Origin of the sequence: Candidatus Phytoplasma tritici, from assembly GCF_000495255.1 — a bacterium.
GTDB classification, from domain to species: Bacteria; Bacillota_I; Bacilli_A; order Acholeplasmatales; family Acholeplasmataceae; genus Phytoplasma; species Phytoplasma tritici.
Genome location: NZ_AVAO01000003.1, coordinates 230687 through 288357 on the forward strand (window position 1 = coordinate 230687; position 57671 = coordinate 288357).

Sequence of the window (57671 nt, forward strand, 5' to 3'; positions counted from 1 at the left end):
TTAGATTTATGGGGTTTTAAAAAGCGATAAAAAAGGAAAAAGAGTAAAAAGTGGGGGCAAAATACACAAAAAAAGATAAAAAAGAGATAAAAACCCACATAATGTGTGGGTTTTTTATTTATTAATAAGGTTTAGTATAGTGATTTTAGTTAAGAAGTTTAGAAACTGATCCTGCACCAACTGTTTTTCCACCTTCACGAATAGAAAATTTAGTTCCTTCTTCAATGGCAATTGGGTTGTTTAGGGTAACTACTAATTCAGCGTTGTCACCTGGCATTACCATTTTTACATCACCTTGTAATTCAACCACTCCTGTAATATCTGTAGTACGGAAATAGAATTGAGGACGGTATTGAGAGAAAAATGCAGTGTGACGTCCTCCTTCTTCTTTAGTTAAAACATAAACTTGAGCAAAAAATTTAGAATGAGGTTTAACAGAACCTGGTTTAGCTAAAACTTGTCCACGTTGTACGTCTTCACGGTTAATTCCGCGTAATAAAGCTCCAATGTTGTCACCTGCTTGAGCAAAATCTAGATCCTTTTTAAACATTTCTACTGCAGTTACAATAGTTTTTCTAGTTTCTTTAAGTCCTACAATTTCTACTTCATCACCAGCTTTTACTTGGCCTCTTTCTACTCTACCAGTAACAACAGTTCCTCTACCAGTAATGGTGAAAACATCTTCTACAGGCATTAAGAAAGGTTTATCAACTTCACGCATTGGGTCTTCAATGTAGGTGTCTAGAGTTTCGATTAATTCATTTACTTGAGCAACGTAATGAGCGTCACCTTCTAAAGCTTTTAATGCAGATCCTCTAATAACAGGAATTTCATCTCCTGGGAAATCGTATTGAGATAATAATTCACGAACTTCCATTTCTACTAATTCTAAAATTTGTTCGTCTGGGGAAAGATCACATTTATTTAAGAAAACAACAATTTTTGGAACACCAACTTGTCGTGCTAATAAAATGTGTTCTCTAGTTTGAGGCATAACACTATCTGCACCAGAAACAACTAAAATAGCAGCATCCATTTGAGCAGCACCAGTAATCATGTTTTTAACATAATCAGCGTGTCCAGGACAGTCAACGTGAGCATAGTGACGTTTTTCTGTTTCATATTCTACATGTGAAGTTTTAATAGTAATTCCACGTTCTCTTTCTTCAGGAGCATTATCAATTTGATCATAAGCTCTACTTTTAGCCAAGCCACGAGTAGACAAAACTTGGGTAATAGCTGCTGTAAGAGTAGTTTTACCGTGGTCTACGTGTCCAATAGTACCTACATTTAAATGCGGTTTATTTCGTATAAATTTTTCATTAGCCATTTTTTTCAAAGGCCTCCTTTTATTATGTTTTAAGGTTTATTTTAATAAATAATATTTACCATTTAAATTTTAACTTATTTTTTGGATTTTCACAACTATTTTGGGAATAAAAATGTTTTTTTGGTGTAAGGTTGTCTAAGAGCGTTTTTTAATAATTTCTTCAGTAATACTTTTAGGAGCTTTTTCATATTTAGCAAATTGCATAATAAAAGTAGCTCTTCCTTGGGTATTGGAGCGCAAAACAGTAGCATATCCAAACATTTCAGAAAGGGGTACAAACGCTCTAATAGCAACAGCGTTGGTGCGTGATTCTTGATTTTCTAATCTACCTCTTCTAGAAGTTAGATCGCCAATAACATTTCCTACATAATCATTGGGAGTAACTACTTCCACGTCCATAATGGGTTCTAAAATAACTGGGTTACCTTTAGTTTTGGTTTCTTTTAATGCCATGGAAGCAGCAATTTTAAAAGCCATTTCGGAAGAATCGACATCATGGTAAGAACCATCAAATAAAGTTGCTTTAACATCGATAATTTGATATCCAGCTAAAATACCACCAGCAAGAGCTTCTTGAATTCCTTTTTGAACTGCAGGAACGTATTCACGAGGAACAACACCACCTACAATTTTATTAACGAATTCAAAACCTTTTCCGGGATTTGGTTCAAAACGCATCCACACGTGTCCGTATTGTCCACGACCACCTGATTGACGAATGAATTTTCCTTCTGTCTCAGTTTCTTTGGTGATTGTTTCGCGGTATGCTACTTGAGGTTCTGTAACATTTGCTTGTACTTTGAATTCTCTTTTAAGACGTTCAATAATGATATCTAAATGAAGTTCACCCATTCCAGCAATAATAGTTTGCCCGGTTTCATGATTGGAAAAAACCTTAAATGTAGGGTCTTCTTCAGCTAATTTTGCAAGGGCTATTCCCATTTTATCTTGGTCAGCTTTAGTTTTTGGTTCTACTGCAATTTCAATTACTGGTTCTGGGAAATTCATTGATTCTAAGACGATAGTTTGTCCTTCTGATGCTAAAGTGTCTCCTGTAGTAGTTGCTTTTAATCCTACAACTGCTAAAATATCGCCTGTGTAGGCTTCTTTTACTTCTTCACGAGAATTAGCATGCATTTGTAATAAACGTCCAAAACGTTCTTTTATTCCTTTAGTAGTATTAGTTACGTAAGATCCAGCTTTAACTGAACCTGAATATATACGGAAAAAGGTTAATTTTCCTACATAAGGATCGGTCATCACTTTAAAAGCTAAAGCTGTGAAAGGTTCTTCATCTAATCCGGTGCGCACAATTTCTTGATTATCAGAATCAAAACCAACAATAGCTTCAACATCACAAGGAGCAGGAAGGTAGTCAACAACAGCGTCTAACATTTTAACAACACCCTTATTTTTGAAAGAAGAACCACAAAGAACTGGAAAAAAGGAAGCTTGTAAGGTTGCTTTTCTAATGGAATTTTTCAACATTTCAGAAGAAATTGGTTTTTCTTCTAAATAATACATCATTAATTCTTCGTCTAGGGTAGATAAAGTTTCTATTAATTCATTTCTTTTAGTTTGGGTAATTGATTCTAAATCTCTAGGAATAGAAACAACTTTTCCTGTTTCTTGGGAAGTGTTATCATATTCAAAAGCATTCATTTCTACTAAATCAATGATGCCATTAAAGTCATTTTCTGAGCCAATTGGCCATTGAATAGCACTTGCATGAACTCCTAAGCGTTGTTTAAGAGTTTCAATTGCATAAGCAAAATCAGCGCCTACTTTATCCATTTTATTAACAAAAATAACTCTTGGAACTTTATATTCACTAGCTTGACGCCAAACAGTTTCAGTTTGCGGTTCTACTCCTGCTTGAGCATCAATAACTGTTACTGCACCATCCAAAACTCTAAGAGAGCGCGAAACTTCAACCGTAAAATCAACGTGTCCGGGAGTGTCAATAATATTGATACGGTGGTCTTTCCAAAAAGCAGTAGTAGCAGCAGAGGTAATAGTGATTCCTCTTTCTTGTTCTTGTTCCATCCAATCCATCTGAGAGGCGCCATCATGAGTTTCTCCGATTTTATGAATTTTTCCAGTGTGGAACAAAATTCTTTCTGTAGTGGTGGTTTTTCCTGCATCAATATGAGCAATAATGCCAATATTGCGAGTTTTTTCTAATGAAAACTGACGACGTGCCATCTTTTTATTCTCCTATAAGTTACAATCACCAACGATAATGAGCAAAGGCTTTATTAGCTTCTGCCATGCGATGCGTTTCTTCTCTTTTTTTAACTGATACTCCGTTACCTAAAGAAGCATCTACTATTTCTTTGGCAAGTCTTTCTTCCATTGTTTTTTCGTTGCGTTCTTTAGTGTATTTAACAAGCCATCTTAATCCTAAAGACTGGCGTCTTTCGGGACGAACTTCGGAAGGCACTTGGTAATTTTGACCACCAACACGACGCGTTCGTACTTCTAGCACAGGCATAATGTTATTTAGGGCTTCATGAAAAACTTCAATAGGCTCGCGGTTAGTAATGGTTTTGACTTGTTTTAAAGCTTGATAAAAAATAGTTTGAGCTTTACCTTTTTTGCCGTCTTCCATAATGGTATTAATGGTTTTAGTAACTAATTTAGAATTGTAAACAGGATCTGGCTGTACATCTCTTTTTTTAATATGACCTTTACGGGACACAAAAATTCACCTACTTTCTTTATTTTATTTATTTTTTTGGGGATTTGTGATTTATTATTTTTTATTCATTGTAATTATAATTATTTTTTTTCTTTAGGTAATTTAGAGCCGTACTTAGAGCGCCCTTGTTTGCGGTTAGCAACACCAGTAGCATCTAGAGCACCACGAACAATATGATAACGCACACCAGGAAGGTCTTTTACACGTCCACCACGAACTAAAACACAGCTATGTTCTTGCAAGGAGTGTCCCACGCCTGGAATGTAGGCAGTTACTTCAGAACCATTACTTAGACGTACTCTTGCAAATTTACGTAAAGCTGAGTTAGGTTTTTTTGGGGTCATAGTAGTTACACGGAGACAAACTCCCATTTTTTGAGGAGAATTGTAATATTTAGCTTTTTTTTGCAAAACATTAAAACCGTAACTTAATGCGGGTGCTTTAGTTTTGGAAGTTTTACTGATACGACGTTTTTTGATTAATTGAGAAACAGTAGACATTTTTTATTTCCTTTCTTTTTTTAATTTTGGTTGATTTTTTCAGCAAGTTCAGAAGTGGTTGCGGGTTCTTTTGGATATTTAAATAAAGTAGTTTCTAAAATACCTGTTCCTGCAGGAATTAAGCCACCAATAATAACATTTTCTTTAAGTCCGTAAAGATGGTCAGTTTTTCCTTTGATGGCAGCATCAATTAAAATTTTAGTAGTTTCTTGGAAAGATGCAGCTGACAGTAAAGAATCACTTCTTAAAGAAGAACGCGTAATTCCTAAAATAATAGGGCGTCCCACTGCTAAACGTTTGTTTTCTTCTAACATTTTTAAATTAGCTTTTTTAAAGTTATTAATAGTAATTTCTGTGCCAGGTAAAAGTTGAGTATCACCTTCATCAATAATTAAAATTTGTTTAAACATTTGGTGAATAATAATTTCGATATGTTTGTCGCTGATATAAACATTTTGGGCACGATAAACTTTTTGTATTTCTTCTAAGATATATTTTTGAGCCTCTGTTGTTCCTGCCACTCTTAAAAGTTCTTTTAGATCAACCGAACCAGAAGTTAGTTTTTGACCGGGATAAACACTGTTGTTTTTGCTTACTAAAATATCAACATTAGGTTCTAAAATGTAACGGTGTTCTGTGTAAGGGTCATTTTCTTGTGTAATTACAATTTCTGGATTTTGAGAACGGATTTTATCTATTTTTTTAATTTTTCCTTTTAATTCGCTGATTAGCGCTTTTCCTTTGGGTTTGCGTACTTCAAATAATTCTTCGATTCTTGGAAGACCTTGAGTAATATCTGAGGCAGAAGCAACCCCTCCAGTATGGAAAGTTCTCATAGTTAATTGAGTTCCTGGTTCACCAATGGATTGAGCAGCAATAACACCAACAGCTTCGCCAATTTCTACTAATTTGTTAGTAGCTAGATTGACGCCATAGTCTTTGGCACAAATACCATATTCACAATTACAAGTTAAAATACTTCTAATAGGAACTTTTTTAATTTTGGCAATAATAATTTCTTGGGCTTTAGACTCGGTAATTAATTCATTACGCGCTAAAATAAGGGTATTGGTTTTGGGGTAACAAATGTCGCAACTAGCAAAGCGTCCCATAATGCGTTGTTTGAGGGAAACAATTTCTTTGCCATCACTCATCATAGCTTCTACAACAAAACCGCGGTCACTATTGCAGTCTTCTTTGATAACGACAATATCTTGAGTTACGTCAACTAAACGACGCGTTAGATAGCCTGACTCAGCTGTTTTGAGGGCAGTATCAGTTGAACCTTTACGGGCTCCGTGAGTAGAGATGAAAAACTCAGAAACTTTCAGACCTTCTCGGAAAGAAGCTTTAACAGGGACTTCAATAATTTCACCTTTAGGGTTATTCATTAATCCCCTCATCCCTGCTAATTGAGTAAAGTTAGAAACACTACCACGTGCTCCACTTTCGCTCATCATAAAAATGTGGTTGTCTTGTTTGAATTCTTTCATCAAACCTTCTTGAATTTCGTCACGAATAGTTTTCCATTCGTTAATTATTAAACGACGACGTTCGGCATCTGTTAAAAAACCATCGTTGTACCAAGTCTCAATTTGAATATTGCGGGCTTCTACTTCTTGTAATAACTTTTGTTTATTGGAATAAGTATTAATGTCTGCAAATGAAACTGTAATTCCTGCGATGGTGGAATACTTGAAACCTAAGTTTTTGATGTGATCTAGCATTTTAGAAGTTTCTGTAATTTTCATTTGTTTGAAAAAACATGCAATAATCATAGATAGAAATTTTTTGTTGAAAGGTTTGGGGGTTGGAAGTTTTTTTAGGAATTGTTTGGGGTTGGTTCCTGGAGCTAAAAAATAAGCATCAGGAGTTTGAACATCCAAATTAAACTGGGTTGGTTCATTAATGTAGGGGAAACTTGGAGGCAAAATGTCATTAAAAATTAATTTTCCTAAAGTAGTCATTAAATATTTTTGACGTTGTTCTTCGGTAAATGATAAATTAATTGCTTGTGGTTTGATAAAAATTCTTGTGTGAAGATGGATTTCTTTATTTTGATAAGCAGTTTTGGCTTCGTTGATGTCAGCAAAAAAGGCTCCTTCATTGCGATGTTTGTATTGGTGTTCTGCAGTTCTTTGGGAAGCATCATAACTGTTTATAGTGCGATCTTTTTTTTCTTCAATGGTTAAATAGTAGTTTCCTAAAACCATATCTTGCGAAGGAGTTACTACTGGATTACCATTTTTAGGGTCTAAAATGTTGTTCGAAACAAGCATCAATAAGCGTGCTTCAGCCTGCGCTTCTAAAGAAAGAGGAACATAAATTGCCATCTGGTCGCCATCGAAATCGGCATTAAAGGCAGGTGTAACTAAAGGATGTAGGCGAATGGCTTTACCATCAATTAATTTAGGATCAAAAGCTTGAATTCCTAAACGATGTAGTGTTGGGGCGCGGTTTAAAAGGACTGGGTGTTCTTTGACTACTTCTTCTAAGGCGTTCCAAACCTCTTCATTCATTTTTTCATAAATAGTGTTGGCGTTTTTTTTGTCGATACCTTTGGTTGCTTGTAATTTTTTCAAAATGAAAGGTTTAAACAAAATAATTGCCATTTCACGAGGCACGCCGCATTGGTGCATTTCTAAATCAGGACCTACAATAATTACGGATCGTCCCGAATAATCAACTCTTTTACCTAAAAGATTTTGACGGAAACGACCTTGTTTCCCGCGTAGCATTTCGGATAAAGATTTAAGTGGACGGTTTTTTTCGACATTGTTAACGTTTTTTTTGCTAGTTTTGGCATTATCAAATAAAGCATCAACTGCTTCTTGTAGCATTCTTTTTTCGTTTTTAATAATTAAACGAGGAGCTTTTTGGAGCATTTGTTTTTTTAAACGATTGTTGCGATTAAGGATACGGCGGTAAAGATCGTTGACTTCAGTAGTAGCAAAACGACCACCATCTAAAGGAACCATCGGTCTTAATCCCGGAGGCAATACAGGAATAACATCCATTACCATCCATTCAGGTTTGTTGTCTGATTGATGAAAAGATTCGATGATTTCTAGTCTTTTAATGATGCTTTCTCTTTTTTGTTTGGAATTTTCCGATAAAGATTTGCGAAGGACTTTGATAGTTTTTTCTAAATTGAGATTTTCTAGTAATTTTTTAACCGCTTCGGCACCTGTTAAAGCTAAAAAAGTATTTCCAAATTCATAAAGAGCTTCGCTGTATTGGGTTTCTGTAATAATTTCTTTAGATTTGAATTCAGTTTTTCCAGGATCAATTACAACGTAAGAAACATAATAAACTATTTCTTCTAATTGTTTAGTTTTGATATTTAAAAGAATAGCTAAACGGCTGGGAGAAGAATTAAGGTACCAAGTATGGACGATTGGAGTTTGTAATTCGATGTGCCCCATTCTTTCGCGACGCACTTTGGTTTCGGTAAATTCAACTCCGCATTTGTTACAAAATTGACTTTTGATGCTGACTTGTTTTTTAGAACAAGCACATTGGAAATCAACTACTGGACCAAAAATCTTTTGACAAAATAATCCTGATATCTCTGGTTTATAGGTCCGATAGTTAATTGTTTCATAGCTGGTAACCTCACCATAAGACCACTGTCTGATTTCTTCGGGAGCAGCTAGACGAATTTTAAAATAATCATAATCTCTACTGCCATATTCTTTATCAGATGAAATAGAAGGAAAATGATTATATAACTTAAATAGGTCGTTTAGTTTTTTAAAAGCAAGGGGATTGGTTTCAAATGCTTTTGTAAGAACAGCCATTTTAGTTTGTAAAAGATCTTGAAAATCTTCCATTCCTAGTTCAGTAAGAATGTTAATAACGGCCTCACTCAAATCTAGATTTTGTAAATTACGAGGTATGGCAAAATTTTTGAGAATAGGTAAAACCTCTAAAAAAGTTTCTTGCAGTAAAAGCCTTAATTCTTCTAAAGTAAAAGTGTTAAAATCTTCCAAAATATTGATTCCAGAAAGTTTTAATTTTTCTAAAACTGGAGATGAAAAATTTAAAGTTTCTACTGAAGTAAATAATCTGTTATCACTCATCTTTAATTATAACCTTCCTTTTTGTAATCAATTAAGGATTTATTAACTTCATTTTCTTTAGTATCAGTTTTGATTAGTTCTACGTACAATCCTAAAGATTGCAATTCTTTAATAAAAACTCGGAAACTTTCAGGAATGCTTGGTTTAGGCAGCGGAGTTCCTTGAACGATGGCGCTATAAGTTTTATTTCTACCTACAATATCATCACTTTTGACTGTTAAAATTTCTTGTAAGGTGTGAGCAGCTCCATAAGCATAAAGTGCCCATACTTCCATTTCACCGAAGCGTTGTCCACCGTTTTGGACTTTTCCTCCCATAGGTTGTTGGGTAACTAAAGTGTATGGTCCTACATTTCTGGCGTGGAGTTTGTCATCTACCATGTGAGATAATTTAACCATATACATAACTCCTACAGAAATACGACTGTCATAAGGTTCACCGGTGCGTCCGTCATATAAAACCATTTTGCCATCAGGATCTAAATTGGCTTCTTTCATGATTTCTTTAAGGTCGTAGTCATTGACACCATCAAAAACAGGAGTTGCCACTTTGATGCCTAATTTTTTGGCAGCCATTCCTAAATGGATTTCTAAAATTTGTCCAATGTTCATCCTACTAGGAACCCCTAAAGGATTTAACATGATGTCAATTGGAGTTCCGTCTGCCATATAAGGAAGATCTTCTTTAGGTAAAATACGAGAAATTACACCTTTGTTCCCGTGTCGTCCTGCCATTTTATCACCTTCGTTGATTTTACGTTTTTTAGCGATGAAAACACGGATGTTTTCATTAACACCAGCAGGAAGAACATCACCGTTTTTTCTGGAGAAATAATGAACACTTTGGACGATGCCTCCTTCACCAAAAGGAACTCTTAAAGAAGAGTCTTTATATTCTCGGGCTTTTTCACCGATTACGATTTGAATTAATTTTTCAGAAGGAGAAGGTTCGATGTTTCCTTGAGGAGTGATTTTACCTACTAAAATATCTCCTTCTTTAACTTCGGAACCAGGAATAATAATTCCTCTTTCGTCAAGGTTTTTAATAGCATCAGCGCCCACGTTGGGAACTTCTCTAGTGATTTCTTCTTGACCGCTACCTTTCTTTAATTCTCTAGTTTGGACTTCGTATTTATCAATGTGGATGGAAGTGTAGACATCGTGTTTGACTAATTCTTCTGACATAATGATGGCATCTTCATAGTTATAACCTTCCCAAGTCATAAAAGCCACTGTAACATTTCTACCAAGTGCTAATTCACCTTGAGATGTAGAAGGTCCACTTACTAAAATATCACCTTCATTGATTTGTTCTCCCAAAACTACAATCGGTTTTTGCAACACTAAAGTATCTTGATTGGATTTGGCAAAGTTGATTAGGGTGTATTCAGCTTGGTGTTCTTTGTAGTTGTTTTCATATAAATCCTTGGCTTGGGTATAGGTAAATTCTTGGGTGGTATCGTAAAGGGTTTTACCATTTAATGAAACAGTTTGGTTGGGTTTTTTGGTGATAATTATTTTTTGAGCATCAACATAAGTAACAAACCCTGATTCACAGGCAATAATTAAACAACCTGAGTCTTTGGCAGCGCGATATTCAACACCTGTTCCTACAATAGGGGATTCAGGAATTAATAAAGGGACTGCTTGACGTTGCATATTGGCTCCCATTAAAGCTCTGGAAGCATCATTGTGTTCTAAAAAGGGGATCGAAGAAGTTGCAACAGAGACAATTTGTTTAGGAGAAACGTCAGCATATGTTATTTGGCTTCTTTCAAAAATGCCTGTTTCACCGTTGCTACGAGCAATTATTTTTTTATCTTGAAAAGCATTATTGGCATCCAAAACAAACCCAGCTGAGGCAATAATTTCTTCTTTTTCTTGGTCAGCTGTTAAATAGTCTATGTGGCGCGAAAGAGTAGTTTTTCCGTCTTGGTGCAAAACCTTAAAGAAAGGAGTTTGGATAAAACCACACTTATTGACTTTGGCATAAGTGGAAAGGGATGTGATAAGCCCAATTGAAGGTCCTTCAGGAGTTTCGATGGGGCATAATCTGCCGTAATGGGAATTGTGCACGTCGCGCACTTCAATGCCTGCACGGTCACGATTAATTCCTCCTATACCTAGAGCTGATACCCTTCTTTTTTGCGTCAATTCTGCTAAAGGATTGATTTGATCCATGAATTGTGATAAGCGTGAGCTTGTGAAAAAAGTTTTGATTACACTCATTAAAAAAGTAAAATTAACTAGGTCACCTGGACCGTTAACTTCAATGAATTTGCTAGTAGAAATCATATCTTTGATATTTTTTTCAGCTCTGGTAAGACCAATTCGAAATTGGTTTTTTAACAATTCTCCAATTAATCTTAAACGACGATTACCTAAATGATCGATATCATCAACAGTGCCTACGTTTTCATAAAGATTCAAATAATAATTAATGCTTGCAATAACATCTGATAAAGTAATGTGTTTTTTGGTTTCTCTTTGGTCGTTTCCGATAAGTTTGACTTTGTGATATAACTTGCCTGATTCGTCTTTTGAAGTATAAACTTCTAAAATTTCGTTAAAAACTCCTTGACGTTCTGCTTCTTTTTGATAAATATCTTTAGTTCCTAGGAAAAATTTAGATACTTTTTCGTCAAGGGTGTGAATATTGTGTCTTAAATGATTGATAATATCGTCGTTAACTAAAGTATCTTTAGCTACTAAAACTTCACCAGTGCGAGAGTTGATGATGTTAGTTTTGGTGAATAATTCGTTTTTTTGAGGATATTTTTTATATGCTAAAATCTCTTCATCAGTTTCATTTTCTAAATTGTGTTTAGCATCAAAGATTTCTTGAAGCAAAAAATGACGATTTTGTTTCAGGATTGCAATTTTTTCTTTGGTTAAGAGTTCGCCTTGTGCAATTATTATTTCTTGGTTTTCAGGATTGACAAAATCACAAACTAAATAAGTGTTTTCAGCTCGGGTAAGAACGTCTAGTTTTTTATTAAATTTGTATCTTCCCACTTTAGCCAGGTCGTATTTTTTTTGATCAAAAAGTCTTGTTCTAATAAAATCTCTGGCAGTATCGACAGGAACTTTTTCGCCTTGACGTATTTTAGAATACAGCTCTACCAAGGCGTTATCTGAGTCCATATCAGTTTCTTTATCAAAAACAGAATCAAGGATAGCACTTTTGCCAAAAACATTTTCGATTGCCTCTTTGCTGTCAAATCCTAGAGCATAAATAAAATTGGACAAGGGAATTTTTTTGGAACGATCTAATTTGGCATACAAAATTTCTTTAGAACCTTCTTCATATTCAATCCAAGCACCACGTGAAGGAATTACTTGTCCAGAATAAGTGGTTCTGTTGAGTTTGCTGTCAAAATTGCCTGCAAAATAAACACTAGCGGAACGTACAATTTGAGAAACAACTACTCTTTCAGTGCCATTGATGACAAAAGTACCAGTGGAAGTAATTAGAGGCAATTCAGTAAGTAAAATATTGCTTTGTTTAGTTTCGCCAGTTAAAACATTTTCTAAAGTAGTTTTGACAAATAATTGGGCAACATAACTTATATCTTTAATTTTAGTTTCTTCAATGCTATATTTTGGTGGTGTTAAAAAATAATCATTAAAGTGAATTTTTAAATCCCCATTATAACTTTCAATAGGACAAAAATCCTGCAACAATTCTTTAATACCGTGTTTTAAAAACCAATCAAAAGATTGGTTTTGAATTTCAATTAAATTGGGCAAATCAACATCATAAATTATTTTAGAATAATTACGACGTTGTGCTTTTTTGCCATATTTTACATTATGATAACCCATCTTATGCTCCTATAAATTATTAATTGGTAGTTTGTTTTGCCAAAATCTTTATTTTTAATTGTGTCTTTGCGATTTTTGGGTTTTGTTGTGGGGGTGGGGTATAAAAATAAAAACAATGAAAGACTAAAAAACCTGAGAAAACTCAGGTTTTTATATTACTTACAAGATAATAATTTATTGAAGTTCAACAACAGCTCCAACTTGTTCTAACTTGTTTTTAATATCTTCTGCTAAAGCTTTAGAGACATTTTCTTTTACTTTGGAGTCAGGAACTTTAATAAAATTAGCAGCTTCTATCAAACCTAATCCTGTTACTTCGCGCACTTTTTTAATAACAGCAAGTTTCTTTTTTTCATCAAAACTTTTCATAACTACTGTGAATTCGGTTTTTTCTTCTACTTCAGCTGCATTATTTGCTCCAGGAGCTGCAACTGCTAAAGCAGTTGGGTCAATTCCAAACTCTTCTTTTAAACCATCTAATAATTCTTTAATCTCTAATAAAGACATTTCTTTTAAAGCCGATAAAAAAACTTCTTTTGTTAACTTAGCCATGTCAATCTCCTTTGTTATAATCTTTTCATTCATAAATTAATTTTTATTGTTGGGGGTTTTCTTGTTGTTTGGTTTTTGCTAAAATATTTAGACCAATTGCTAAATGTTGCAAAGGTAAAAACATTGAAGCAGCTAAAAGCGCTAACATTTTTTCTTTTGAAGGTAAAGTAGCTAATATGTTTATTTCTTGCAAGGAGACAATTTTTTGTTCCACAATGCCAGAAACTATTTTAACTGCTTTATTTTTTTTAGCAAAATTATAAATCGTTTTGATTGGTTCTAATAATTCTTGGGGACTAATAATTAAAGCTTTTGCTCCTTTTAAAAAGGTAACTAAATCAGCTTGTTTGGCGTTAGCAACAGCTCTTTGCATGATGTTTTTGGGATATACTTTTGCTTCGCAACTAGTTTTTTTTAACTCACGACGCAGTTGCATAAAAGAACTTACCGGTAAACTCGTATATTCAAAAACAATAACTGTTTTAGCAGTGCTAATTTTTTCTTGCAAAACAGCAACTGAATCTATTTTTTTGGCTAACTGAGGTTTTATCATGATTATGCCCTTTTCCTTCCTTCAAAATTTTTATCTTGATTATTGTGAAATTGTAACAGGGTCAATTTTAATACCTGGTGCCATCGTAGTTGAAATAGTAACACTTTTAATGTAAGTGCCTTTCACTGTACGAGGTTTAACAGCCATTAATTGAAGATATAAAGTTTTTAAGTTTTCTAGTAATTTTATCTCATCAAAAGAAACCTTACCTAATATGGCATGAATATTTCCTCTTTTGTCTAGGCGATATTCAATTTTACCATTTTTAATTTCTTTGACTGCTTGTAAAACATCATTTGTTACAGTGCCTGTTTTAGGGTTAGGCATTAGCCCTTTGGGTCCTAAAAGACGCCCTAATTTACTTAATTGTGGCATCATTTCAGGAGTAGCAACTAAGACATCAAAATCAACCCAGTTTTTGGCAATTTTATCAATTAAATCTTGATCGCCTACGTAATCGGCTTGAGCTTCTTGTGCTTGTTTTGCTTGTTCTCCTTTAGCAAGAACTGCTACTTTTAAAACTTTGCCAGTGCCATGTGGTAAAACCAATGATCCTCTTAAATTTTGATCAATTTTTTTGGGATCTAAATTTAGATTAAAAGCACATTCTACCGCAGCATCAAATTTAGCAACTTGAGTTTGTTTAGCTAAACTAATAGCTTCTTGAAGTGGGTATTTTTTTTTAACATCAAACATTTGTAATGATGCTAAATATTTTTTGCCTCGTTTCATCACAGTAATTCCTTTCTCAAAACAACTTGATATTTTTTAGAAATTTTTTTTAATTCGAAATTTGAATAATTGGGGTAAAAACTATTTTAATCTTTTACTAAAATTCCCATATTGCGAGCTGTGCCTTCAATGATTTTGCAAGCTTTTTCAACACAATAAGCATTTAGGTCTGGAAGCTTTAAATTAGCAATTTCTTCTATTTGTTTGTGTGTGATAGTAGCTACTTTAGTTTGGCTTGCATTAGCAGAACCAGATTCAATTTTAGCAGCTTTTTTTAAAAGATCGCTTGCTGGAGGAGTTTTAGTTACAAAAGTAAATGTTCTGTCCTCATAAACAGAAATGATAACAGGGATAACGAAACCCATTTGATCTTTAGTTGTTTCGTTAAATTGGGAACAAAAAGCAGGAATATTAACTTGGGCTTGTCCTAAAGCAGGTCCTACTGGAGGAGCTGGATTAGCCTTTCCTGCAGAAATTTGTAATTTTACCGTTTTAACAACTTTTTTAGCCATAAAAAACCTTTCTTTGGAACGAGGACTTTAAATAAAAAACTTGATAATTTGAGTTGTTTATTCTTTGTTTGCGTTTAATTAAATTTGGAATATTTTTGATATTGTCACATAAAAAAATATGATAAAATTTTTTAGACAACTTATTTTAACATAAATTTTAAATATTTGATAAAAAAATATTAGAAATTGTGAAAAAAGTTAAGATATTTCTTTGAAGTCGTTGAAAGAAATTTCTACTGGAGTTGCTCTACCAAACAAATCTATTTCCAATGTCATTTTTTCACGGTCGTCATCAATACTTGATACTTGTCCTATTTGACCCGCAAAAGAACCAGAAATGATTTCTACTTTTTTGCCGATTAAATTTTTATAATCAGGTTTGTTGATGATACCCATTTTTAATAAAACGGGATTGATTTCGTTTTCAGATAAAGGAACTGGTTTAGAACCCATCCCGCTTGAACCTAAAAAACCAGTAATTCTCGGAGTATTTCTGACAACAAACCAAGATCGGTCAGTAATCATCATTTGAATAAAAACGTATCCAGGATACATTTTACGCTCTTTTTTAACCTTTTTTCCATCCAAACGAGTTTCATAATATTCTTCTTTAGGAGACAAAACATTAGATACTAAATCACCTATGCCAATGCTTTCGACTCTTCTTAACAAATCGTCTTTTACAACGTTTTCATAACCTGAATAAGTTTGGGCAATATACCATTTAAGGTGGCGTGTGTTTTGGAAGGTTTTTTCTTGCGCTTCTGTCCTTTTTATTTGTTTTTCTGTTTTATTCATTTTATTTGCTCAACAAATTTTTGATTTTGACACAAAATTGAGTTAATTTGCCAATAAAATAAGAATCTATGGTATGAACAAAAAGTATTAAAAACAATGTGAAAAAAATAACTTGTAATGCGTTAAACAAAATTTGTTTTAAGGAAGGCCAGATAATGTTACAAATTTGCAAAAATGCATCTTTGAAAAAAGCAAATGAACCTATCGCGAAAATAAAAACACTCAAAAGAACTAAAGCACAAGGCAATGCCCAATGCATAGTTTCAAAATGTTTTGTTTGCCATAATTGCCCACAAAGAGCAAGAGACAAAATAGAAGTGATAATTAGTAAAATATTGAGCAAACTATATTCTCTTTTGATTACTTCTAATAACTGATTTGGTTTGGTTTCTCTTACTATTTTAATTCCCATAAAGTTAAAAACTCCTTTACTTAGTTTCTTGATGCAAAGTGTGTTTGTTGCAATAAGAGCAATATTTTTTTAAAATTAAACGTTTTGAGTTTTGATTGGCTCGTGGTTTGGTGTTGTAATTGCGGTTTAAACACAAAACACAAACTAAAATATTTTTTTTCAAAAAAATAGCTCCTTTTATGTTACAAAGTTTAAAAAACATTAATTTAATTTTCAAAACATCTTTTTTTATTATATCATAAATCAGTGTTTTTGTGTAAAAAATAAATTACAAAAATTGCTTTGTGCAAAAAATTATCCCAGAAAGAAAATATTTGGAATATTGGATGAAAGATGGTAAGAAAACTAAAATAAACCCAAATTAGATTAATGATTAACTGCTTAAAAAAATAAGTTAGTTATTGGTTTTCTTTTTGGAATGGGATAAGGTTTAATTATCACCAAAAATAAAAGTGGAGTAGATCATTAGTGCAGCAGCAACACTTACATTTAAAGAATTTATTTTTCCATACATAGGGATTTTAACCAACAAATCACATTGCTTTTTTAATAAATGTCTAATGCCCGTTCCTTCGTTGCCAACAATAATAGCCAAAGAACTATTTTTAGGGATTTGATGAAAAGATTGGTAAGAATTGCTATCGGTTCCAACGATTAAAACTTGATTTTTTTTCAGTTTTAAAATGGTTTGATGCAAATTGGTAACTAAAAAAACTTTAGTGTATTCCAAAGCACCACAAGAAATTTTGGCAACTGTAGAATTGAGTGGAACTTGATGTTTTTTACTCATAATAACACCATCTAAAGCGCAAGCTTCAACAGTTCTTAAAATGGCTCCTAAGTTATGGGGGTCATTAATAGCGTCTAAAATTAAGAATTTTTGGAATTTAGTAGAATCTAAATAAGTGTCTAGATCATAAAAAGTGTAGTCACAAACATTAGCAGCGACTCCTTGATGGTTTTTTTGTTTAGTTAGATCATATAAAAAAAATTTGTTAACTAATTGATAAACAATATTGTGCTTTTGCAAAAACATTATAAAAAGATGGTCTTTAATTTTTTCATCTAAATATAGTTGATAAATTTTTCTCTGCGCTTTAATTGCTTCTTTTATGGGGTTTTTTCCGTAAATAATCATATTAATTATTTGTTTTCTTTCTTCAATTTTGTAGTTTTTGTTGGACGGGGTTTTTGGGAAATTTGGGTTATGAAAAAGGATAAAATGATGCTTAAAACTAATAAAACTTTTTCAAGATTACCAAATTGAGACATTTCTTCAAAAACATCCAAAATAAATGAAGCTGTCATAAAACCTGTTAACATTGCTACAAATAAAAGTAATTTAGCTAGATTAAAAGGTTTAGAAATTCTAAATAAAACAGCAAATAAAATGAAAGTGGAGAATAAAATTACAAAATTAGAAACTATTTCTAATTGTTTGAAATCGGGAGTTTGGGTTGATATAAAACCAATTTGCAAACCAAAAGTTAAGACATAACTAATAAAAACTAGACTTGCATAAGGCAAGGCTTTTTTGAGATTGTTAAGTAAAAAGTTTTCACTGATAATTTCGTTGTTTTTTTCAAAAGATAAAAAAAGCGAAGGAATACCAATTGACCAATAGTCCATGACAAATTGCAATTTCAAAGGTGATAAAGGATAGTAGCAAGGACGCCTTAAAAAATTAAAGAAAATAACAGCAATTGCAAGCATAAAAGCAATAATAGTTTTGGTGAAAAACAAAATAGAGATTTTATCTAAATTGTTAATAATTCTTCTACCTTCAAAAACTACTTTAGGCATGGAAGAAAAATTAGAATCCATCAAAACTAAATTAGCAATATTACAAGTAGCTTGGCTACCTGATGCCATCGCAATGGAAAGATCGGCTTCTTTTAGGGCTAAAATATCGTTTACACCATCTCCTGTCATGGCAACTTTTTGTCCTGTTTGTTTAAAAGTTTGAATTAAGATTTTTTTTTGTTGGGGCGAAGTTCTTCCAAAAACATTGTATTTAGTAGCTATTTGGATAACTTCTTGATCAGAAAGCCCTTCTAAACTGATGTTTTTATAAGCATCGATAATACCTACTCTTTGAGCTATTCGAGAAACTGCAATATGATTATCACCAGAAATTACTTTAACACAAACGCCATTTTTCTGGAAAAAATCAATGGTAGTGACTGCGTCTTTTTTAATGGTATCTTCAATGATAATTAAAGCTAAAGGGATGCATGGTATGTCATGTAATTTTTGGTTTTTACAAGTTATTTGAGAAATACAAGACTCAGGGCTTTTAGCTAATAAAAGTACTCGATAACCTAATTGGGTATGAGTTTCAAAATCTTTTTTAATAAGATGAAAATTTTTTTTTAAAATGAATTCAGGAGCACCCAAAAAAATGGTTCCTAAATTTTTAAATTCAACTGCACTATATTTTCTTTCGCTGGAAAAAGGAAGTTTTTGGGAGACTTGATAAAGAGTTGAAACAGGAAAAGTGTTGGGGCTAAATTTGTTTATTAAAGCATTATAAGTGCTATTAGAAGTGGAACAAGCAGATAAAAAAGAATTCATTAATTTAGCAAAATCAAGTTCTTTAGGGTGATAAGTAATAACTTTTTTAACTTGCATAGTACCATCAGTAATAGTTCCTGTTTTGTCGAGGCATAAAGTGTTTATTTGAGCTAACATTTCGATTCCAAATAGATTTTGTGCATAAGTTTTTTGTTTTGCTAAACGTACAAAACCTACTGCCAAAGAAATGTTGGTCAGCAAAAAAAGCCCCAAAGGAAGCATTGCTATCATCATGCCACACAAACCTAGTAAGGAATTTTGCTTGAAATCTGATATTTTATTATTTTCTTTATTAAAAGCAAAAAAAGCTAAAATAATAGCAAAAAGTGTGACAAAAATAATGATTGTTTTGATTAACGAAGATAAACTTTGCATCAAAGGAGTGGTCGGTTTTTTGTATTTTTTAGCTTCTTGGGAAACTTTTTCAATATACATATCACTTCCCACAGCTACAATTTCGGCATAACTTTGACCTGATACCACGTAGCTACCAGAATATAAAAAATCGTTTTCTTTTTTAACAACTAATTTAGATTCACCAGTTAGAAGTGATTCGTTAACTTCTAAAACACCCGATTTTACCTTAGCATCAGCTACAATTTGTTCGCCTGCTTCCAAAAATAAAAGATCTTCCAAAACTAAATCAGAAGAAAAAACCTTTTCTTTTTGACTATTTCTTATTACTTGGGAATGGCTTTTCATCAACAAAGATACTTTGTCAAGAGTTATTTTAGCTTTAATTTCTTGAATCACGCTAATAAAAAAATTGGTTAAAGAAACTACTAAAAAAAATAAATGTTCATATTGTTTTACGAAAATAATAATTAATGCTACAATTAAAATCAACAAATTAAGATAATTGAATAAATTACTAAATAAGATATCTTTAATACTTTTAGAATTTTTATAGTTAGAAGTATCAACTTGACCCGCAATTTTTTTTTGTTCTACTTGCTTGTTAGTTAGTCCTGTAAGATTTTGTTTTGTTTCGATATTGGGATTATTTAAAGATTCATTCATGAACAAACCACCACACTTTTCTTAAATGATATCGGTATTTTTTTATAAATTAATGGGTATTGGTAATAATTTTTGAAAGGCAAAAACTAAAAGTTTTTTTCTTGTGTGTTTTTGGGCAAAAGCAAAAAATCAATTCTTCCGCGATCGTTGATTTTGGTGCATTTAACCGAAACTGTTTCACCTATTTTTAAAACATCGGTGATTTTTTGAAATTTCATTTTATTAACGTGAATAAGTCCTTCAATTCCTGGACAAACTTGTGCCACAGCTCCAATCATTTTTCCTTGTTTGTCACTTAAAAAACGCAAAATAGAGGCTTGATAGCAAGCGCCTACTTGAATTTCTTGGATTAAACTTTCAATAAAAGCGACTGTTTTTTTGACTGTTTCTAAATTATAATGCATTACAAAAACGCGTCCGTCTTGTTCAATATCAATTTTTACACCATCATGAGATTCAATAATTTGATTGATGATTTTGCCACCACTTCCGATAATATCACGAATTTTTTCTGGTTTGATTTGCATCATACAAACTTTAGGAGCGTACTGTGAAACTTCTAAACGAGGTTGAGAAATTGTTTGGTTCATGTGTTCTAAAATATGAAGGCGTCCTTTTTTGGCTTGAAAAAAAGCTTCTTGCAAAATTTTAAAAGGGATTCCTTGGATTTTAAGATCCATTTGTAAAGCAGTAATTCCTTTATTGGTGCCTGCGATTTTTAAATCCATGTCTCCAACGTGATCTTCTAAACCTTGGATATCACTTAAAATAACGTATTTATTGGTTGCTTGGTCAAAAACTAATCCTACTGACATTCCTGCAACGGCTTTTTTTAAAGGAACCCCTGATGCCATTAATGCCAAAGAAGAAGCACAAACAGTGGCTTGAGAAGAAGAACCGTTAGATTCTAGAATTTCAGAAACTACTCTAATAGTGTAAGGAAAATCTTTTTCTTCGGGCAAAACTTGAGATATAGCTTTTTCGGCAAGAGTACCGTGTCCGATTTCTCGTCTGCTAGGGGCAGTATAACGACCAACTGCACCAACTGAAAAAGGAGGAAAGTTATAATGAAGCATAAAACGTTTATTTTGTTCGTCGCTTAGGCCGTCAATAATTTTGCTTTCTGATAAACAACCTAAGGTCACTGCAGCAAGGCTTTGAGTTTGTCCTCTGGTAAACAAAGCAGAACCATGAGCGCGGGGCAACAAATCAATTTGGGATTCGAGGGTTCTTATTTCTTCTAATTCTCTTTTGTCTGGTCTTATTTTTTCTTGCAAAATTAAAGAACGCGTTTCTTGTTTGGATAATTTTTGAAATAAGATTTCTGTTATTTGTAAATGTTTTTTGTGGGCTTCGCAATCAAAAAAAGTGGTAGTGTTAATAGTTTTGAAAAAAGGAGTTTGTTTGGCTTGGTCTAAGATTTGTTCTTTTAATTTTTGTAAATCATTTTTGCTGTTACAACTTAAAATAGCTTGTTTAACTTGGGATTGGTGTTTGACAAAAAAGACTTGTTGTTGGGTTTGTTCGGTTTTATGCAAGATGTTTGTAATTTTGACAGGTGCAAATTGTTGCTTGATATTTTCTTGAAATAAACACAGTTTTTTAATGTATTGGTGTGCAAAATTAATGGCTTCTAAAAAATCTTGTTCGCTAACTTCATTGGCGTGTGCTTCTATCATAGTAACGTTGTTTTTGGTGCCTGCAACCATCAAATGTAGAGTAGAATTGGCAAGTTGTTTCAAAGTGGGATTTATGATAAGTTCGTCGTTTATTTTTCCTACATAAACTCCGGAAATAGCTTCAAAAAAGGGTATTTCAGAAATTAATAAAGAAAGAGAACTTCCAAGCATAGAGGCAAGTTCGCTTTTAAAATCAGAATCTAGGCTTAAAACTGTATTAATTACTTGCACTTCTTGTTGAAAATAATCAGGGAATAAGGGGCGTAAGGAACGGTCAATGAGGCGTGAAGTGAGGATTTCGTGGTCGTTGGAACGCCCTTCGCGGCGTAAAAAACTGCCAGGAATTTTTCCAGCAGCATATAATTTTTCTTGATAAATAACAGTAAGAGGTAAAAAATCAAGATTATTGGGTTTACGACTAAAAACAGTAGTTGTAAGAACCACTGTATCTTGGTAACGTACTAAAATGGAAGCATCAACGTTTCTGGCGTAAGTTCCTATTTCGACTTGAAAAGAATCTTTTAAATTAGTAGTTTCAAAAACTTTTTTTAACACTTGAGATATACTCCTTTAAGTAACTTTGTTGGGGTGGTGGCAATTTTGGATGTGATAAAAAAATATATAAAAATAAAAAGCTAGAGTTTGAATTGATTTCAACAAACTAGCTTAATAATTAGATAATTATTTTAATTTTAAGTGATATTTATAAAAAAAATCAATTTAAAATTATTTTCTTAAAAAAAACATAATTTTGTTAAAAAAATAAGCCAATCATTGATTGCAAAATTGACTTAATAAATTAGAAAATACTAATTTAAAAATGGGTTTCAAGGATAAAAGAAAAAACATAACAAAGATGGCGCCCACGCTAGGACTCGAACCTAGGACCCTCTGATTAACAGTCAGATGCTCTAACCAACTGAGCTACGTAGGCAATTTTTGGTAGAGGATGAGGGACTTGAACCCCCGACATTCTGCTTGTAAGGCAGACGCTCTCCCAACTGAGCTAATCCTCTTTTTTATTCTTTTTTATAAAGCAAACCTTGGCACTCCATATCTTCGCTCAATAAAGAACTATTGTCAGTACTAAGGACTTAACTGCTGTGTTCGGGATGGGAACAGGTGTTGCCCCTTAGTTTTATGCACCAAGGATCTTTCAAAACTAGATAAACGTTGGTATTTAAAAAAACAAAGTCAATGGGTCTATTAGTACTAGTCAGCTGAAAAGATCACTCTTCTTACACCTCTAGCCTATCCACCTGATAGTCTTTCAGGGACCTCATAGGGAAATCTCATCTTAAGGGAGGCTTCACACTTAGATGCTTTCAGTGTTTATCCCTTCTATACATAGCTACTCAGCTATGGCTCTGGCGAACCAACTGAAACACCAGCGGTATATCCATCCCGGTCTTCTCATACTAGGGACAGTTCCTTTCAAATTTCCAACGCCCACGACGGATAGAGACCGAACTGTCTCACGACGTTCTGAACCCAGCTCGCGTTCCGCTTTAATGGGCGAACAGCCCAACCCTTGGAACCTTCTCCAGCTCCAGGATGCGATGAGCCGACATCGAGGTGCCAAACCGCTTCGTCGCTGTGAACGCTTGGAAGCGATAAGCCTGTTATCCCCAGGGTAGCTTTTATCCGTTGAGTCACGGCCCTTCCATTCGGTACCGTAAGATCACTAAGTCCGACTTTCGTCCCTGCTCGACTTGTAAGTCTTGCAGTCAAGCTCCCTTGTGCCTTTATGCTCTACAAATGATTTCCAACCATTTTGAGGGAACCTTCGAACGCCTCCGTTACTCTTTAGGAGGCGACCGCCCCAGTCAAACTGCCCACCAAACAATGTCCCTCACATTACACATGTGCAGGTTAGAAACTAAAAATAACAAGGGTGGTATCCCAAGGACAACTCCAGAAAAACTAGCGTTTTTCTCTCACAGTTTCCCACCTATCCTGTACATCTTATTTCCAATTTCAATATTAAGTTGCAGTAAAGCTCCATGGGGTCTTTTCGTCCTGTCGCGGGTAACCGGCATTTTCACCGGTAATTTGATTTCACCGAGGCTCTTGTTGAGACAGCGCCCAAATCGTTATGCCTTTCGTGCGGGTCGGAACTTACCCGACAAGGAATTTCGCTACCTTAGGACCGTTATAGTTACGGCCGCCGTTTACTGGGACTTCAATTCAATGCTTCGTTGCCTGACATCTCCTTTTAATCTTCCAGCACCGGGCAGGCATCAGCCCCTATACATCACCTTACGGTTTAGCAGAGACCTATGTTTTTGATAAACAGTCGCTTGGGCCTATTATCTGCGGCTTTTGGTTTTAATAAAAGCTCTCCTTATCCCTAAGTTACGGAGTAATTTTGCCGAGTTCCTTAACAAGAGTTTGCTCGCGCGTCTTAGTATACTCTACCTACCCACCTGTGTCGGTTTGCGGTACGGGTAGTTAATCAATTAGCCCTAGAAGTTTTTCTTGAAAGTATGACATCAATCACTTTACTTTCAAACCTTGTCTTTAAATGAGAAAACGGATTTGCCTGTCTTCTCAGACTTAGTTTTTCTACCCCAATCCAATAAGGGGCGTGTTTAGCCTGCTTTGTCCCTCCGTCAGTTGATTAACTAGTGCAGGAATCTCAGCCTGCTTGCCATCGATTACGGATTTCTCCCTCACCTTAGGACCCGACTAACCCAGGGAGGACGAACCTGGCCCTGGAAACCTTGGGTTTTTGACGGATAGGATTCTCACCTATCTTTTCGTTACTTACACCGGCATTCTCACTTCTGACCTCTCCACCACTGCTTCCGCTATGGCTTCACCGATGTCAGAACGCTTCCCCTACCATTCAAATAACTAAGAAGCTATTTGAATCCGTAGCTTCGGTATGATGTTTTAGCCCCGGTACATTTTCGGCGCAGAGTCATTCGACTAGTGAGCTATTACGCACTCTTTAAAGGATGGCTGCTTCTAAGCCAACCTCCTAGTTGTTTAAACGTCTTCACTTCCTTTGCCACTTAACATCAATTTTGGGACCTTAGCTGACGGTCTGGGCTCTTTCCCTTTTGACCATGGACCTTATCACCCACAGTCTGACTGCTGATTTTATTTGGTAACATTCGGAGTTTGATTGAGTTCGGTACCCCGAGGTGGAGCCCTTACTCATTCAGTGCTCTACCTTCACCAAATTACTAAATCAACGCTAGCCCTAAAGCTATTTCGGGGAGAACCAGCTATCTCTGAGTTCGATTGGAATTTCACCCCTAGCCACAAGTCATCCAAACACTTTTCAACGTGTCCTGGTTCGGTCCTCCATTTAGTTTTACCTAAACTTCAACCTGCTCATGGCTAGCTCACTTCAGTTTCGGGTCTATGACATGCAACTAAACGCCCTATTAAGACTCGCTTTCGCTACGGCTCCGTTCCTTAAAACTTAACCTTGCTCCACATCATAACTCGCCGGTTCATTCTGCAAAAGGCAAGCCATTACACATTAACGTGCTTTGACTAATTGTAGGCACACAGTTTCAGGATCTATTTCACTCCCCTTTCGGGGTTCTTTTCACCTTTCCCTCACGGTACTAGTTCACTATCGGTCACTAAGAAGTATTTAGCCTTAGGAGATGGTCCTCCCATCTTCCGACAAGATTTCTCGTGTCTCGCCGTACTTATTAATACCCTAGATTTTAACTTACGTTTACGGGACTGTCACCTTCTTTGGTGCTTCTTTCCAAAAGCTTCTACTTTGTTAAAATTTTGTAACTAGAAATGGTATTAGGCTGTTCCGGGTTCGCTCGTCACTACTACCAGAATCGTTATTACTTTCTTTTCCTGCGGTTACTTAGATATTTCAGTTCGCCGCGTTTCCCTTCTTCTAAAAAGATAAATCGTATTAGAAGAATATTACATCTTCAATGTAATGGGTTTTCCCATTCGGAGATCCACGGATCTTCACTTATTTACAGCTTCCCGTGGCGTTTCGCCGTTAATTGCGTCCTTCATCGGCTCTTAGTGCCAAGGCATCCACTGTGCGCCCTTAGTTCCTTTGATTTTTTAACCTTCGTTTATCTACTTTTCAAAGAGCTTTTTTTAATATTTTGCCTATTTGTGGTTATGGTGGGCCTAAATGTGTAACTTGAACCACCGACCTCACAATTATTAGGTGTGTACTCTATAACCAACTGATCTATAGTCCCTTAATATTAAAAAGATTAAAATATTGTAAATACAATTTGCAAGTAAGTTAGTTATAATGAAAAACTTTCTTAAGTCTCTCAAAACTGAAGATGATAATTGTTTCCTTAGAAAGGAGGTGATCCATCCCCACCTTCCGGTAGGGATACCTTGTTACGACTTAACCCCAATCATCGACCCTACCTTAGACGGTTCCCTCTTCTTGCGAAGTTAGGCCACCGGCTTTGGGTATTGCCAACTTTCGTGGTTTGACGGGCGGTGTGTACAAACCCCGAGAACGTATTCACCGCGACATGCTGATTCGCGATTACTAGCGATTCCAACTTCATGAAGTCGAGTTGCAGACTTCAATCCGAACTGAGACTGTTTTTTTGAGATTCGCCAAAAACTTACGTTTCAGCTACCCTTTGTAACAGCCATTGTATCACGTTTGTAGCCCAGGTCATAAGGGGCATGATGATTTGACGTCGTCCCCACCTTCCTCCAATTTATCACTGGCAGTCTTGCTAAAGTCCCCACCATTACGTGCTGGCAACTAACAATAAGGGTTGCGCTCGTTGCGGGACTTAACCCAACATCTCACGACACGAGCTGACGACAACCATGCACCACCTGTGCAACTGATAACCTCCACTGTGTTTCTACAGCTTTGCAGAAGCATGTCAAGACCTGGTGAGGTTTTTCGGGTACCTTCGAATTAAACAACATGATCCACCGCTTGTGCGGAGTCCCGTCAATTCCTTTAAGTTTCATACTTGCGTACGTACTACTCAGGCGGAGTACTTAATGTGTTAACTTCAACACTGGTTTTACCCAACATTTAGTACTCATCGTTTACGGCGTGGACTACCAGGGTATCTAATCCTGTTTGCTCCCCACGCTTTCGTGCCTCAGCGTCAGTAAAGACCCAGCAAGCCGCCTTCGCTACTGGTGTTCCTCCATATATTTACGCATTTTACCACTACACATGGAATTCCACTTGCCTCTATCTTACTCTAGTTAAACAGTTTTTATAGCATCACAATGTTAAGCATTGCACTTAGACCATAAACTTATTTAACCGCCTACGCACCCTTTACGCCCAATAATTCCGGATAACGCTTGCCCCCTATGTATTACCGCGGCTGCTGGCACATAGTTAGCCGGGGCTTATTCATTAGGTACCGTCAGAATGATTTTTCCATCATTTATTCTTCCCTAATAAAAGAACTTTACGTACCGAAATACTTCATCGTTCACGCGGCGTTGCTCGGTCAGAGTTTCCTCCATTGCCGAAAATTCCCTACTGCTGCCTCCCGTAGGAGTTTGGGCCGTGTCTCAGTCCCAATGTGGCCGTTCAACCTCTCAGCCCGGCTACACATCATAGTCTTGGTAGGCCTTTACCCCACCAACTAACTAATGTGACGCAAGCTCCTCCCTAAGCATACCTATTGCTAGGTCTTTTAAAAACAAAAAGATGCCTTCTTGTCTCCTATCCAGTCTTAGCAGTCGTTTCCAACTGTTATCCTCGTCTTAGGGGCAGATTGCTTACGCGTTACTCACCCGTTCGCCACTAAAGTTTAATTGCTTAAACTTCCGTTCGACTTGCATGTATTAGGCACGCCGCCAGCGTTAATCCTGAGCCAGGATCAAACTCTTCGTATGTTACAAAAAAATGATGCATCAAAAATTGCTTTTTTAGTATCAATTTTAAGGTGTTAAAAAATAATTAAAAATATTTATTAATTATCATCTTCAGTTTTCAAAGATTAAAAAAAATTAATGGTGAAGGGAGGTGGATTCGAACCACCGTACCTTACGGAACAGTTTTACAGACTGCTGCGTTTAGCCACTTCGCTATCCCTCCAAAATTGCTTAACAATTTTAAATTTATTTACCTTAGATATTATAGCACATATAAAAATGAAAAGCAAGTTTTTTTGTTTTTTTTTTAATTTTAATTTGGGTTGTCATTTTTGATAGGAATTTGGGGTTGAATAATGGTGTTTAAAATAGTTTTTTACAAAATAAAAAAACTATTTATTTATAAAAAATTACCTTAACTAAATATGTTGCTTTCCAAAAAATGTGTTTTAAAATTATTTTGCAAACCCTTTATAAGGATGCAAATTAAGAACTTTAGAAAAAAATATAAAGGGTTTATTTGTTTTTTTACTTAGTTTGATTTTTGACTTGTTGGAAGTATAGATGAAGGCAAAAGTTTTTATAAAGCGTTTTGTTTTAATGCAAAATATTTTTGTTGCATCTTTTTTCTAGTGAGCAAAATTTGGAAAATAGTATAGGTGTTTCCAACAATCCAATATAAAGACAATATTGGGTTAGAACGAGAGAAAAATACCATCATTAAAATCATAAAAACACTCATAATTTTCATGCTTTTTTCTGATTGTTTAGCTTTTTGTTTTTGTTCTAAAGTCGAATGATAAGAAGGAGTTTTTAAATAATCTGGTTTTTTAAAACTAATTTTATTCAAAATAAACATCGTTGCTCCCACTAAAAAAGAAAGCAAAAAAATAACAAAAGGTTTATTGGGATTAGAAGGATTTAAATTAATGAATTGTAAAAAGGGTTTTTCAATTAATTTATCAGTTAGAAAAATACCTCCAGGAATAATAAAACGACTTAGGGTTTGATTAATTGCAATAAATAAGGGAAGTTGCAAGAAAGATAGCAAAAAACCCCAAAAAGAAAAATTATTTTTGCGATAAACTTTTAAAATTTCTAACTGCTTTTTTTGAGCTGATTCAGGATCTTTTTTGAGAGCATATTTTTGCTTTACTTTTTCAATTTCGGGCTGAATTAAACTCATATTCATACTCAAGGTACTTATTTTAGTATAAATAGGCCAAGTTAAAGTACGGATGAAAATGGTAGCCAAAACTATTCCTAATCCTAAGTTTCCAAAAAACATACCAGAAGCACCAAGAACTAAGAAAGTTGAGAAAAAATATAAAAAAGAACCAATTGAAATTATTAAAACATTCCAAAAATAACCAAACAGACTCCATTCCAGTCTAGAAGGAAATTGAATTGGAACTGAAGAATTGGTTATAAAAAGTTTTCTAGACATTAAAGGGTTGTTATTAAATCTAACATTAATTTTAGATAAAACATTATTTGAAGTGTTTTGGATATTTTCTGCATAATCATCTTCTAATTTTATATTTCCTAAAGAAACCGAAATAAGTTCATTAGACGAATCAATTTTTTGAAACTCTAATGCATCTCTTAATTCTTTTTTTTGATATTTATTGTTTTCAATATAATCATCATTAGTGCCTGCAGCAACTGTTAAAAAATCCTTCATTAATTTATTTTTGAATTCGGTTGTTTCTTTATTAGTTTTAAAAGTTAAAAAATATTCTTCTTTATTATCTAATTTAGGAAAATTAGATTCATCTTTTAATTTAGGATCTGGTTTTTTGATTAAACCAAAAAAATATTTTGCTTCATTTTTTTGAGCTAACATGCCTTTAAATTCGTCTTGCGTAGATATTTGAATTTCTTTCTTTTTGTCATCGATAACATAAACTACAAAAATATCAGCATAATCAGATAATAGCTTAGAAGGATCAACAGGATTAAAATATTTTTTATGTTGTTCGCTATTTTTAAAAACAACAACTTTGTCTAAAACTTCTATTTTTTCAGGCTTTGGAGGAGTAAGGAACCAAAAAAATAACACGAATAGAAAAATTGATAAAAATAAAAACTTTTTTTTTGAAGAATGATTTATAACATCCATTTTAATTAACTCCTTATTTTAGTTATTTGAAAGTAATATACGAGTTTTGGTAGCAAATTGAAAAAAGAAAGTTTTTAATTGTTTAAAAGTTAGGCTTTTGGCTTGAGCTTTAATAACAATAACAAAAAATATTTTGGAGTTAAGGCAAGGAGAAAAACTCCTAATAATTGCTCTTAAACGACGTTTAATTAAATTTCTTTCGTGGGATTTTCCATATTTTTTGCCAACACTTAAAGCAAATTTCAAATGAGGAAAGGCGGTTTGTTTGACGTAATAAATAATAAAAAAGGAGTTTCCGTATCTTTTTTTAGATTTAAAAATAGGGGTGATTTCGCTTTCTTTTTTAAGAATATATTTTCTTTTCATCTTCTTAATAATCCTAAAATTCTTAACTTTTATATTCAAAACATCAATTAACTATTTTAAAAAATATAAATTCTAAATTATTAATAGTACAATAATAATAAAAAGAAATTTATCAAAAAAAACACCGAAAAAGCGGTGTTTATTTTTGTTTTGAATTAATCAAAATCAAGTTAGTTTGATTTTAAACTGTTAGTTGCAAACGTCCTTTAGCTCTTCTTCTAGCAAGAACTTTGCATCCTCCAACAGTTGCCATTCTAGCTCTAAAACCATGAGTTCTTTTTCTTTTGATTTTACTAGGTTGATATGTTCGTTTCATAAAAAAACCTCTTTTCTATTTAACACACTTCCTTAATTATAGCTTTTTTAGTATGAAATGTCAAGTCTAAAAGTTGTGAATAATTAAAAAGTAGTGGTTTGTGGGGGTAAAAAATGTAAAAATTAAAATGTTTGTAAAAAGAAAGAAAACATTTGAAGAAATTATTTAGTATTAAATGTGTTAAAGCTTTTTAGTTAGTTTTTATAACAAAATCATTTTTAAAATAATTTTAATAAGCTCTAGCAAATAAAATAGTTTGAAGGGCTTTTTTGTTAGTAACAGGGCAGTTAGCAGTAATTAAATTAGTTTCCAAAATAACTCTTGCAGTAGCTCCTGTTTCTTGTTTAATTTGCAATTCAGCATCGGTTCCTGAAATACTCATTGCTACATAACCACCTTGTTTGAGGTAAGTTTTAAATTCTTCATAAGTGGTAGCTTGTTTGCGATTGTGTTCTAAATGTTGTAGTGCTTTTTGATACATGTTGTTGTGCATGGTTTCAAATAATTGCGGGATTTGAGATGGCAAATCTTTGATTTTGATATTTTGTTTGGCTAAGTTATATCTTTGAAAAATAGTAACTTCATCATTTTCTAAACCACGTTTGCCAATTTCTATACGTAAAGGAACACCTTTAAGCTCATATTGACTAAATTTCCAACCAGAAGTTTTGTCTTGTAGATCAAGATGAACGCGATAGTCTTTTTGAAGGATGGAAAAAATATTTTCGGATGCTTGTTTTACCGACTCATCTTGAGGTTGCAAAGGAATAATTATAATTTGCATAGGAGCAACATAAGGCGGCAGAACTAGTCCTTCATCATCGCTGTGAACCATAATTAAAGCTCCAATTAAACGCGTAGAAATACCCCAAGATGTTTGATGTACATATTTTTTTTGATGGTCGCAATCTTGAAATTGTATTTGAAACGATTTAGCAAAATTAGTACCTAAGTAATGAGAAGTCCCTGCTTGAAGAGCTTGTCCGTCATGCATTAACGCTTCGATAGAATAAGTAATTAGGGCTCCAGCAAATTTTTCTGTTTCGGTTTTTTTGCCACACACAAAAGGAAGGGCTAAAAGGTCTTTACCTAACTTTTGATAAATATCAAGAATGGATAAAGTTTGTTGCATCGCTTCTTGTTCGGTGGCATGCACGGTGTGCCCTTCTTGCCACAAAAACTCTTTACCTCTTAAAAAAGGTTTAGTCGTTTTTTCCCAGCGAACAACATTGCACCATTGATTATATAACTTAGGTAAATCACGATAAGAAGTGATTGTTTTAGAATAATATTGAGAAAATAAAATCTCTGAAGTAGGACGAATTACTAGTTTTTCGGATAAGTTTTTTTTGCCTATAGTTGTTATCATTGCTGTTTCTGGAGAAAATCCTTGAATATGGTCTTTTTCTTTGTGAAATAGTTTTTCTGAAAAAACTAACGGAAAATAAACATTTTGATGCCTTGTTTTTTGCAAAGTAAAATTAAGATGTTTTTGAATATTTTCCCACAAAGAATAACCATAAGGAAGATAGATAATAAACCCTTTTGTCTCAGAATAAGCTATTAATTCAGATTTTAGACAAACATCTGTATACCATTTTCCAAAATCAGATGATCGAGCAGTAACTGTTTTAACTCGTTTCATTGTTTTCATTTTTGCATTACCTTTTTTTAGTTATAATATATTATAAATATTTAAATTAAATGTGTTATTTGTGTTGGTTTTGATAAAAACAAACTATAATCAAAAATATTATAACATGAAAAAAATAATAAAAAATAAATATTTAAAAATATAATGATGATGTAAATGAAGGTCTTTTGAAAATATTTATTTTTTATAAAGAATCTAACAATTCTTTTATTTCGATTTATAATAATGTTTTTGCAGTTTGGAAATGACAAAAAATAATTGTAGGTAGGATTAGAATTTAATAATCCATAACAAAAAAGGGGATAAAAGTTTTTATTGATTAAAAAATGTCAAATATCTATTAAAAAAGAAAGAATAAAAAAATAAATTCAAAATGGCGGAGCAGAAGGGATTCGAACCCTTGCACCGATTTCTCGGACTACGTCCTTAGCAGGGACGCCTCTTATAGCCACTTGAGTACTACTCCTAAATTATATTGTATAGATTTTCAAAATAAAATAAATGGAGGCCCTGAACGGATTTGAACCGTTGATCAAGCTTTTGCAGAGCCATGCCTTACCACTTGGCTACAGGGCCAAACATCGCTTTAATGCGAGTTTTTTTGTAATTAAATTAATGAGTGACAAATGGGGTTTCATTAAAACTTTAATTTATTTGACTTATTTAGGGATATGTTTTGATAAATTAACAGCTTTTTTGAGTGATGAAAGGTTGTCTTCAATTCTTACTCCAATTCCTAAATGTTTTAATATAGACCTGGTTCGACAGTAATTACGCTGTTTTGTTCCTATCACGCCTAATATAATTGTAAACGTCATTAATATCTAATCCTAAAGTTATGTCCTAATCCGTGATAGCAATATTGATAAATTGTTTCACCATCTTTAAGTAAAGACAGTTCTTTTTAATCCTTACAATAAAATATCTTTAACATATTGGTTTAATTGCGAAAAAGTGTTATGCGGTTTTACCTAAACAATGATTTCTTTATTAGCTTTAAGAACCCAAATTATAAATATCTTTTTGAAAAGATAAATAAATTGTCCGCTTACAGGATAAAAACGAGTAATATCAGAGGAATAATGATTATAATTAACGCCAGTATCAAATAATAAAAGGTCGTTGGTTTTTTAATTTGTAGTTTAGGTTTATTATAATATAATGCAAAATTAACGCATTTTACCCTGAAGAAGCAATGGTTTCAAAGGATTTTTTATTTTGGTTATTTTCCAAAAAATAATTAAAAAGAGCGGCTATTTGATATTCATACATTAAGGGTTTGATGATAGAGAGATATCTAGAGCTATTATAAACTTGCAAAAAGGGATATAAAGAAGTCATTTTTGACAATATTCTAAAACACAACTTACTTTTCGGTCTAAGGTTTATTTTTTGGTGGATAGGTCAAAATAAAAACCCCTAAAGAATCAATAAAAGAACCCCTCAAAGAATTTATCATCTGAAATAAAAGAGTTTCAAAAGTAAATATGTTTTTGAGGTTTGATAAATTGATTTGAGATATCGAAGAAGCATAAGAAAAACTCAAAATATCTAAATCCCAACAAGGATTTAATAGGTTCATTTTTCTTCTAAAAATAAAAAAATATGAGATAAATTAAGTGTTTTTACCAACAATAAAATGGTGTTTGGTTGGTTAATTCCTATCAAATAATTAAAAATTATGATCGACTTCGAAAGGAAAAGTTTGATCGCCACTCTTAGTAATTGCTTTTCCAGAATAAAAAAGAGAAGCGGTGTTTGGTTTAATTCTTTGGATTAAATTATTTCTATTTTACAAAAACATAAAAACACGATTTTCCTTTTTTAAGATAGAAATGAAAAAAATATAAGTTCATAAAGAAAAAAGAAAAATGTTTAATATTAAAAAAATTGGGATAAAAAAGAATGCAAAAAATTGTCAAAATAATTTAACCCTTTGCTTTTAAAAAAAATGTTTTTGGGAAATAATTTTGCTTTGCCAAATATTAAACATTTGTTTTTTATTTTTTTTCTCTATGTAGAGTGTGGGTTCTAGAAAAAAGACAGTATTTTTTTAATTCTAAACGTCCTGGAGTCTTTTTTTTATTTTTGTCAGTGTGATAATTTTCTCTTTTGCACTCTGTGCAAACTAATTTTACTAAATCACGCATGTTAATTTTCTCCTAACTATAATTAAGCAATATAATATCATTATATCAAATTTTTGATAAATAATAAAGAGTTTTTAAAATTAATAATCTTTGGTTTTTTTATAATGAGTAGTAATGTTTTTATTAAGTAAACGTTTTTTAATCCATAAAAGAGTATAAGTCATCAAAACTGTAAAGACAAAAAGGCAAGAAAAGACCAAACAAACAAAGTCATAACCTGAATAAACAAAACGATAACGTTTATGATGGCGATTTTCCTTATCTTCTAACTTTTCGGCATTTTCAGGATTATTTAATTTTTGTTTAAAAGGAGAAAAGAAAACATAAGGAAACATTTTAAAAGGATCTCTTTTAGATGCTTGTTTGTCTGAAGTTATAATTGGTTTGTCTTTTTGCAGATCTTGAAAATAATCTTGCATAGATAAAAAACCAAATAAACTAAAAAAGGTCATATAAAGTAGGGGATGAATAAAAGCTATCCACATTTTTTTATAAGGAATAGCATAAGAATTAACTTTAAAATAAAAATATAGATAACATAAAGGAACTAAGGTGTGGTGTAAATGAGAAAGAAAAAAAGAAAGACTAAATTTAGGTTCATAAAAATGTCTACCTTTATCAATTAAAGTGTGAAAAATTAAACCTGTCAACAAAATACTAACTAAACATGCAAAAACTACATAATGATACCAATTTTTTTGTTTTACTTTGGTAAAAAATAAAGCATAAACAATTAATATAAATAAATTAACTTGATGGGTAAAATACCAAACCGTTTTGATAAAAGTGTGGTGTCCAGGATAATAACCGTCTTCGTAATCTAAAATGTTGTCTTCTTTTCCTGTGGATTCAAAATCAATTTCAGGCATAAAAGTAGGAGCTTTGTACTTATATTGCCAATAACTTTGTCCTTTGTTAACACATTCTTTAAAATCATGAAAAAAAACAAGCATTAAAGTACAAATAGACAACATTAAAAAAAGAAAAACAACATTGGGTTTTTTAAAATAATTTCTTAAAACAATTTTTTTAAATCTTAATTTTCTTTTCATATCTTTCCTTTTTGGTTTAACTTAAATATTTACAAATGCAATTAAAATAATGGATAATGAAAATAAGTTATAAATTATTGCTGATGAGATTTATTTTTAGAAACAATAGGTTGAATAATGTTTTGTTCTAAGGCTTGAGGAAAAGGATATTTTTCTTCTCTCATTCTTTTAAATAACAAGTAAATAAAACCTCTTTGATAATCAATGCGAGTAATAACTGCTATTTGTGGTTCGTTTTGAACTTTGGCGCGAGTTCCTATTAAATAATTTTTAGTTGCGTGTTGCAAAATAACTAACCTACTTCCTTATTGGTCCACTTTATCAAAAAGTGTAAATAAAAAAACAAACTATATAGTTTGTTTTTTTATTATAAAATATTAAAAAAAATAATAAAGATTTTAAGAAACAAAAAGATCTTTTAAACTTTTGCTAATTTTGAAAGTAGGAACCTTTTTAGCTGGAATATCAATAGTTTTACCAGTTCTTGGGTTTTTTCCTTCGCGAGCATCTCTTTTTTTTACTTTAAAGGTGCCAAAACCTGTTAAAGTAACTTTTTTATCTTCTTGGAATTCTTTAAGACTTTGAGAAATAACTTCAATAAAGTTATTAAGAAATTTACCAGCTTCTTTTTTACTAACGCCATTTTTTTCAGCTAATTTTCTCAAAAATTCTAATTTGTTCATTTTTTGCCTCCTTTTCTTTTTATTTACGTAATTATTATAACATCAAAAAAATAATTTACAAGCGCAAACAATCAATTATTTGCAATTATTTGCGTTTTATTCTTAATTGATTATGGAGATGTTTGCAAAATTAATTAAAAAAATTGTTTTGGGTAAAAAATAATTTAGAATTCGCTTTTGAAAGGTCTTTGCATTAAAGTTGAAAAAACAGTGTCAAAGGGCTTGAATTCAAAAATTAATTGATAAGATGCTTGAATAATAGGAAGATCTAAATTATGTTTTAATTGCAATTGATAAAAAGCATTAAGAGTTTGAAATCCTTCGATGGTTTGCAAAGAAGAGTCAATAATTTGTTGATAAGGAATTCCTGCAGCAATTTTTGCACCAGCATTAAAATTTCTGGAATATTTGCTAAAAGCAGTCACAATTAAATCACCTAATCCTGGAAGTCCCAAGACGGTTTGGGGGTTTCCTTGATAAAAACTAACTAACCGCGACATTTCTAAAATACCACGGCTCATAAAAGCTGCTTGAGAATTAATTCCAAAATTCTTGGCTACTAAAATACCATTAATGAGGGCTAAAATATTTTTAAAAGCACTGCAAATTTCATTTCCTACCAAATCAGAAGAAGTATATACTTTCAAATAATTAGGGCAAGAAAATAATTTTTGAATTTCCAAGGAAAAAACGGGATTGGAAGAAGCTGCAGTCAACAGAGTTAATTTACGTAAAATAACTTCTTCAGCATGCGATGGACCCATTAAGGAAGCGAAATTAGCTAAAAGAGTGTCAGGAATAACTTGTTTAACAATTTCAGAAACACGTAAAAAAGTTAAAGGTTCAATGCCTTTGGAAACATTAACAAACGATTTGGGGGTAGTTAATATAAGGGCAATTTGTTTAAGAAGATGACGCATAAATTTCATAGGAACTGCCAAAACTATCAAATCAGAATAATCAAGGGCTTGTTTAAGACAAGAAACTGCTTTAACATTTAATAGTGGAGCATTAAAAATGGGGTGTTTTCTTTGATTTATTTTTTCCACATAAGAAAGGTTAGTGTCATAAAGTAAAACTTGATTATTGTTATCAGTTAAAACTTGTGCCAAAGTAGATCCCCAAGCACCACTGCCAATAATAGTAATTTTCATAAAATATAGCTTCTTTCTTGTAATCAAAATAGCAAAAACAGTCATAAAAAAGTTACAGAAAAAATAACAAAAGGTTTTTTGATAATTAAAAATAAGGTTGAATTTTTTCAACCACTATAATTAAATCACAAAATAAGAACAAATAATAAAATACTTACAAACAAAATACAAAAAAAGGCGAGAGGGAATTCAAAATAGTTTTAAAAATTAGACTTTTTTTTATGAAAAATAATTTTGAGGGGCGTTCCTTCTAAATCAAGGTTTTTTCTAAATTGATTTTTTAAAAATCTTTCATAAGAAAAATGAATATGTTTAGGGTCATTAACAAAACAAAGAAATTCAGGAGCTTTAGTTTTAGTTTGAAAAATATATTGAAACTTAGCTTTTTTTTGATTAAAGAAATTGGGGGGGGTAATAAGAGTTGCTTCTTGCAAAATATCGTTTAAAAGACTGGTGCTAAACTGACTTTTATAATTGTTAAAAACTCGTTTTAAAATAGCAAAAATTTGAGTAAGACGACTTTTTTTCAAAGCTGATAAGAAAATAACAGGCGCATAAGATAAAAAAACAAATTCTTGACGAATTTTTTGCTCAAAGTTCTTTAAGGTATTAGTATCTTTTTCTAACAAATCCCATTTATTGACAATAATAATACAAGCTTTATGATGTTCTAAAATAAACCCTGCAATATTTTTATCTTGTTCTAAAATACCTTCTTTGGCATCTAAAACTAAACAAGCAATATCTGCTTTTTCCAAAGCACCCAAAGCACGTAAAAAGCTGTATTTGTCTTCTTGTTCATAAATTTTACCTCTTTTTTTAATACCTGCAGTATCAATAATTTGGTATTTTTGCCCATCATTTTCAAAAAAAGTATCAACAGCATCGGTGGTAGTTCCTGCCATATCAGAGACAATCATTCTTTGGGATGATAAAAGAGAATTAGTAAGAGTTGATTTGCCAACATTGGGGCGCCCCACAACACAAAATTTAATAATTTTATCTTCTTCTTTTTCTTGGTTTTGTTTTTTTTCTGGTTCTAACAATTGTTTTTCTGGTATTTCATAATTCAATTCAGAAAGGGAACTTTGCAAAGATGTATCTGTTGGAAGGACTTCTAAAAAGGAAGAATCAGAAATTAAAGAAGCATCACGCATAAGAAAAACAATTTTATCTAACAAATCACCTATACCAATACCATGTTGAGTACTAATTGCAAAAGGAGTATCAAATCCAAGAGCATAAAATTCATAAATGTTGGATAATAAATTGTGGTTGTCAATTTTATTAACTCCTAAAAGAACTGGTTTTTTAGTTTTATACAAAAGTTTAGCTAAATAACTATCATTTTGAGTAAGTCCTGTTTGACCGTCAACTACAAAAACAATTACATCAGCTTCATCAACTGCAAGTTGGGCTTGTAATTTAATTTGTTCCAAAAAAGGAGTTGATTGAATTTCGATACCACCAGTATCAATAACGCCAAATGTTTTAGTAAGCCAATGGGCAGTAGCATAAATACGATCCCGAGTAATGCCTGATTTTTGATGAGTAATAGCGTGTCTTTTCCCAATAATGCGGTTAAACAAACTGGATTTGCCGACATTAGGACGACCCACAATAGCAATTTTAAAAGACATTTAAGATCTCCTTTTTTTATCAATTAAGGCAGTAATTTTGGCAATTACTTCATCAATTGATAATTCGGTAGTATCTAGTAAAATAGCATCTAAAGCTTTAGACAAGGGAGCAAGTTGGCGATGATAGTCTTTATGATCGCGTTCTTTTAGTTGTTTCATAATTTGAGCAATGTCTGTTATTTTGCCTTTTTGGGCATCTTGTTGTTGTTTTCTCAAAGCTCTTTTAGTAATGTTGGCAGTAAGAAAAATTTTTAAATTAGCATCTGGCATTACAACTGTTCCAATATCTCTTCCATCCATAATTAAATTAGGAGTATTGGCACAAATTTCTTTTTGTAATTTCAATAATTTAGTTCTTACAGCAGGAATTAAAGCTACTGAAGAGACATGTTTTTCTACATCCAAAGACTTAATTTTTAAAGAAACATCTCCTTGATTAAGAAAAATTTTATTACAAGAATAAAAAAGATTGATTTTGTCTAAAGCTTGATTAAGACTTTTTTCATGATGCCATGAAACTTCATTTTCTAACAAATATAAAGTTAGTGCCCGAAACATTGCTCCGGTATCAATGTGATTCCAACCTAATTTTTGGGACAACTTTTTACTAATAGTACTTTTGCCAGAACCTGCCGGACCATCAATGGCGATTTTAAAACTTTTCATATGCATATATAAATAATTCCTTATAGTGATCTTAAATTTACTAACATTAATGTGGTATTTGAGTAGTTAAGGTTTTTAATTTTTTAATTTCATGAATTTTTAAAGGGCGATAAGCACCTATTGTGATATTTTTAATAGTTAAAAAAGAATAACGATAACGTTTTAACTTTAAAACTTGATAGCCTAAAGCTTGCATCATTTTACGAACTTGCCTATTTTTTCCTTCAGTTATTACCAACTTTAACCAAGTAGAAGATTTGGGCGTATAAGAACTTTTCAAAATATCAATTTCTTTACAAACAGCCAAATAATTTTTATCAATGATAATTCCTTTTCGGAATGTGGCAAGGTCTTTTTTTTGCAAACAAACATTAATTTTAACGTGATATTCTTTAGGAATGCAAAAGGAGGGGTGGGTTAATTTTTGAGTAAGATCGCCGTCATTAGTAATTAAAAGAAGACCTGTAGTATTAAAATCAAGGCGTCCTATCGGATATAATCTTTGTATACTTGCTTTTTCAATTAAATCCAAAACAGTAGGGCGTTTTTTGTTGTCTTTGGAAGTGGAAAGAAATCCGTTAGGCTTGTTGAGCAAAAAATAAGAATAAGTGGTTTTGGTGATCAGTTTGTCATCCAAAGTTATAATATCGCTGGAAGATACTTTGGTTCCTAATTCAGAAATAATTTTGCCATTGACTTTAATGCGTTTTTTCAAAATTAAAATTTCTGCTTTTCTTCTTGATGCCACGTTTGCATAAGCCAAAACTTTTTGTAATCTTTGCATTATTTTCCAATCCTTCCTTGTTTTATTGTGTATTTGTGTGTTTAAATATATTATTAAAATATTGTTAAAAATGTTTTTTTAATAGTTAAAAAATATTGCGCATTAAAAAAAATAACGCGGATAGTATTTATTTTCATCCAAGATATCATAATAAGCAACAAAATTTTTATTACTATCTTTAACTATAAAAGGTTTTTGAGTAATTATTTGTCTTTGGTCTAAATAAGTGCCGTTTTTTACTAACTTAATTAAATAATCATTTAAAATAAGTTCATCATAAGAAGCAAAAAAAATACTATCAAAAATCAAATCATTGAGTTCTAAATTTTCAATAGTTTTAGCATTTTGTAATAGATGAGTGCCAATTGCAATTCTTTGCAAACGAAGAAGAGTGCCATAAGTATTTAATTGCAAAGCTAGATCACGCGCAAGACTTCTAATATAAGTTCCTTTGGAAACATTTGCCAAAAAATCTACTTGGTCGTGACAAAGCAAAGATGTTTTTTCAAAATGATGAATAAAAACTTCTCTTGGAGGAATATCTAAAACTTGATTTTGACGTGCTAAACGATACATTTTTTGCCCTTTAATTTTGACTGCTGAAAACATAGGAGGTATTTGCAAATACTTTTTTTGATGAAAAGATTCAAAACTTGTTTGAATAGTACAATCAGTTAAAGGGATATTTTTAGTATCCAACAATTTACCTGTCACATCCAAAGTATCATAATGTTTGTTAAAAAGAAAGGTTCCTTGATAAGTTTTTGACAGTTTATCGAATAAAAAAGCCAGTTTAGTGGCTTTACCCACACAAATAATTAAAAGTCCTGAAGCTAAAGGATCAAGAGTTCCTGTGTGCCCTACTTTGTCAAAATGAAATTTTTTTTTGATTTTAAAAACTACATCATGTGATGTCATCTTTTCTGGTTTGTTGACTAAAAAAAATCCATTCATAACGTTTTATTTTGCTTTCGGTTTGTAGTAAACTTATTTATAAGAATGTAAAAATTTAAGCAAGTTTTCTTTATTTAGAAACCCGATATGTCTTGCTAATTCTTTTTTATCTTTGTATAAAATAAGGGTGGGAAAGCCAGAAACGCCTTTTTCTAATGCTAATTGTCTAAAAAAATCAACATCTACTTTGTAAAAAAGAATGTCTTTTTCTAAAAGGCAAACTTCATCCAAGACAGGTAATAATCTTTGACATGGAGGACACCATGTAGCAAAAAAATCAACAACTACCAATTGTTGGTTAGCAGTTATGGTTTCAAAATCTTGTCCTTGATAATTCATTAAATTAATCATTATATTTAAAACTCCTTTTGTTTTTTTGGTATTTGGGTTTTGGCATAAACCATTTATTATAATTTAAAAAATGTTAATTAATAAAGATGTGTTTTAGTTATTTTAATTAATAAATTTATCCAATCAAAATATTTTTCTTCTTGGGGGAAAAATATTTGTATTTAAAAGAAACTATTTTTTGTTCCAAAATGTTTTGCGAAATGAGTTTTAATTTGCAATAAAAAGGGGTCCATTTTTATCAATTAATTTGATATGGTAATATAAAGGCCTTCCAGATACAACTATTTTTAGCAAAATAAATAATTTCTTTGGTTTCATAATTATCAATTTTATTAAATAAATCAGAAACAGTAATGTTGGATGTGGAATTTGTAAAAAGGGAATGATGATATCAATCAAAGTAAAACAAAAAAATAGAAACTATTAAACTTACCACAATTAAAAAGAGTATTATAATTTTTTTCTTTAAAATAAAATAATTTTTAGGAATAGCAAACAACCAATAAATGGTTTTAAAAATTAAAATTGTTGATAATAAAAGGGGAAAGATAAAAAGCAAAGTGCAAATAAAATGCGAAATAGTAGTTTTGTTAAAACCTTTTGCAGGTTGGAATGGTTGAATTTTAATTTCTTTCATATCTTTTATTTGTTTGCTTTGTAAAAATTCTTTGATTTGTTGCATTGGAGTTATATTTTGTTCTTGTAATTTTTGAGAAAATTCTTTGATTAAAGGTTCGTTTAATAAAATATTAGGATTTTATTCTTTGACAAATAAAGTCAATATTTTATCCGAAGAGTGTGGAATCAAAGAAACTGAAATTAAAAAATGAGTGTTTTTGACTTGGTTGATAATTATTTTAGCAGCTGCATGAGTAGCAACAATTTATTTTTCTTGGTGATTATATGTTTTGGAAGAATTTGTTCTTCTTGTTTGGGGATTTGCTTTTACAATTGTTTCTTTTGATTGTGGTTGTTCGAAATTCTTGTTCTGGATTATTTTTTTTGAATCTTGTCCCTTTTACCATTAAATTTACAAAAAGAAAATAATTCCAAAAAGATATTATAAAAAGGATAAGGCAAAATCGCAAAAAGTTCTTTTTTAAAATTATAATTAAAATTAATTATAAATTCAATTATTTTAAATGTGAACATATAAATGTAATAATATATAAAAGAAGAATCAAAAAAATAAATTAAGTGAAAATTCATTAAAATAAATAAAATTATTGTGTGTTAATAATTTAATTATCTAGGTAAAACCTCATCAATTTCTAAGCGATTAAATAAAATATGATAATTGTCTAATTTTTGACTGGGAAGAATCCCGAAAGTATCTAAGCTTTCAAAAGTAATATCGGAGGCTTTGAGTTGAGTTAAAATTTTATGAGCAGTTTGAGGTAAGAAAGGTTGCAATAAAACTCCTAAAAACCTTAAAGCTTCTACCAAAGAATATAGTGCATGGTCTAATAGTTGTTGTTTTTCAGGAATTTTAAATAAATTCCAAGGCTCTACTAAATCAATGTATTTATTAGCAAAACGAGCCAAATTCATAATTTCTTTAAGGGCATCTCCCAATTTGCAATCTTGCATTTTGAGACGAACCGAAGGAAGAGTTGCTAAAGTTTGTTTGGATAAATCAAATTTAGGGTCTAAATTAGTTTTAATTAAAGTTTTAGATAAATTATTTTGGCGATAACTTTTTACCATCCCAAAAACTCTATGAACTAAGTTTCCCAAAACATTAGCTAGATCACTATTGTGTCTTTCTACTAACAATTCATAAGTGATATTACCATCTTGAGCATAAGGAATTTCTGATAGAACAAAATAACGAATGGAATCCACCGGAAAATGTTTTAATAAATCATCAACGTACAAAACGTTACCTTTGGATTTAGACATTTTATTTTTATCAAACAAAATCCATGGATGGGTTAAAAACTGTTTAGGCAGTGAAATTTCAAGTGCCATCAATAAAATAGGCCAGTAAATGAGATGAAACCTTAAAATATCTTTACCAATAACATGCATATCGCAGGGCCAATATCGATTAAACTGGCTATTTTCAGATGTAGGATTGTAGCCTAGTCCGGTTAGATAATTACTTAGAGCGTCAATCCAAACATAAATCACATGTTTGGGGTCAAAAGGAACATGAATGCCCCACTTGAAAGAAGTTCTAGAAACAGACAAATCTGATAATGGTTCTTTTAATAAATTTAACAGCTCTTTTCTTTGGACATCAGGTTTAATCAAGAAGGGGTTGTTTTCTAAATATTGCAATAACTGGGATTGATATTTGGAAAGCTTAAAAAAATAAGTTTCTTCACTGATTAAAATAGGAGTTTCACCATTAAAAGTTTTTCCATCAATTAAATCTTTGGCAGCCACATAAGATTCTTCAGCAACTGAATAAAGTCCTTGATATTTTCCTAAATAAATATCTCCTTTTTGCCACAACTTGTCAAAGATGGCTTGAACTGTTTGTTTGTGATTGGGGTTGGTAGTTTTGACAAATTTATCATAACTTACTTGCATCAAATCATAAATTCTTTTGATTTCCAAAGATATTTGGTCTACGTATTCTTGGGGATTTTTGCCTTGTTGCAAAGATTTAGCAGCAATTTTTTGTCCGTGTTCATCAGTTCCTGTTTGAAACAAAACATCAAATCCTTCTAGGCGTTTAAAACGAGCAATGGCATCAGCTAAAATGGATTCGTAAACGTTGCCAATGTGTGGAATGCTAGAAGCATAAGCAATCGCTGTGGAAAGAAAAAATTTAGGTTTTTGTTTGGGGGTTGTTTTCATAAAAACTCCTTAAATAAATGGTGGCAAAAATATTTTTTAATTATAGGTTGTTAGAAAAATCTGCATATGGTTTTTGGAGAATCAAATCAAGGTTGGGGGGTTTTTGATTTTATATTGGTGATAAATTTCTTTTTTGGTAATGTTTCTTTCTTGAGCAACTTTGCTAAAAGCCTCTTTTTCGTTAAAGCCTAATTTGAGGTAAAAAAGAACGTGATCGTTTATGTTTAGAGCAAGCAAATGTTCGTTGGGATTGGGATTACCTGCAACAACAATGACATATTCGCCCTTATTAATTAAATCAAGTTCTAAAATAGAGTCAAGATTGCCGTTGATAATGGTTTCAAATTTTTTAGTCAGTTCGCGTGATAAAGAAATTTTTCTATTACCATATAATTTGTGTATTAAAAGTAAAGTCTTTTTAATTCTATGAGGAGATTCGTAAATAACAAGGCTTTCGGAGGCATTTTTATATTGGAGTAAATATTTTTCCAAAGCTTGAGACAAACGAGGTAAAAAAGCCAAAAAGATAAAAGGTGAAGGAATAGCAGAAGTCATAAAAGCAGTTAAAAAAGCAGATACTCCTGGAATCGCTACCACATTAAAACCATGTTTTTGCACTTCACAAACTAAAGAAAACCCAGGATCACTAATAAGGGGAGTGCCTGCATCACTAATTAAGGCGATATTTTTTCCTTGCGATAAAAGTTCTAAAATTTGAGGTAACCTTCTTGTTTGATTATATTCATAATAAGAAAGTAGAGGTGTTTGGATTTGGTAAGTGTGTAAAAGTTTTTTGGCTCTTCTGGTATCTTCTGCTAAAATTAAAAAAACTTCTTTTAGAGTAGCAAGTGCTCTTAAGGTGATATCTTCTAAATTACCTATGGGAGTTGCTACCAAATATAAAGTAGGTTTGGTATTGCAAAAGCTTTGTTGTTGAAATAACATATTTTTTTACCTTATTTATTGGGTTTTGGTGTGTGCAAATTTTATATTGCTTTTAAATAGGGGGGGGTTGGAAGTTTTTTTAAAGATTTAAAATGAAAGTATTTGGGATTCTAATTGAATTAAAAAAGACATTAAAAGATTTTCTTGATTGGATAATATATTTTGTTTTTTGTGAATTTGATGAATAATTTTTAAAATATTAAAAGCGGTTGGAAGGGCTAAAGTTTGGTAGTATTTTCGATATTCTGGGTTTGTTAAAATTTGTGTTTTGGAAAAATAAATGGGTAACTGGTTTTTTGGTATTTTTTCATATAACACATCAGAAAAAAAATGCAATAACACTGATAAAAAATCATTTAAAAAATGAGGAAAAGAAGTAAGTTTCGCAAGCAGAGGAGAGGCAAAAACTGATAATTTTAATGAAATTGTTTTTGGGAATTGAATAAGAAAATCCAAAAAAAACTGTTTAAAATTTTGATAATAATCACTAGCAATAAATAAATCCATTTGATCGGGGTTTTTATTTATTAAATTGCTTAAGGAAAAATCAAAAACATCTATTTGGGGGTTGGTTTTGGGGTCTAAATTTTGTGATTTTGCATTCACAGCATCAGAGATATTAATAATTTGACAGCGAGAAACTATAGTTGGTAAAACTTGTTCTAAATTATTGGTTAATAAAAATCCTATAGTATTGTTGTTGGAAGGATTTTCAAAAAAATGCAATAAACTGTTGGAAGTTTGGGTAGTTATTTTTTCTATTTCTTCGATTACATAAATTCTTTGGGTTCCGAATAAAGAAGTTTGCAAAAAGTTTTTTTGAAATTGCAAAATTTGTTCTTTGGTAAAAAGATGGTTTTGTTTGGTCAAATAATAAAAATTAGGGTATTGCGAATTAAGTAAGGTATCTTTTGACAAAAGATGAGGGTCATGAGGTTTAAAAATGCGATAGGCAAGTTCTAAAACAAATTTTTTTTGTTGGTAAAGAGTAGAGCCAACAACTAAATAAAGATGGGAGAGTTTTTTATTTTGGATAATTTGGCTAAATTTAGTTAACAAAGATTGGATTTTGTTCATAAATCTATTTGGAAGACTTCTTTGAGTTTTTGTTCAATGATGTTATAAATATTTTCTAAGGACTTGCTTGCATCAATTAAAAAAATTCTTTTTTGTTGGTCTTTTTGACAAAGGTCAAGATAGCCTTTGCGTACTTTTTTATGAAAAGATAGTTTTTGTAAATCAAAAGAATTAATTTCTTTATATCTAAATTGTTTGACTCTTTGAATTCCTATTTTAGGATCTAAATCTAGATAAAAAGTAATGTTGGGCATATAATTTAGAGCAAAATTATTAATATTTAAAACAAAATCTTTACTTAAACCGCGAGCATAAACTTGATAAGCTATAGTCGAATCTAAATAACGATCACAAATAACTATTTTATTTTGTTTTAAGGCAGGAATAATTAATTTGCTTAAATGTTCTGCTCTATCTGCTGCAAATAACAAAGCCTCAGTGTAGAAATCTATTTGTTTATTAGAAGAATGCAATAAAATATTTCTAATTACTTCATTAAATAAACCGCTACCAGGTTCTTTGGTTAAAACACACGAATATTTTTTACTTAATTTTTCAAATAAATAACGTGAATGGGTGGTTTTTCCGGTGCCTTCACAACCTTCAAAAGAAATAAACATTTAGTATAAATTCTCCTTTTTGTGTATTTTTATTATTGTCACAAAATCAATAAAAAATTTTTTTTAAAACTAAAGCTTTGGCAGGAGCCAAAAGGGTGGCTTTTTTAGTTTTGTTGCCTAATAACATCGCTTGAAATTGATCCAAAGAAAATTTATTTTTACCGATTTCCATTAAACTTCCCACCAAAAAACGAATCATATATTTTAAAAAACCATTACCATGAAAAACTAAAATATATTTGTGTACAGTTTCTTTGAGAGAGGCTTGAAAAATGGTTTTAGAAAAATTTTTAGATTGAGGCTCGCTAGTAAAAGCAAAAAAATTATGAGTGCCTTCGATAAATTTTAGGGCTTTAGTGATTTTGTCAAAATCAAGCTTTTCAGCAAAAATTTGAAAATGATGGTTAAAGGCATTAAGGGGTTTTTTGGAAAAAACATATTGGTAAATTTTTGATTTCGCTGAATAACGAGCATGAAAATTAGGAGTAGCAAAATGCATTTGTCTAACTCTAATATCATGAGGCAAAAGATAATTAAGAGTTTTTTGGAAATGTTTAGGTTTTAGAGAAAAAGTGGTTCGGAAATGGAGGGTTTGTCCTTGGGAATGGACTCCTTTATCGGTTCTACTAGATGCAAAAGTGGGGATGTTTTGATGGGTCATTTTTTTTAAAGCTTTTTCAAAAGTTTGTTGCACGGTTATTTTTTGAGGTTGTTTTTGATATCCATAATAACAAGTACCATCATAGCTTAAAATTAATTTATAAAAAAAGTGTTGCAAAAATGCCTCCTTGTGTAACTAAAATATTTTTTAAGAATTTATAAAGGGGTTAATATTAATATTAAAAAACCTCCTTAATCCTTAAGATAAGAAGGTTTCGATAATTTAAGTTTTTTGCGAAAGAACCTAAAATACTCAGTTAATTGTTATTAAACAAAAGCGATAATCGCCATTGGAGCACAATCACCACAACGAGGAACAGTTTTAATAACTCTAGTGTATCCACCTTGACGATCAAGATATTTAGATGAGATATCTTTAAATAGTTTTTGCAAAACTGTAGTGTCATCATTGATTTTTTCATCAAAAAGATGTCTTTTGGCTTGGCGTCTAGTATGCAAAGTATTTTTTTTAGATAAAGTAACCATTTTATCAGCTAATTTTTGTAATTCTTTAGCTTTAGATTCAGTTGTCATAATTTTTTCTTGCACAATTAAAGCAGTCATTAAATTTCTTAACAAAGCTCTTCTTTGAGATTTATTGCGTCCTAATTTGCTAAAAGGCATAAAATTTATCTGTCCTTTCTATTTTCTAATGTGTTTTTTAGTTTTAATGTTTGTCTTTGTCTTCTTCAACGCTATGATGCAAAGCTTCTTTAAGGTAATCGTTGAATTCTAAACCGTATTCTAAAAATTTATCTTTTAATTCTTGGAAAGATTTTCGTCCTAGGCTTTTAAGTTTGACAACTTCTTTTTCACTTAATTTTACTAAAGCAGCAACTGTATCAATACCTGCTCTTTTAAGACTGTTGAAAAGTCTTACAGATAAATCTAATTGTTCAATTTCTAAATCCAGAACGTAATTATGAGCTTCTTTTTTAGATTCGGAAATAAATTCTACATGAGCAGGTTTTTGGCTTAATTCTACTAAAACATTGAAATGATCTACTAAAATGTTAGCTGCAGTTGCTAAAGCTTCTTTAGCTAAAAGAGCACCGTTAGTAGTAATTTCAATAGTTAATTCGTCTTTATTGCCTAATTTTTTTTCTACTTGATAAGAAACATTAACAACAGGAGTAAATAAAGAGTCAATTGCAATAACTCCTACTTGATTTTCGCTGTGAACTTTGTTGTCTTTTGCACAAACATAACCAATGCCTTTTTTAATAGTAACTGTCATATGAAAGCAAACATCATCAGAAAGGGTGGTAATATAATGATCGGGATTGATGATTTTAACTCCTGCAGGCAGTTCGAAATAAGCAGCAGTTAGGCGTTGTGGTCCTTTAGCGATTAATTCTAATTTTTCTTCAAAATCATCTGATTCATCGTCTACTGCAAAAACAATTTTTTTTAAATTTAAAATAATTGTCATGACATCTTCATAAACGCCGGGAATAGTAGTGAATTCTTGTTCTACTCCTTGAATTTTAACATTTACAATAGCAGTACCAGGCAAAGAAGATAACAAAACTCTTCTTAGGGCGTTTCCCACAGTAATGCCGTATCCTCTTTCTAAAGGTTTAATGGTGAATTTCCCAGAAATGGGATTTTCATCAATTTCTTCAACAAAAAAAGGTTTAATAAATTTAAGATTTTTCATAATTACTCCTTGAAATGTCGAACAAGATTATTATCCTCTAGGAGGTTTTGGCGGTCGACAACCATTATGTGGTACTGCAGTAACATCTTTAATAGCAGTAATTTCTAATCCTGCTGCTTGCAAAGAACGGATGGCTGCTTCTCTTCCGGGACCTGGTCCTGTAATGAAAGTTTCTACTTTAACCATTCCGTTTTCCATCGCTGCTTTGGCAACTGCTTCAGCGGCTAATTGAGCTGCAAAGGGGGTTGATTTGCGACTTCCTTTAAAACCCAAAGCACCTGCACTACTCCAAGTAACAGCATTACCGTTAAGATCGGTGATAGTAACGATAGTGTTGTTAAAGGTGGTATGGATGTGTGCAATTCCTAAAGGAATATTTTTTTTAACTTTGCGTTTGGTAGTTTTTTTTCTTGCCAATGCCTTTCTCCTTTATTATTTTTATTATTTAGTTAATTTTATTATTTTTTCTTACCAGCAATTACTTTAGGCTTGCCTTTAACAGTGTGAGCGTTGTTTCTGGTTTTTTGTCCTCTTACAGGCAATCCTTTACGATGACGTAGTCCTCTGTAAGATCCAATTTCCATTAAACGTTTAATATTTAAAGTAACTTCACGTCTTAGGTCACCTTCTACGTTGTATTTAGTAATTTCACTACGTAAAGCTGATAATTGCTGTTCGGTTAAATTTTTAACTCTAATATTTTGGTCAATGTTTAACTCGTTTAAAATTTTATGAGATAATTTATTGCCTAAACCATAAATATAAGTTAGTGCAATTACTACTCTTTTGTCGCTTGGAATATCTATTCCTGCAATTCGCGCCATAAATATCTCCTTTTATCCTTGTCTTTGATTATGTCTACGATTTTTTTTATTGATAACATAAATGCGTCCTTTACGACGAACAATAATATCATCTTCACTGCGTTTTTTAACTGAAGCTCTAACTTTCATAATCTTTTCTCCTTACTTAAAACGATAAGTGATTCGTGCTCGTTTAGGGTCGTATGGTGATAATTCAATTCTTACTTTATCACCAGGTAAAATGCGTATGTTGTTGATACGTATTTTACCAGAAACATAAGCAATAATCGTTTTTTTATTTGGAAGCTCTACTTTAAATTTATCATTTGATAATAATTCAACAACTTTAGCTTCGATTTCAATTTTGGATTCAGTTTCGTTTAAATTGTTTTTTGACATTCAAAATGATTCCTTTAATTTTTATTTCTGGGTTTGGGGGGGTGATTGTGATGTAATTTGGTAAAATGAAAAATATATTATGCAAGTATTTCATATCCTGTAGGAGTTACTAAAACTGTGTGTTCAAAATGAGCACTTAGACTTTTATCTATGGTAACTACAGTCCAATTATCTTGCAAAATAGCAATTTCGGGATTTCCTAAAGTAAGTATGGGTTCCACACAAAAAGTCATTCCTGGTTGCAGTATTTCGCCTTCGTGGGGTTTGCCAAAATTAGGAATATAGGGTTCTTCGTGTAAAGATTTACCAATACCATGTCCGGTAAATTCTTCTACGATGCCTAAATTATTTTTTTTAGCAAAAAGTTCAATGGCATGAGAAATATCAGAAAAATGATTTTGGGGTTTAATTTGCAAAAGACCTTGTAATAAGGCTTTTTGAGTAAATGCAAGCAAGTTTTGAGTAGTTTGGCAAAGAGTTCCTACAGCATAAGAATAAGCACAATCAACATAATAACCTTGATAGTTAATTCCTAAATCCAAGGTAATGATATCACCTTGTTTAAGGATGGTTTTTTTGGAAGGGATGCCGTGAACTACCACTTCATTAACTGAAGCACAAATATGTTTGGGAAAGTCATTGTAACCTTTAAAGGCAGAAATGACACCTTTTTTTTGATAAAAATTCTTAGCTAATAAATCTAGATCAAAAGTTGACATTCCTGGAATAATAAAGGAAGCAAGTAATCTGTGGGCTTCGTTAATGATTTTTCCTGCTTGTTTCATGATAGCAATTTCATGAGTAGTTTTAATGGAAATCATTTGCGGTCTGTTTCTAAAACTTCTAAAATCATTTTAGTAACCTGGTCGATGTTTTGCATACCATCTACTTCAAAAAGTTGGTTTTGTGCGCGATAATATTGCACTAATGGAAATGTTTCTTTATTAAACACTTTGATGCGTTTAAGGAAAGTTTCTGGTTTATCATCTTCTCTTTGAATTAAGGTTTTTTGGTCTTTATCACAAATGCCTGTAATTTTGGGAGGAATGTTTTCGATGTGATAAACCTTGCCACATTTGGGACAAATTCTGCGTCCTACAATTCTTTTCATTAAATCTTGGGTGCCAGCGTTAAAATAGATGACCTTAGTTAAAAATAAATGAGAGTTTTTAAAAAAATCATCCAAAAAACGAGCTTGAAAAACATTACGGGGGAAACCGTCTAATAAAAAATCTTTAGTAGAGATGTCCTTAGATAAGTAATCAGCTATCATTTGGTTAGTGATATCGTCAGGAACTAAAAGTCCTTGAGCAATAAATTTTTTACTTAAAATGCCTAATTTAGTATTTTCTTTAAAATTTTTACGAAAAATATCGCCTGTTGAAATATGGTTGATTTTTAAAATATCTGATAAAACAGAAGCTTGAGTCCCTTTACCAATTCCGGGTGGTCCTAATAATATTAGTATCATGTTGTCTTGTTTACTTAATTAAAATAATTTTTGATATTCTTTTTTGTTGGCAGTAGCTTTGATGCGTTGGATAGTTTCAAGGGCTACACTAACAATAATAAGCAAACTGGTTCCTCCTAATTTCATATCTTTCAAACTTAAAAAATGTTCCATAAGAATAGGTGTTACAACAAGAGCAACAATAAAAACAGTTCCTAAAACGGTGATTTTAAATAAGGCATTAGCTAAATAACGAGTAGTTTGTTCACCTGGTCTTAAACCTGCAATATATGCATCTTGTTTAGATAAATGTTCTGAAATATCTTCAGGATTGACATTCATAAAAGCAGAAAAGAAAGAAAGAACAATCACTAACAAGACTAAAAATCCTATAGCAAAAAAATTAATTTGGTTATTAAAAGAATTGGTGTTGGTAAAAAAATTTACATACATAGTCAATTTGTCATTCCCAATAACTCCTGCTAACATCTGGAAAGGTTGCAATAAAGCAAATGCCAAAATAACTGGCATAACTCCTGCACTATTAATTTTTAATGGAATGTAGCTTTTGCCTTGCGCTTGATTGCGCGCATAATTGATAGGTATTTTTAAAGATGTTATTTGCAAAACTACAGTAAAAATTAAAAATAAAAGAAGCAAAAGAACAATACATGCAAAATTAAAAGTTTTTAAAGTTAAAAAATTATTTTGAGATAAATATGATTTGTTCAAATTTGCAAATAGATTAATTAGGCTGTGGCTCATCGAAACAACAATTAAAATAGAAGTCCCATTTCCAATACCTTTGGAATTGATAAGGTCAGCAAACCAAATTAAAATAGCAACTCCTGCAGTAGCAATTAAAGCTAACAAAAACAGTTGGATTGCACTTATTGATGTGACTAAAAGTTTTGAATAACTGTTCAAAAAAGCAAAAGATTGCCCAAAAGCAAACAATAAGGCAAGACTACGTGTTAAAAGATTAAGTTTGCGTTTTCCCATTTGTCCTTGGTCTTTCCATTCGCGACAAATAGGAAGGAGCTTTTGCAAAAATTGCACTACAATGGAAGCAGTAATATAAGGAGTTATTCCCAATCCCAAAAGAGTACCAGCATTTATGGAAAAAACCCCAAAAAGTTTTGACAAATCAAGAGATTTAGAATTAATAAAAGGAAGAGGCCAAGAAGTTCCTAAACAAACAATAGAAATAATAAATAAGGTAAAAAATATTTGAAACATTAATTTACGATTGCCTAAAACTAATTTTAATTGACGTTTCATTTTTAAATTACCTCTATATTTCCACCAACTGCTAAAATGGCTGCTTGAGCTTGTTTGGAGAATTTTGAAGCTTTTACGAATAATTTTTTAGTGAGAGTTCCTTGCGACAAAACTTTAATACCACATAATTGGTCTTTAATTATTTTTTTTTCTAACAATAATTGAGGAGTAACAACGGTATCTTGAGGAAAAGTTTCTTCTAGAGTTTTAAGGTTAAGAAGAGCGTATCTTTTTTGGGAAAAATTATGAAATCCCCTTTTAGGAATTCTTTGAAAAAAAGGAATTTGTCCGCCTTCAAAGCCGGGACGCAAAGTTTTTCCTGAACGTGCTAATTGTCCTTTGTGACCTTTACCAGCAGTTTTACCAGTACCGCTACCAGGTCCACGTCCTAAACGTTTAGTGGATTTGCGAGCATTAGTAACTGGTTTTAGTGTGTGTAACATTATTTTTGCTCCTTTGTATCAGAAACTTTTTCAACTACAACAAGATGACTGATGGTTTTAATCATTCCATGGATGGCTGGAGTATCATCTTTAATAACTTGATTGTTAATTTTTTTTAAACCTAGGCAGTGAGCGGTTTTAATTTGATTAACACGACAAGAAATAAGACTTTTGGTAAGAGTAATTTTTAATTTCATTGTTCTTTTTTCGCTAAAGTAATGCCTCTTAATTTAGCTACTTCTTCTTTGGTGCGTAAACTTTGTAATCCATCCATTACTGCCCTTATTACGTTAATAGAAGTTCGTGAACCAAAAGTTTTAGTAAGAACATCATTAATGCCTACCAATTCTAAAATAGTTCTAGCAGCTTTTCCTCCAGCAACAATTCCGGTTCCTTTGGAAGCTGGTTTTAAAAAAAACTTAGATGCTCCAAAACGTCCAATAGTGTCATGAGGAATAGTAGTTCCTGTAATAGGAATACGAACTAATTGTTTTTTGGCTTTTTCTAAAGCTTTTTTAATAGCTTCTACAATTACTTTAGCTTTAGCGGTGGCGAAACCAATTTGCCCTTTTTTATCGCCAACAACTACCAAAGCAGAAAAACGAAAACGAGCGCCACCTTTAACTACTTTAGTAATACGATTAATTTTAACAACTTTTTCTTCTAAAAGAGGGGCTTTTTTAATAAGGTCTTTCTTCTTTATTGCTTTCATTTTGCTTTTCTCCTTTAAAACTGTAAGCCTGATTTGCGACAAGCATCAGCTAAGGCTTTGATTTTGCCGTGATACAAATACCCTGATCTATCAAAAACAACGTTTTTAATGCCTTGGGATAAGGCTTTTTTAGCGATAAGAGATCCTACTGCTTCAGCGGCTTTGATGTTGGATCCAAAAACATTGGCTTCTTTACTATTAGCGCTGCATAGAGTTGTTTGTTGGGTATCATCAATTATTTGCACATAAAGAAATTTATTAGATCTAAAAACATTTAAACGTGGTCTTTGTGATGTGCCTGAAACAATTTTTCTAAGGCGAAGATGACGTTTTTTACGAAACACGTTAGAGGATTGTTTGGTTATCATAACTTATTTTTAGTCCTTTCTTGTTTTTTTAGCGCTTTTCCCAGCTTTTTGTCTAACATATTGTCCTACGTAACGGATTCCTTTACCTTTGTAAGGTTCTGGTTTACGTAGTTTTACGTTTTTGGCAGCAAATTCGCCGACAAGTTGTTTGTCAATTCCTTTGATAACAATTTCTGTGTTTTGGTTAACTACCACTTCTAGATTATCAGGAATGGAAACACTTACAGGATGAGAAAAACCCAAAGATAAAATTAGTTGTTTATCTTTAATTTGAGCACGATAAGCTAACCCTATAATTTTTAGGGTTTTTTGAAATCCTTTGCTTACACCTTCTACCATATTGGAAAGTAAAGCTCTGGTGGTACCGTGAATTTTTTTCATAAAAATTTCATCATTAGGGCGTTTGACTGTGATGAATTTGTTTTCGTTAGTGATTGTTAATCTGTAATTGAATTGATATTCTAATTTGCCTTTAGGGCCTTCAACTGAGATAAAATTTTTATCTTTGATATCAACTTTAACTGCATTAGGGACTTCAATTGCTTTGTTTCCTACGCGTGACATAATTTTCTTCTTTATCTCCTTTAACTACTTTTGATTTGGCAATTAATTACCAAATATAAGCTAAAACTTCGCCACCAACTTGAGAAAGGCGAGCTTGAGCGTCTGTTAGAATTCCTTTAGAAGTAGAAACCAAAGCAACTCCTAAACCATTAAGCACTTTAGGAATTTGTTCTGCTGATGCATAAACTCTAAGTCCTGGTTTGGAAACTCTTTTTAAACCTTTAATAACTCTTTCTTTATTGGGAGCATATTTCAAACTAATAATTATTTCACGAGATGACTGAGGTAGATAAAAATCTTTAATAAAACCTTCTTTTTTTAAAACTGCTAAAATTTCTAATTTTAACTTAGAAGCAGGTACTAACACTTTTAAATGTGACATTTGATTGGCATTACGAATGCGTGTCAGCATATCTGCAATAGGGTCTGTCATAACCATGTTTGAGCCTCCTTTTTACATTTACCAACTAGTTTTTCTGACTCCAGGTAATTTACCTTGATGAGCTAACTGCCTAAAATTAATGCGGGAAATACCGAATTTACGAATGTATCCGCGTGGTCTTCCATCAATAGAATCTCTGTTTTTTAAACGTACAGGTGATGCTTTGGCAGGAATTTGAGACAATCCAACGTAGTCAGCTTTTTTTTTAAATTCTAAGCGTAGTTTTGCATATTTTAAAACTAGCTCTCTTTGTTTTTGATCTTTTACGATTTTAGATTTTTTAGCCATAAGTAATAGTTCCTTTAATTTTTAAACGGCATACCATAAAGCTCTAAAAGCTTTTTGGCTTGAGTGTTATTTTTAGCAGTGGTTACGATAATAATATCCATGCCACGAATTTTTTTAACTTTGTCGATATTAATTTCTGGGAAAACGATTTGTTCTTTTAATCCCAGAGCGTAATTACCTCTGCCGTCAAAAGATTTGCCAGAAATGCCTCTAAAATCTCTTACGCGGGGTAAAACCAAACGAGTTAGTTTGTATAAAAACGCTTCTTTTCGGGCTCCTCTTAAAGTTACTTTAGCTCCAATTGGCATGCCTTCACGTAATTTGAAATTAGAAATAGCTTTTTTAGCTTTAGTGATAACAGGGCTTTGTCCGCTTAATAATTTTAATTCTTCTACTACATCATCCAAAACTTTAACATTAAAAATAGCATCGCCTACGCCCATATTGATGACAACTTTATCTACTTTTGGGACTTGCATAACAGATTTATAATTAAAAATTTCCATTAAGGTGGCAGTGATTTTGGAATAGTCTAGAGTATTTTCTTTTTTCATTGACATTAATGCAAAGCCTCCTTATTTTTTTTCGTCTAATGTTTGATTTGATTTTTTAGCATAACGAACTTTTTTACCTGATTGTATGCGAATTCCTACTTTAGTGGGAGTTTGTGTTTGGGGGTCAACTAAAGCTACATTAGAAACATGAATGGGAGCTTCTTGTTTAACGATTGTGCCCTTTTCTTCGTTTTGAGAAGGATGTTGGTGTTTGATTTTGATATTGACACCTTCAACAATAATTTTTTGAGTTTTGGCAAAAACTTTTAATACTTTGCCTGTTTTAGTTATTTTTTTACCTGATTCGTCTATTACAAAACGATCTTTGCCAGCTAAAATAGCTACTGTTTCTCCTACTTTAATACGCATTAAGTTGTCCCTCCTTACAAAACTAATTGGGCTAAAGAAACTATTTTGGAAAATTTCTTATCACTCAATTCTCTAACTACTGGACCAAAAATACGGCTGCCAATAATATTTAAATCTTCTTTTAAAATTACTACAGCATTGTCGTCAAATTTAATGTAAGAGCCGTTTTTACGTCTTAGACCTTTTTTGGTACGTACAATTACAGCTTTTAGAACGTCATGTTTTTTAATTGTACCAGAACCTGATTTAACAGTTACTACCACAATATCTCCGATATTTACATGAGTACGACGAGTACCTCCTAAAATACCAATAATTAAAACTTCTTTAGCACCGCTATTATCAGCTACGACTAAACGACTTTCTCGTTGAATCATCTCAAAATCTCCTTACTTTGCATTCTTTGAATGGGAAATAATTTTGAATAATCGAAATCTTTTAGTTTTAGAAAGAGGTCTTGTTTCCATAAAATTAACTAAATCGCCTGGTTTGGCTTCTTGATTTTCATCATGGACATGGAATTTTTTCGATTGTTTCACTCTTTTACCATATAAAGGGTCTTTTTTGTAAATATCAACAATAACAGTAATTGTTTTATCCATTTTATCTGAAACTACTTTACCTACGAAAGTTTTTCTAAAATTACGTTGCATTATTGTTGTTCCTCCTTGATAGTTTCCGCAATATCATCTAAATTAGGGGTAGTTGGTTGTGGGTTTATGGTTGGTTTTGCTAAAACAGGTTTGGCAGTGGAAGTGACAAAAGTTGGGGTAGAGTCTGTTTGTGCTTGATTGCTTTTTTTGGTTAGGATGGTTTTGATGCGAGCAATGGTTTTTTTAAGCTTTTTGATTTTGGAAGTATTAGTTAGTTTTCCTAAAGCTAATTGAAAACGCAAATCAAACAGTTCTTGCTTTAATTTGTCTACTTTATTTTCTAATTCTTCTGGATTCAATTTTAAAATTTCTTGATTTTTCATATTTCAACACCTTTTTTAACGATTTTAGTTTTAATCGGTAGTTTGTGAGACGCCAGTCTTAAAGCTTCCGTTTCTACTTTGGAAGAATTAGTGGTATCTTTAACTTCGAACAAAACTTTACCTGTTTTTACCACAGCTACCCATTCTTCAGGAGAACCTTTACCAGAACCCATTCTTACTTCTAAAGGTTTTTTGGTTAAGGATAGATGCGGGAAAATGTTGATCCACACTTTTCCTGTTCTTTTCATGTAACGTGTCATTGCAATACGAGCGG

At 32.1% G+C, this 57671-nt stretch carries 61 protein-coding genes, 5 tRNA genes and 3 rRNA genes (1 of these 69 cut by a window edge); all 69 read right to left on the reverse strand.

Annotated features, from left to right (window positions below; all coding sequences use genetic code 11):
• Window positions 1-145 precede the first annotated feature (145 nt).
• Window positions 146-1330 (reverse strand): elongation factor Tu, encoded by a 1185-nt coding sequence (tuf, locus tag N747_RS0102390; RefSeq protein WP_024563628.1) that lies wholly within the window; start codon window positions 1328-1330, stop codon window positions 146-148.
• A 135-nt stretch (window positions 1331-1465) separates the two neighbouring features.
• Window positions 1466-3535 (reverse strand): elongation factor G, encoded by a 2070-nt coding sequence (gene fusA, locus N747_RS0102395; protein ID WP_024563629.1) that lies wholly within the window; start codon window positions 3533-3535, stop codon window positions 1466-1468.
• Window positions 3536-3560: 25 nt separating this feature from the next.
• A complete protein-coding gene (gene rpsG / locus N747_RS0102400) occupies window positions 3561-4031 on the reverse strand; it encodes a 30S ribosomal protein S7 (protein ID WP_024563630.1) in 471 nt (156 codons plus the stop codon).
• A gap of 80 nt (window positions 4032-4111) precedes the next feature.
• Window positions 4112-4531 carry a 30S ribosomal protein S12 gene (rpsL, locus tag N747_RS0102405; RefSeq protein WP_024563631.1) on the reverse strand — a complete coding sequence of 140 codons (420 nt, stop codon included), beginning with the start codon at window positions 4529-4531 and terminating at the stop codon, window positions 4112-4114.
• A 20-nt stretch (window positions 4532-4551) separates the two neighbouring features.
• Window positions 4552-8613: a DNA-directed RNA polymerase subunit beta' gene (gene rpoC / locus N747_RS0102410; RefSeq protein WP_024563632.1), complete on the reverse strand. Its 4062-nt coding sequence runs from the start codon at window positions 8611-8613 to the stop codon at window positions 4552-4554.
• A 2-nt stretch (window positions 8614-8615) separates the two neighbouring features.
• Window positions 8616-12437: a DNA-directed RNA polymerase subunit beta gene (rpoB, locus tag N747_RS0102415; protein ID WP_024563633.1), complete on the reverse strand. Its 3822-nt coding sequence runs from the start codon at window positions 12435-12437 to the stop codon at window positions 8616-8618.
• Window positions 12438-12611: 174 nt separating this feature from the next.
• Window positions 12612-12989, reverse strand: a complete 378-nt coding sequence (gene rplL, locus N747_RS0102420; protein ID WP_024563634.1) for a 50S ribosomal protein L7/L12 — start codon at window positions 12987-12989, stop codon at window positions 12612-12614.
• A gap of 43 nt (window positions 12990-13032) precedes the next feature.
• Window positions 13033-13542, reverse strand: a complete 510-nt coding sequence (gene rplJ / locus N747_RS0102425) for a 50S ribosomal protein L10 (RefSeq protein WP_024563635.1) — start codon at window positions 13540-13542, stop codon at window positions 13033-13035.
• 39 nt (window positions 13543-13581) lie between these two features.
• Entirely contained in the window at window positions 13582-14277 is a 696-nt protein-coding gene (gene rplA, locus N747_RS0102430) for a 50S ribosomal protein L1 (RefSeq protein WP_024563636.1), read from the reverse strand.
• A gap of 83 nt (window positions 14278-14360) precedes the next feature.
• Window positions 14361-14786 carry a 50S ribosomal protein L11 gene (rplK, locus tag N747_RS0102435; RefSeq protein WP_024563637.1) on the reverse strand — a complete coding sequence of 142 codons (426 nt, stop codon included), beginning with the start codon at window positions 14784-14786 and terminating at the stop codon, window positions 14361-14363.
• Window positions 14787-14984: 198 nt separating this feature from the next.
• Window positions 14985-15584: a transcription termination/antitermination protein NusG gene (gene nusG / locus N747_RS0102440; RefSeq protein WP_024563638.1), complete on the reverse strand. Its 600-nt coding sequence runs from the start codon at window positions 15582-15584 to the stop codon at window positions 14985-14987.
• A gap of 1 nt (window position 15585) precedes the next feature.
• Window positions 15586-15996 (reverse strand): preprotein translocase subunit SecE, encoded by a 411-nt coding sequence (gene secE / locus N747_RS0102445; RefSeq protein ID WP_024563639.1) that lies wholly within the window; start codon window positions 15994-15996, stop codon window positions 15586-15588.
• Window positions 15997-16012: 16 nt separating this feature from the next.
• Window positions 16013-16159 (reverse strand): 50S ribosomal protein L33, encoded by a 147-nt coding sequence (gene rpmG, locus N747_RS0102450; RefSeq protein WP_024563640.1) that lies wholly within the window; start codon window positions 16157-16159, stop codon window positions 16013-16015.
• A gap of 267 nt (window positions 16160-16426) precedes the next feature.
• Window positions 16427-17134, reverse strand: a complete 708-nt coding sequence (gene rlmB, locus N747_RS0102455; protein WP_024563641.1) for a 23S rRNA (guanosine(2251)-2'-O)-methyltransferase RlmB — start codon at window positions 17132-17134, stop codon at window positions 16427-16429.
• 5 nt (window positions 17135-17139) lie between these two features.
• Window positions 17140-19590 (reverse strand): HAD-IC family P-type ATPase, encoded by a 2451-nt coding sequence (locus N747_RS0102460; protein ID WP_024563642.1) that lies wholly within the window; start codon window positions 19588-19590, stop codon window positions 17140-17142.
• A gap of 86 nt (window positions 19591-19676) precedes the next feature.
• Window positions 19677-21824: a polyribonucleotide nucleotidyltransferase gene (locus N747_RS0102465; RefSeq protein WP_024563643.1), complete on the reverse strand. Its 2148-nt coding sequence runs from the start codon at window positions 21822-21824 to the stop codon at window positions 19677-19679.
• 302 nt (window positions 21825-22126) lie between these two features.
• Window positions 22127-22203: transfer RNA gene (locus tag N747_RS0102470), tRNA-Asn, on the reverse strand.
• 6 nt (window positions 22204-22209) lie between these two features.
• Window positions 22210-22285, reverse strand: a tRNA-Val gene (locus N747_RS0102475).
• A gap of 25 nt (window positions 22286-22310) precedes the next feature.
• Window positions 22311-22419, reverse strand: a 5S ribosomal RNA gene (rrf, locus tag N747_RS0102480).
• Between the two features lie 35 nt (window positions 22420-22454).
• Window positions 22455-25319, reverse strand: a 23S ribosomal RNA gene (locus N747_RS0102485).
• Window positions 25320-25574: 255 nt separating this feature from the next.
• Window positions 25575-27107 (reverse strand): 16S ribosomal RNA (locus N747_RS0102495).
• The 16S, 23S and 5S rRNA genes sit together here with 3 tRNA genes alongside, the layout of an rRNA operon.
• A 118-nt stretch (window positions 27108-27225) precedes the next feature.
• A tRNA-Tyr gene (locus tag N747_RS0102500) sits at window positions 27226-27309 on the reverse strand.
• A 357-nt stretch (window positions 27310-27666) separates the two neighbouring features.
• Entirely contained in the window at window positions 27667-29208 is a 1542-nt protein-coding gene (locus N747_RS0102505) for a membrane protein insertase YidC (protein ID WP_024563644.1), read from the reverse strand.
• A gap of 18 nt (window positions 29209-29226) precedes the next feature.
• A complete protein-coding gene (gene rnpA / locus N747_RS0102510; protein ID WP_024563645.1) occupies window positions 29227-29574 on the reverse strand; it encodes a ribonuclease P protein component in 348 nt (115 codons plus the stop codon).
• Between the two features lie 181 nt (window positions 29575-29755).
• Window positions 29756-29890 (reverse strand): 50S ribosomal protein L34, encoded by a 135-nt coding sequence (rpmH, locus tag N747_RS0102515; protein WP_024563646.1) that lies wholly within the window; start codon window positions 29888-29890, stop codon window positions 29756-29758.
• A gap of 229 nt (window positions 29891-30119) precedes the next feature.
• Window positions 30120-31544 (reverse strand): proline--tRNA ligase, encoded by a 1425-nt coding sequence (gene proS, locus N747_RS0102520; protein WP_024563647.1) that lies wholly within the window; start codon window positions 31542-31544, stop codon window positions 30120-30122.
• Between the two features lie 374 nt (window positions 31545-31918).
• Window positions 31919-32010: transfer RNA gene (locus N747_RS0102525), tRNA-Ser, on the reverse strand.
• A gap of 36 nt (window positions 32011-32046) precedes the next feature.
• Window positions 32047-32120, reverse strand: a tRNA-Cys gene (locus tag N747_RS0102530).
• Window positions 32121-32515: 395 nt separating this feature from the next.
• Window positions 32516-32614: a hypothetical protein gene (locus N747_RS04125; protein WP_334199069.1), complete on the reverse strand. Its 99-nt coding sequence runs from the start codon at window positions 32612-32614 to the stop codon at window positions 32516-32518.
• Between the two features lie 109 nt (window positions 32615-32723).
• A complete protein-coding gene (locus N747_RS04130; protein WP_240992313.1) occupies window positions 32724-32885 on the reverse strand; it encodes a hypothetical protein in 162 nt (53 codons plus the stop codon).
• Between the two features lie 37 nt (window positions 32886-32922).
• A complete protein-coding gene (locus tag N747_RS04135) occupies window positions 32923-33126 on the reverse strand; it encodes a hypothetical protein (RefSeq protein WP_024563648.1) in 204 nt (67 codons plus the stop codon).
• Window positions 33127-33544: 418 nt separating this feature from the next.
• Window positions 33545-33694 (reverse strand): 50S ribosomal protein L33, encoded by a 150-nt coding sequence (gene rpmG / locus N747_RS0102545; protein WP_024563649.1) that lies wholly within the window; start codon window positions 33692-33694, stop codon window positions 33545-33547.
• Between the two features lie 80 nt (window positions 33695-33774).
• Window positions 33775-34746 (reverse strand): hypothetical protein, encoded by a 972-nt coding sequence (locus tag N747_RS0102550; protein ID WP_024563650.1) that lies wholly within the window; start codon window positions 34744-34746, stop codon window positions 33775-33777.
• Window positions 34747-34820: 74 nt separating this feature from the next.
• On the reverse strand, window positions 34821-35033 hold the full coding sequence (locus N747_RS0102555) for a hypothetical protein (protein ID WP_024563651.1): 213 nt from the start codon (window positions 35031-35033) through the stop codon (window positions 34821-34823).
• Between the two features lie 111 nt (window positions 35034-35144).
• Window positions 35145-35429 (reverse strand): HU family DNA-binding protein, encoded by a 285-nt coding sequence (locus N747_RS0102560; RefSeq protein ID WP_024563652.1) that lies wholly within the window; start codon window positions 35427-35429, stop codon window positions 35145-35147.
• 164 nt (window positions 35430-35593) lie between these two features.
• The gene (locus tag N747_RS0102565; RefSeq protein WP_024563653.1) at window positions 35594-36583 is read right to left on the reverse strand and encodes an NAD(P)H-dependent glycerol-3-phosphate dehydrogenase; all 990 of its coding nucleotides are present in this window, start codon (window positions 36581-36583) and stop codon (window positions 35594-35596) included.
• A gap of 200 nt (window positions 36584-36783) precedes the next feature.
• Window positions 36784-38223 carry a ribosome biogenesis GTPase Der gene (gene der, locus N747_RS0102570; RefSeq protein WP_024563654.1) on the reverse strand — a complete coding sequence of 480 codons (1440 nt, stop codon included), beginning with the start codon at window positions 38221-38223 and terminating at the stop codon, window positions 36784-36786.
• Complete coding sequence (gene cmk, locus N747_RS0102575; protein WP_024563655.1) at window positions 38224-38889, reverse strand: (d)CMP kinase; 666 nt, start codon at window positions 38887-38889, stop codon at window positions 38224-38226.
• Between the two features lie 46 nt (window positions 38890-38935).
• Window positions 38936-39673 (reverse strand): pseudouridine synthase, encoded by a 738-nt coding sequence (locus N747_RS0102580; RefSeq protein ID WP_024563656.1) that lies wholly within the window; start codon window positions 39671-39673, stop codon window positions 38936-38938.
• A gap of 102 nt (window positions 39674-39775) precedes the next feature.
• On the reverse strand, window positions 39776-40627 hold the full coding sequence (gene truB / locus N747_RS0102585) for a tRNA pseudouridine(55) synthase TruB (protein ID WP_024563657.1): 852 nt from the start codon (window positions 40625-40627) through the stop codon (window positions 39776-39778).
• A gap of 33 nt (window positions 40628-40660) precedes the next feature.
• The gene (locus tag N747_RS0102590) at window positions 40661-40978 is read right to left on the reverse strand and encodes a thioredoxin family protein (protein WP_024563658.1); all 318 of its coding nucleotides are present in this window, start codon (window positions 40976-40978) and stop codon (window positions 40661-40663) included.
• 391 nt (window positions 40979-41369) lie between these two features.
• The gene (locus N747_RS0102595; protein ID WP_024563659.1) at window positions 41370-41660 is read right to left on the reverse strand and encodes a hypothetical protein; all 291 of its coding nucleotides are present in this window, start codon (window positions 41658-41660) and stop codon (window positions 41370-41372) included.
• A gap of 563 nt (window positions 41661-42223) precedes the next feature.
• Window positions 42224-43786 (reverse strand): methionine--tRNA ligase, encoded by a 1563-nt coding sequence (gene metG, locus N747_RS0102600; RefSeq protein ID WP_024563660.1) that lies wholly within the window; start codon window positions 43784-43786, stop codon window positions 42224-42226.
• 81 nt (window positions 43787-43867) lie between these two features.
• Window positions 43868-44731 carry a 16S rRNA (cytidine(1402)-2'-O)-methyltransferase gene (gene rsmI / locus N747_RS0102605; RefSeq protein WP_024563661.1) on the reverse strand — a complete coding sequence of 288 codons (864 nt, stop codon included), beginning with the start codon at window positions 44729-44731 and terminating at the stop codon, window positions 43868-43870.
• A gap of 87 nt (window positions 44732-44818) precedes the next feature.
• Window positions 44819-45808, reverse strand: a complete 990-nt coding sequence (locus tag N747_RS0102610; protein WP_024563662.1) for a DNA polymerase III subunit delta' — start codon at window positions 45806-45808, stop codon at window positions 44819-44821.
• The gene (gene tmk, locus N747_RS0102615; RefSeq protein WP_024563663.1) at window positions 45805-46428 is read right to left on the reverse strand and encodes a dTMP kinase; all 624 of its coding nucleotides are present in this window, start codon (window positions 46426-46428) and stop codon (window positions 45805-45807) included. Before tmk ends, N747_RS0102610 begins: the two co-directional genes overlap by 4 nt.
• Before the next feature lie 46 nt (window positions 46429-46474).
• On the reverse strand, window positions 46475-47206 hold the full coding sequence (truA, locus tag N747_RS0102620) for a tRNA pseudouridine(38-40) synthase TruA (RefSeq protein WP_024563664.1): 732 nt from the start codon (window positions 47204-47206) through the stop codon (window positions 46475-46477).
• 149 nt (window positions 47207-47355) lie between these two features.
• Entirely contained in the window at window positions 47356-47712 is a 357-nt protein-coding gene (rplQ, locus tag N747_RS0102625; protein WP_024563665.1) for a 50S ribosomal protein L17, read from the reverse strand.
• A gap of 43 nt (window positions 47713-47755) precedes the next feature.
• Window positions 47756-48748, reverse strand: coding sequence for a DNA-directed RNA polymerase subunit alpha (locus N747_RS0102630; protein WP_024563666.1), 993 nt, complete (start codon window positions 48746-48748; stop codon window positions 47756-47758).
• 30 nt (window positions 48749-48778) lie between these two features.
• Window positions 48779-49165: a 30S ribosomal protein S11 gene (rpsK, locus tag N747_RS0102635; protein WP_024563667.1), complete on the reverse strand. Its 387-nt coding sequence runs from the start codon at window positions 49163-49165 to the stop codon at window positions 48779-48781.
• 41 nt (window positions 49166-49206) lie between these two features.
• Window positions 49207-49572: a 30S ribosomal protein S13 gene (gene rpsM / locus N747_RS0102640; RefSeq protein ID WP_024563668.1), complete on the reverse strand. Its 366-nt coding sequence runs from the start codon at window positions 49570-49572 to the stop codon at window positions 49207-49209.
• Window positions 49573-49584: 12 nt separating this feature from the next.
• Entirely contained in the window at window positions 49585-49701 is a 117-nt protein-coding gene (gene rpmJ / locus N747_RS0102645) for a 50S ribosomal protein L36 (protein ID WP_011160599.1), read from the reverse strand.
• A 12-nt stretch (window positions 49702-49713) separates the two neighbouring features.
• Entirely contained in the window at window positions 49714-49950 is a 237-nt protein-coding gene (gene infA, locus N747_RS0102650; RefSeq protein ID WP_024563669.1) for a translation initiation factor IF-1, read from the reverse strand.
• Window positions 49951-50027: 77 nt separating this feature from the next.
• On the reverse strand, window positions 50028-50771 hold the full coding sequence (map, locus tag N747_RS0102655) for a type I methionyl aminopeptidase (RefSeq protein WP_024563670.1): 744 nt from the start codon (window positions 50769-50771) through the stop codon (window positions 50028-50030).
• Entirely contained in the window at window positions 50768-51421 is a 654-nt protein-coding gene (locus N747_RS0102660; protein WP_024563671.1) for an adenylate kinase, read from the reverse strand. The genes map and N747_RS0102660 overlap by 4 nt, the downstream gene beginning before the upstream one ends.
• 18 nt (window positions 51422-51439) lie before the next feature.
• Window positions 51440-52681, reverse strand: coding sequence for a preprotein translocase subunit SecY (secY, locus tag N747_RS0102665; RefSeq protein WP_024563672.1), 1242 nt, complete (start codon window positions 52679-52681; stop codon window positions 51440-51442).
• 2 nt (window positions 52682-52683) lie between these two features.
• Window positions 52684-53124, reverse strand: coding sequence for a 50S ribosomal protein L15 (rplO, locus tag N747_RS0102670; RefSeq protein WP_084193802.1), 441 nt, complete (start codon window positions 53122-53124; stop codon window positions 52684-52686).
• Window positions 53124-53321 carry a 50S ribosomal protein L30 gene (gene rpmD, locus N747_RS0102675; RefSeq protein ID WP_024563674.1) on the reverse strand — a complete coding sequence of 66 codons (198 nt, stop codon included), beginning with the start codon at window positions 53319-53321 and terminating at the stop codon, window positions 53124-53126. The genes rplO and rpmD overlap by 1 nt, the downstream gene beginning before the upstream one ends.
• On the reverse strand, window positions 53318-53836 hold the full coding sequence (rpsE, locus tag N747_RS0102680) for a 30S ribosomal protein S5 (protein WP_024563675.1): 519 nt from the start codon (window positions 53834-53836) through the stop codon (window positions 53318-53320). Before rpsE ends, rpmD begins: the two co-directional genes overlap by 4 nt.
• A gap of 14 nt (window positions 53837-53850) precedes the next feature.
• Entirely contained in the window at window positions 53851-54204 is a 354-nt protein-coding gene (gene rplR / locus N747_RS0102685) for a 50S ribosomal protein L18 (protein ID WP_024563676.1), read from the reverse strand.
• Between the two features lie 9 nt (window positions 54205-54213).
• A complete protein-coding gene (gene rplF, locus N747_RS0102690; protein WP_024563677.1) occupies window positions 54214-54768 on the reverse strand; it encodes a 50S ribosomal protein L6 in 555 nt (184 codons plus the stop codon).
• Between the two features lie 46 nt (window positions 54769-54814).
• Window positions 54815-55207 carry a 30S ribosomal protein S8 gene (gene rpsH / locus N747_RS0102695; RefSeq protein WP_011160589.1) on the reverse strand — a complete coding sequence of 131 codons (393 nt, stop codon included), beginning with the start codon at window positions 55205-55207 and terminating at the stop codon, window positions 54815-54817.
• 21 nt (window positions 55208-55228) lie between these two features.
• Entirely contained in the window at window positions 55229-55498 is a 270-nt protein-coding gene (rpsN, locus tag N747_RS0102700) for a 30S ribosomal protein S14 (protein WP_024563678.1), read from the reverse strand.
• Between the two features lie 14 nt (window positions 55499-55512).
• Window positions 55513-56052, reverse strand: coding sequence for a 50S ribosomal protein L5 (rplE, locus tag N747_RS0102705; RefSeq protein WP_084193804.1), 540 nt, complete (start codon window positions 56050-56052; stop codon window positions 55513-55515).
• A gap of 21 nt (window positions 56053-56073) precedes the next feature.
• Window positions 56074-56421, reverse strand: a complete 348-nt coding sequence (gene rplX, locus N747_RS0102710; RefSeq protein WP_024563680.1) for a 50S ribosomal protein L24 — start codon at window positions 56419-56421, stop codon at window positions 56074-56076.
• Between the two features lie 14 nt (window positions 56422-56435).
• Window positions 56436-56798 (reverse strand): 50S ribosomal protein L14, encoded by a 363-nt coding sequence (rplN, locus tag N747_RS0102715; protein WP_024563681.1) that lies wholly within the window; start codon window positions 56796-56798, stop codon window positions 56436-56438.
• Between the two features lie 12 nt (window positions 56799-56810).
• Window positions 56811-57074 (reverse strand): 30S ribosomal protein S17, encoded by a 264-nt coding sequence (rpsQ, locus tag N747_RS0102720; protein ID WP_024563682.1) that lies wholly within the window; start codon window positions 57072-57074, stop codon window positions 56811-56813.
• A complete protein-coding gene (gene rpmC / locus N747_RS04300) occupies window positions 57074-57397 on the reverse strand; it encodes a 50S ribosomal protein L29 (protein WP_024563683.1) in 324 nt (107 codons plus the stop codon). Before rpmC ends, rpsQ begins: the two co-directional genes overlap by 1 nt.
• Window positions 57394-57671 carry the 3' portion of a 50S ribosomal protein L16 gene (gene rplP / locus N747_RS0102730; RefSeq protein WP_024563684.1) on the reverse strand. The gene runs 145 nt beyond the window's last position, so 278 of the gene's 423 nt are visible here — the last part of the coding sequence; the start codon falls outside the window, past its right edge; the stop codon is at window positions 57394-57396. The genes rpmC and rplP overlap by 4 nt, the downstream gene beginning before the upstream one ends.

Excerpts from the sequence above, each read along its gene's own strand:
- truB (WP_024563657.1), bottom strand. The coding sequence starts at position 40,627 with ATGAATGGATTTTTTTTAGTCAACAAACCAGAAAAGATGACATCACAT.
- N747_RS0102590 (WP_024563658.1), bottom strand. The coding sequence starts at position 40,978 with ATGATTAATTTAATGAATTATCAAGGACAAGATTTTGAAACCATAACT.
- rsmI (WP_024563661.1), bottom strand. The coding sequence starts at position 44,731 with ATGTTATTTCAACAACAAAGCTTTTGCAATACCAAACCTACTTTATAT.
- rpsN (WP_024563678.1), bottom strand. The coding sequence starts at position 55,498 with ATGGCTAAAAAATCTAAAATCGTAAAAGATCAAAAACAAAGAGAGCTA.
- secY (WP_024563672.1), bottom strand. The coding sequence starts at position 52,681 with ATGAAACGTCAATTAAAATTAGTTTTAGGCAATCGTAAATTAATGTTT.
- N747_RS0102565 (WP_024563653.1), bottom strand. The coding sequence starts at position 36,583 with ATGAAAATTACTATTATTGGCAGTGGTGCTTGGGGATCTACTTTGGCA.
- N747_RS04130 (WP_240992313.1), bottom strand. The coding sequence starts at position 32,885 with ATGACTTCTTTATATCCCTTTTTGCAAGTTTATAATAGCTCTAGATAT.
- metG (WP_024563660.1), bottom strand. The coding sequence starts at position 43,786 with ATGAAAACAACCCCCAAACAAAAACCTAAATTTTTTCTTTCCACAGCG.
- rplE (WP_084193804.1), bottom strand. The coding sequence starts at position 56,052 with ATGAAAAAAGAAAATACTCTAGACTATTCCAAAATCACTGCCACCTTA.
- rplN (WP_024563681.1), bottom strand. The coding sequence starts at position 56,798 with ATGATTCAACGAGAAAGTCGTTTAGTCGTAGCTGATAATAGCGGTGCT.
- N747_RS0102630 (WP_024563666.1), bottom strand. The coding sequence starts at position 48,748 with ATGAAAAATCTTAAATTTATTAAACCTTTTTTTGTTGAAGAAATTGAT.
- rpoB (WP_024563633.1), bottom strand. The coding sequence starts at position 12,437 with ATGGGTTATCATAATGTAAAATATGGCAAAAAAGCACAACGTCGTAAT.
- rpoC (WP_024563632.1), bottom strand. The coding sequence starts at position 8,613 with ATGAGTGATAACAGATTATTTACTTCAGTAGAAACTTTAAATTTTTCA.
- rpmH (WP_024563646.1), bottom strand. The coding sequence starts at position 29,890 with ATGAAACGAACATATCAACCTAGTAAAATCAAAAGAAAAAGAACTCAT.
- fusA (WP_024563629.1), bottom strand. The coding sequence starts at position 3,535 with ATGGCACGTCGTCAGTTTTCATTAGAAAAAACTCGCAATATTGGCATT.
- rpsL (WP_024563631.1), bottom strand. The coding sequence starts at position 4,531 with ATGTCTACTGTTTCTCAATTAATCAAAAAACGTCGTATCAGTAAAACT.
- der (WP_024563654.1), bottom strand. The coding sequence starts at position 38,223 with ATGTCTTTTAAAATTGCTATTGTGGGTCGTCCTAATGTCGGCAAATCC.
- rpmJ (WP_011160599.1), bottom strand. The coding sequence starts at position 49,701 with ATGAAAGTTAGAGCTTCAGTTAAAAAACGCAGTGAAGATGATATTATT.
- rpmD (WP_024563674.1), bottom strand. The coding sequence starts at position 53,321 with ATGAAATTAAAAATTACTCTTACCAAAAGTCTTATTTCTTGTCGTGTT.
- rplJ (WP_024563635.1), bottom strand. The coding sequence starts at position 13,542 with ATGATAAAACCTCAGTTAGCCAAAAAAATAGATTCAGTTGCTGTTTTG.
- rplK (WP_024563637.1), bottom strand. The coding sequence starts at position 14,786 with ATGGCTAAAAAAGTTGTTAAAACGGTAAAATTACAAATTTCTGCAGGA.
- rnpA (WP_024563645.1), bottom strand. The coding sequence starts at position 29,574 with ATGAAAAGAAAATATATTCTTAAAAAAGAAAGCGAAATCACCCCTATT.
- N747_RS0102595 (WP_024563659.1), bottom strand. The coding sequence starts at position 41,660 with ATGCAACAAATCAAAGAATTTTTACAAAGCAAACAAATAAAAGATATG.
- N747_RS0102460 (WP_024563642.1), bottom strand. The coding sequence starts at position 19,590 with ATGAATGAATCTTTAAATAATCCCAATATCGAAACAAAACAAAATCTT.
- N747_RS0102660 (WP_024563671.1), bottom strand. The coding sequence starts at position 51,421 with ATGATACTAATATTATTAGGACCACCCGGAATTGGTAAAGGGACTCAA.
- secE (WP_024563639.1), bottom strand. The coding sequence starts at position 15,996 with ATGGGAATTAAAATAGTAAGAGAAACCAAACCAAATCAGTTATTAGAA.
- rplR (WP_024563676.1), bottom strand. The coding sequence starts at position 54,204 with ATGATAACCAAACAATCCTCTAACGTGTTTCGTAAAAAACGTCATCTT.
- rpsE (WP_024563675.1), bottom strand. The coding sequence starts at position 53,836 with ATGAAAGCAATAAAGAAGAAAGACCTTATTAAAAAAGCCCCTCTTTTA.
- cmk (WP_024563655.1), bottom strand. The coding sequence starts at position 38,889 with ATGAAAAGTTTTAAAATCGCCATTGATGGTCCGGCAGGTTCTGGCAAA.
- N747_RS04135 (WP_024563648.1), bottom strand. The coding sequence starts at position 33,126 with ATGAACCTATTAAATCCTTGTTGGGATTTAGATATTTTGAGTTTTTCT.
- map (WP_024563670.1), bottom strand. The coding sequence starts at position 50,771 with ATGATTTCCATTAAAACTACTCATGAAATTGCTATCATGAAACAAGCA.
- tuf (WP_024563628.1), bottom strand. The coding sequence starts at position 1,330 with ATGGCTAATGAAAAATTTATACGAAATAAACCGCATTTAAATGTAGGT.
- N747_RS0102505 (WP_024563644.1), bottom strand. The coding sequence starts at position 29,208 with ATGGATGTTATAAATCATTCTTCAAAAAAAAAGTTTTTATTTTTATCA.
- rpsQ (WP_024563682.1), bottom strand. The coding sequence starts at position 57,074 with ATGCAACGTAATTTTAGAAAAACTTTCGTAGGTAAAGTAGTTTCAGAT.
- infA (WP_024563669.1), bottom strand. The coding sequence starts at position 49,950 with ATGTCAAAAAACAATTTAAACGAAACTGAATCCAAAATTGAAATCGAA.
- rpmC (WP_024563683.1), bottom strand. The coding sequence starts at position 57,397 with ATGAAAAATCAAGAAATTTTAAAATTGAATCCAGAAGAATTAGAAAAT.
- rlmB (WP_024563641.1), bottom strand. The coding sequence starts at position 17,134 with ATGATTATTTACGGAAAAAACCCCATAAAAGAAGCAATTAAAGCGCAG.
- rpsM (WP_024563668.1), bottom strand. The coding sequence starts at position 49,572 with ATGGCGCGAATTGCAGGAATAGATATTCCAAGCGACAAAAGAGTAGTA.
- N747_RS0102550 (WP_024563650.1), bottom strand. The coding sequence starts at position 34,746 with ATGAAAAGAAAATTAAGATTTAAAAAAATTGTTTTAAGAAATTATTTT.
- rplL (WP_024563634.1), bottom strand. The coding sequence starts at position 12,989 with ATGGCTAAGTTAACAAAAGAAGTTTTTTTATCGGCTTTAAAAGAAATG.
- N747_RS0102580 (WP_024563656.1), bottom strand. The coding sequence starts at position 39,673 with ATGCAAAGATTACAAAAAGTTTTGGCTTATGCAAACGTGGCATCAAGA.
- proS (WP_024563647.1), bottom strand. The coding sequence starts at position 31,544 with ATGAAAACAATGAAACGAGTTAAAACAGTTACTGCTCGATCATCTGAT.
- N747_RS0102610 (WP_024563662.1), bottom strand. The coding sequence starts at position 45,808 with ATGAACAAAATCCAATCTTTGTTAACTAAATTTAGCCAAATTATCCAA.
- tmk (WP_024563663.1), bottom strand. The coding sequence starts at position 46,428 with ATGTTTATTTCTTTTGAAGGTTGTGAAGGCACCGGAAAAACCACCCAT.
- rpsH (WP_011160589.1), bottom strand. The coding sequence starts at position 55,207 with ATGGTTATGACAGACCCTATTGCAGATATGCTGACACGCATTCGTAAT.
- N747_RS0102560 (WP_024563652.1), bottom strand. The coding sequence starts at position 35,429 with ATGAACAAATTAGAATTTTTGAGAAAATTAGCTGAAAAAAATGGCGTT.
- rplX (WP_024563680.1), bottom strand. The coding sequence starts at position 56,421 with ATGCGTATTAAAGTAGGAGAAACAGTAGCTATTTTAGCTGGCAAAGAT.
- rplF (WP_024563677.1), bottom strand. The coding sequence starts at position 54,768 with ATGTCACGCGTAGGAAACAAAGCAATTGAAGTCCCTAATGCAGTTAAA.
- rplO (WP_084193802.1), bottom strand. The coding sequence starts at position 53,124 with ATGTTACACACACTAAAACCAGTTACTAATGCTCGCAAATCCACTAAA.
- rplQ (WP_024563665.1), bottom strand. The coding sequence starts at position 47,712 with ATGCCTTTTAGCAAATTAGGACGCAATAAATCTCAAAGAAGAGCTTTG.
- nusG (WP_024563638.1), bottom strand. The coding sequence starts at position 15,584 with ATGAATAAAACAGAAAAACAAATAAAAAGGACAGAAGCGCAAGAAAAA.
- rpmG (WP_024563649.1), bottom strand. The coding sequence starts at position 33,694 with ATGCGTGATTTAGTAAAATTAGTTTGCACAGAGTGCAAAAGAGAAAAT.